This is a genomic window from Aminobacter niigataensis (assembly GCF_014200015.1).
GTDB classification, from domain to species: domain Bacteria; phylum Pseudomonadota; class Alphaproteobacteria; order Rhizobiales; family Rhizobiaceae; genus Aminobacter; species Aminobacter niigataensis.
Window position 1 is genome coordinate 1,838,431 of the sequence record NZ_JACHOT010000001.1, and the last position, 56,338, is coordinate 1,894,768.

Sequence of the window (56,338 nt, forward strand, 5' to 3'; positions counted from 1 at the left end):
CGGCAACGCGGCGCGCGCCGATCAGCGGCCGCGCACAGGCGGCATCACCACCTTGTCGAGGCGGCAGGCACGCCGGTCGACCTCGGTGCAGGATCGAAATTCGAGATCCTTGGTCATGCAAATCCGCACCTCGCGCAGGTAGCGGCGGTCGCAGACCACCGCCACGGCGTCTGCTTCGAGACCCGGGTTCGACTGAAGGAACGCGCCCTCCGCCTGGCCCGGCGCCAGTGTGCGATAAACGTCCAGGCGCTTGAATTCCCGGGGAATTTCGACCTTTTGCCGCGCGCCGCGCAGGACCTCGAAGTAGTCGGCCTGGCTGAGGCCAGAACATGTGCCGTGCTTGCGCCATTGATGGCGGATGAGCCCGGCCGACGGCATCAGATCGTAAAGGCCGCGGAGCGCCTCGTTTGAGACATTGCTTGCGCCCGCCTGGCAATTCTCGGGATAGCCGCGTTCATATTGCGGCCAAAGGCCGTGGACGACGAAGGCATAAGGCCGGCCGGCGCGGCATTGCTGACCGTTGGCCTGTTCGCCCTCGGCCTCGCAATAGCTCGGCGACCACGACAGCGACAGCACGTAGAAGTCAAAACCCTGGCCACGCGGTACGGGAGCTTCAGCCGCCACCGCCGGTTGGGTTTCCTTGGATGCCTCGTCGGACGGCGCACAGGCCGACAGCGCGAGCAACATCGCAACCGCCGATGCTCGCGCAGACGCCAACCGTCTCATCGTGAAGCCCGGCCAGGCTCAGCGCAGAACGCGGCAGCGCCCGTTGTAGACGTACCAGCGATCGAAGCCCGAGACGCAGAACTCGACATTGTCGCCGATGGAGGCAAAGCCCATGCCTTCTTCGATCAGGTACCAGATGTCGCGGTCGCCGCCGTCCGACAGCGTCACCGTCGCACCGCAATAGCGCCGGCCGATCGGATGGCTCTCGTCGGCGGGCAGATAGCGGTGTTCGTGGATGCGCTGGAAATCGGTGATCCCAACCTGGGGCAGGTTCGGCACGTGGCGAACCTGGTAGCTGAACCGGCTGGTGATGCGATTGAGCACCGAGGCGTTGCCGCAAATGCCGGGATCGCCGGCATAGTCCGAAGAGACGGAGAGATCGGCGGCCTGCGCGGAAACCGCGCCCAACCCGGCCGCTCCGAGGCCGATCATTGCGGCAATGATGCTACTGGCGACGCGACTCATGGTTCCCACTCCAAGGCTGATGCAATTCAGTTTGCGGTTTCGCCGCGCTGCGGTCAAGAAGCCGGCGTTTCGCCTGCCAGCCACTCGACTGTCCAGCGCGCCCTTGCATCCTCGCCGAGAACCTTGCCGAGCGCCGGCAGCATCACTGCAAGTTCGCTCTCCAACTGGAAAGGCGGATTGACCACGACCATGCCGGTGCCGTCGAGCCGCGGCTCCGATGACGGCGGGCGGATGTAGAACTCGATGTCCATGATCTTGGCGATGCCCGCACCGGCAAGTGCCTCGCGGAATGCTGCCACGGCCTTCCGGTCCTTGACCGGATACCACAGGGCGAAGATGCCGCCCGGCCAACGCCGGTGCGCCTTCTTCAGCCCTTCGACCAGGCGATCGAACTCGCCGGCGATCTCGAAGGGCGGGTCGACCAGCACCAGCCCGCGCTTTTCCTTGGGCGGCAGGTGTGCGCCCAGCGCCAGCCAACCGTCGAGTTCGGTCACCCGTGTCTGGAAGTCGCCCTCGAACAGATTGGCCAGGATTTGTGAATCTTCAGGATGCAACTCAATGGCCGAAAGGCGGTCCTGCTTGCGCAGCAGGTGCCGCGCGATCAGGGGTGAGCCCGGATATTTTTCGATGCCACCATCTGGATTCACCGTACGAACGGCTGCGAGATACGGCGCAAGCAGCGCGGCAGCGTCGGCAGGCAGGGTCGCATCGATCAGGCGGCCGATGCCGTCATGCCATTCGCCGGTTTTCTGCGCTTCCTCGGAGGACAGGTCGTAGAGGCCGATGCCGGCATGGGTGTCGACGACGCGAAAGGCCTTTTCCTTGCGCTTGAGGTATTCGACCAGCCGGGCGAGCACGGCGTGCTTGACCACGTCGGCAAAATTCCCGGCATGGTAGACGTGGCGATAGTTCACGACTGGCTGTCCCTGCCCCGGCCCCAGCGCGTCGGCGGCGGTTGCGAATTGGGGTTTTCGGGTCGGCTGCCCTTGCCCCGGCGCAGCGACAACACCAGGCCGACGAAACCGACCGCCATCAGCGAAAAGCCGATCGGTTGGGCGCGCTGGTCCGCTTCGCCAGCGCCCGAACGCAGGATGAGGTCGACACGCTGAATCTGGACGTTGTCGTTATCGCCCGGCGCGACGACGAAACGGTAGCTGCCCGCCTTCACGTCGCGGATCAGGCCGGCATCGTCGCGGAACACCGGATCGGGCAGTTGAGGACTGCGCTCGCGCGGTGTCGTGTCATAGAAGTTGAGGGCCTGGGCCAGCACGGTTTCGCCGCGCGTCGAGGCCGTCATCGTCAGGATCGCCCGCGCCGGCTGGACCACAGGAGGGGCCAGCGTCGTCAGGTCGACCAGCACGCGCACCGGTGCGTCGGCGGTCGCCAACGCCACCTCGACCGGGCGAAAGCTGCCACCGCGATCGTAGACCCGGTACGTCCCGATCTCGCGGCCGGTGAAGTTGGTTGCCGCCCATGGATAGATGATGCCGAGGCCAGTGCCGGCAAGCAGGATAAGAAGAAACAGGAACCGCATGGCGCTCGAAACTCTGTGGCTGCTGCCTAACGCGAGGCGTCTGGCCAGATGGAAGTAGCCCCCTACTACGGCTTTTGGCCGGCGCCGGAAAGTCCGGCATGGCCATTGCCTGCAACTTCGAGGCCCATTTCGTCGAGCATCATTTCGAGGCCCATCTCGAAGGTCTTGTCGAACTCGCTCGGGGCGAAGTACGGGCCGGCCGCAGCCACATTGGGAAAGTCGCTGCGCAATTGTTCGTCGTCGACTTTCGTCACCGACGACGGCCCCCTGGCATAGCCTGCCGTTTCATCGAGGATGGCGCCCATGAGATAGTAGCCGACAGCGCGGAACAGGCGCGCCGAGCGCTCCCGGCCGAAGCCGCCGTCTTCGAACAGGCCGATCACGCCATCCAGCCATTTCAGGCATTTCGGCGAATTCATCCGGTAGGTCACGATGAACGGCACGAATGCGGGGTATTTGCGCGCCATGGCACGATAGCCATGAAGCACATTCCTGACCCGTTGCCGCCATGGGAGGTCACGGGGCGGTATCTCCAATTCGCCGATGAGCCTATCGACCAGCGCCTCGAAGAGATGCGCCTGGGAGGGATAGTGGTGGTAGATGCTCATCGCCTCGCAGCCCAGTGCCTGCGCCAGCTTGCGCATCGAAAAGCCCGACAGACCTTCGCGCTCGATGACCTCGAACGCCGAGGTCTCGATCCTGTCGCGCGACAGCTTCCCGCGCGCTCGCTTTTTGTTGATCGGCTTGTCCATCGCTTCGCTTGACAACTTACACTGTAAGGCTCATCACTAGGATACCTTACACCGTAAGGTCAAAATGATCCAGAGGAGGAAGTCATGTCGTTCTTCGACGCATCCGCCCTCGCCTCGTTCCGCCGCACGATGACGGTCCTGGCCGGCGCAGCAGCCTGTTCAGCCACATTCGCATTGATGCCGCTTTCCGCCCATGCCGACGATTACGACGCCACGCTTCAAGACATCCAGAAGTCGATGGGCGGCGTGCCGAGCTTCGTCAAGCAGTTCCCGAAGGCCGGCCTGCCCGGCGCCTGGTCTGAACTCAAGGCGCTCGAGTTCAGCGACAAGACGGCATTGCCGGCGAAGACAAAGGCGCTGATCTCGCTGGCAGTCGCTGCACAAATCCCGTGCACCTATTGCATCTGGGCCGACACCCAGAGCGCCAGGCAGGCAGGCGCGACCGACGAAGAGATCCAGGAAGCCGTGGCGATGGCCGCGCTGACTCGCCACTGGAGCACTGTCTTCAACGGCATGCAGGTCGATTTCGAGACCTTCAAGAAGGAACTCGGTGGCGAAATGAGCGCTGCCAAATAGCTGGCTCCAACCATAACGCGGTCCGTTCGCAGGCCGCCATATTGCCTCAGGCCTTGCGTTCCCAGCGGCGGTCGGGCGTCTGCTGCCAGTAGGTCACGGCGTGCCCACCGGCCTTCATCGTCTTCCAATGCTCGCGTGCGCCTTCGAGCTGCGCTGCGTCGTGGCCATCGAACAGGAAAACGGCACGTTGATAGGGCGCAATGTCGGGCGGCGACGCCCCATCGACCAGAAAGCGGATTTCGGCCGCGTTCGGATTGCCTTCGCCTGTCGTCAGCACCACGGGCTGTTCCGTGGCATGCGGTTCGCGGTCGCTGCCATGGGCCAGAAACGAATCGTCGCGGAAGCTCCAGAGATGGGCATCCAATGCGTCGCGCCGCTCCTCGGAGCCGGTCTGCACCACGGCTTTCCAGCCGCGCTGCAGGCTGCGCTCGAGCAGGCCCGGAAGGGCATCCTCGAGCGTCGATTCGGTCAGGTGGTAGAAAAGGACTTCGGCCATTGCTCAGTTCGCACCCAGGGCCGATTTATCCAGCCTCACCCTTCGTAGTGGTCGCGCACCAGCCTGTCGAGCAGCCGCACGCCATAGCCCGAACCCCAGGACTGGTTGATTTCGTTGGTCGGCGAGCCCATCGCGGTGCCGGCAATGTCGAGATGCGCCCAAGGCGTCTCCTTGACGAAGCGCTGGAGAAACTGCGCCGCGGTGATCGAACCACCGAAACGGCCGCCGATGTTCTTCATGTCGGCGTTCTTGGAATCGATCAGCTTGTCGTATTCGGAGCCGAGTGGCATGCGCCACAGCTTTTCCTGCGTCGCAGCACCCGACGAGGTCAGGCGCCCGGCAAGCTCGTCATTGTTGGAGAACAGCCCGGCGTGGCTCTGCCCGAGCGCCACCATGATTGCGCCGGTCAACGTAGCCAGATTGACCATGAACTTCGGCTCGAAGCGCTGGTTGCAGTACCAGAGCGCGTCGGCGAGCACGAGGCGCCCTTCGGCGTCGGTGTTGAGCACCTCGATGGTCTGGCCCGACATCGAGGTGACGATGTCGCCAGGACGCTGGGCGTTGCCATCGACCATGTTCTCGACCAGGCCGATGATGCCGACCACGTTGACCTTGGCCTTGCGCGCGGCAAGCGCATGCATCAGGCCGGTGACAGCGGCGGCGCCCCCCATGTCGCCCTTCATGTCCTCCATGCCGGCGGCCGGCTTGATCGACACACCACCCGAATCGAAGACCACGCCCTTGCCGACGAAGGCCACCGGCTTGTCCTTGGCTTTGCCGCCGTTCCACTGCATCACAGCCATGCGCGGCGGACGCACCGAGCCCTGCGCGACGCCGAGCAGCGCGCCCATGCCGAGCTTCTTCATCTCTTTTTCGGTCAGGATTTCGACCTTGACGCCAAGCTTTTCCAGTTCCTTGGCCTGGGCGGCGAATTCGACCGGACCAAGCACGTTGGCCGGTTCGTTGACCAGGTCGCGGGCCAGCAGCACGCCGCCGACCACCGCCTCGATGTCGGCGAAGGCCTTCTTTGCCGCCACCGGATCGGCGCAATGGATGGTGACCTTCGCAGGCTTCTTGTCCTCGGCCTTGCCGTTACCATTGTCCTTCTTGGTCTTGTACTTGTCGAAGGTGTAGCTGCGCAGCAGGATGCCGGCTGCAACAGCAGCGGCGGCAGCGCCGTCGACTGTGGCGCCCGGAATGTCCAGGACCACACCGATCTCGGTTGCCTTGCGCAATTGTGCCGCCAGCGTGCCGCCAAGCTTCAGCCAGGCATACTCGTCGAGACTGGACGTCTTGCCCACGCCGACAGCCACCAGCCGGTCAACGCCAGTGCCTTCCGGCGCCAGGACTTCAACGACGCCACCAAACTTGCCGTTGAAGTCGGCGACCGGAAAGGCACGGTCGAGCGTCTTGGCCGGATCGTTGCCGCGCGCGATCTCGCTCAGCGCGCCATCTTCGGCGGAGAAGACAAAAACGCTGCCCTTTTTCGGCGTGCCGGCCTTGGCGAAGCTGATCGACGGCTTGGAGGTCATGATGTCCTGCTTTCGGATCCCGTTCAGATGGAGCGCGACATTTGGTCGTTTTCAAAAATTTGGCAAGCCTCCCGTCATCTTGGCCCGATATGATTAAAGGTGAAAAAAGGTGGGAAACCTTGCGTTAACCACCTCTGTTCGGCCTTTCTTAGCCATTGGCGCCGAGAGTCGCGGCCGGTAGGAGATGGGTGTTGGAACGATGCCGGCTTGAAGGGGCCGGTTGTGCCGGCTTGCCTTGGACTATACCTTAGACACCTGCTGGTCACTCGACGTCCCGTCGGCCGGCCAAGTCGGAAACACGGAATCCTGATCATCGATGAAGGTTGTTGAGCGCTACATCCTGCGTCGTGCGTTCGCGGTTTTTATCGCGGCGCTGACCTGGACCTTGGTGATCGTCTGGACCACCCAGGTGCTCGGGCGAATCGACCTTGTCACCGACAGCGGCCAGTCGGCGCTGACCTTCTTTGAGGTCGCAGCCCTTATCCTGCCCACCCTCATTCCGATCGTCGTGCCTTTTGCGGTGACAATCGCGGTGGCGTTGACGCTAAGCTCGATGAACAGCGATTCCGAACTTGTGATCCTCAACGCCGCCGGCGCTTCGCGGATGACCGTGATCCGGCCCATCCTCATCCTGGCCATCGGCGCCAGCCTGTTCGCCTTCCTGGTCCACAACATCGCGGATCCGATGGCGCGCCAGCGCAACCGCGAACTGATCGCGACCTCGCGCGCAGATCTCTTGTCGCTGATCATCCAGGAAGGCACGTTCCGCAAGGTCGACGAGGGTCTCTTCGTCCAGGTCGGCGAGCGCCTGCCAAATGGCGGCCTTGGCGGCATCTTCGTCGCCGATTCTCGCGAACCCAACATTGATCTCGTCTACTACGCCAAGGACGGCTCCTTCGTGGAGCGCGACAGCAAGCAGATGCTGGTGATGAATGACGGCGTGATCCACCGCAAGGCGCCAGGCGGCGAAGTGTCGGTGATCAGCTTCGATTCCTACGCATTCGACCTCAGCGAGTTCTCCGCTGCTGCGAAGGAAGTCACGATGCAGCCGAAGGATCGCTCGACGGCTTACCTGATGAACCCCTCGCCAAGCGACAAATATTACCAGCGCAATCCCCGGCTGTTTACCGCCGAACTCGACCGCCGGTTCACCGAGTGGCTCTACCCGATCGCCTTTGCCCTCATAGCGCTGGCCGTGGCAGGCGACGCGCGATCACATCGTGAAGCGCGCATCCATCCGCTTGTCACCGCCATCACCATCGCGCTGTTCTTCCGCTGGCTTGGCTTCTTCGCCGGCAGCAAGGCCGAGACGGTGGCGTGGGTCCGCTATGTAGTCTACGCCGTGCCCATCGCCACGTCGCTGATTGCCATCTGGTTCATCCGCACCAACCGCAGCATGGAACTGCCGGTTTCGGTCGCCGACCGGATTGCGTCCGTGGTGGCGCAGATCCGCGAAAAACTCACGGCTTTGCGCCTGCGGTTCAGCGGCGGTGCTCCGCGTCAGGGAGCAGCATGATGGGCTGGACGCTCGGGCGCTATTTCTTCTTTCGCTACGCCACCATCACAGCGTGGTTCTTCATCGGTATTTTCGCGCTCATCTTCATCATCGACGTCACAGAATTCTCGAACAATGCCGGCGGCGTGCCGGGCTTCAAGTTCAGCATCGCCCTGACTGTTTCTGCACTGCGCGTGCCGATGATCATGCTGCAGGTCGTTCCGTTCGTCGCCCTGTTCAGCGCCATGGCAACGCTTGTGTCGCTCAACCGGCGCTATGAACTGGTCATTGCCCGCGCCGCCGGTATTTCGGCATGGCAGTTCCTGCTGCCATGCTGCCTCGGCGCGTTGCTCTTCGGCTTCATCACGGTCGGCGTGCTCAACCCGATCGCGGCCTACGGCTTCTCGCACTCGGAGTCGCTGGAGTCGGAGCTTCGCTCACGCCAGTCCAATTCGGTTTCGGCATTTTCGGCGCCATGGCTGCGCCAGAAAGCCAACGGCACCGAGGTCATCATCGGCGCCCGGGCGGTTCTCAATCAGGGGATGGAACTGTCGGACGCGGTGTTTTTCGTCTTTGACGCCGACGGCAACATGGTCGAACGCAAGGATGCCGAGCGCGCCTATCTGCGCGACGGTCATTGGGAATTGGTCAACGTTCGAAGCATGAAGGGTGGCGAGAACTTCACCTCCGAAGCCACCGCCGAGGTGCCGACGAATCTGAAGCCGGAATTCGTCCAGGAGCGGCTGGCGCGGCCCGAAACCATTCCTTTTTTCCAGCTTCCGTCGAAAATCGAAGTGGCACGGTCCTTCGGGCTCCGGGCGAATGCTTTTGCCATGCAATTTCATTCACTTGTCGCACTTCCCTTCCTGCTGGTGGCGATGACGCTCATTGCTGCAACAGTGTCGATGCGATTTGCGAGGATGGGGCAGTCCGGAACGATGATTCTGGGTGGCGTCGTCGCCGGCTTTCTGCTTTATGTCGTTTCGGTTCTGGTCAAAGCATTTGGCAATGCGGGATTCGTGCCGACTTATATTGCGGCGTGGCTTCCAGTTGTCGTAGCAATGTTTTTCGGGGTGACTTTCCTGCTCTACAACGAGGATGGTTAGTGTGAGGGGCGCAATGGCCAACCGCAGGACTGCCCGCAGGGCACGCCTATTCGGGGCGACTGCGCTTGCATGCCTGTTTGCATGCGTGCTTCCGTTCGCACCAGCTTACGCCCAGACCATCGCCGATCTCGCGCCAAGCGTGCCCGAGGGCTCGCAGATGCTGCTCGAGGCCGACACGCTGGTCTATGACAACGACGTCCAGACGGTCACTGCCGTCGGCGGCGTACAGATCGACTATGCAGGCAACCGCCTCGTCGCCCAGCGCGTCACCTATGATCGCAAGACGTCGCGGCTGATCGCCAGCGGCAATGTCGAGATCGTCAATTCCGACGGTACCAAGATCTTCTCGCAAGAGATCGACATCACCGACGACTTCGCTGACGGCTTCGTCAACGCGCTCCGAGTCGAGACCGTCGACAAGACCTATTTTGCGGCCGAGAGCGCCAAGCGCGAAGGCGGCATCCTGACGACGTTCAACAACGGCGTCTACACGGCCTGCGAACCTTGCGAGCAAAAGCCCGACAAGGCGCCAATCTGGCGCATCAAGGCTCAGAAGATCATCTGGAACGGCGAAAAGAAGACCGTCCGTTTCGAAAACTCGAATTTCGAGTTCTTCGGTTTCCCGATCGCCTTCCTGCCCGCCTTCGAGATCGCCGACCCGACGGTGAAGCGCAAGAGCGGCTTCCTGATGCCCGGCATCAGCTACAAGAGCGAGCTCGGCGTCGGGGTTTCGATCCCCTATTATTTCGCGCTCTCGCCGACCTACGACCTGACCGTCAAGGGTACCGGCTACACCCGCCAGGGCTTCCTCGGCGAGGCCGAGTGGCGCCAGCGCTTCAACAATGGCCAATACAGCCTGAAGATCGCCGGCATCCACCAGATGAACCCCGACAAGTTCGACGCCAACACCGTCGACAGCGGGCCTACCGGCGACGAAAACAAGTTGCGCGGCATGGTCGGCACCAAGGGCCGTTTCGACCTCAATCCGCGCTGGACCTTCGGCTGGGACATCCTCGCCCAGTCGGACAAGAATTTCTCCCGCACCTACGGCATCGAGGGATTCGCCGACAGCACGCATCGTTCCGAGGTCTATCTCACCGGCCTCAACGACCGAAACTACTTCGACCTGCGCGCCATGCGCTTCCAGGTCCAGGAAGAAGCCCTCGATAGCGATCCCGATGCACGTGCCGACAAGCAGCCCTGGGTGCTGCCGTCGCTCGACTACGCCTACATTCCCGACGCGCCGCTGGCCGGCGGCGAACTGTCGTTCGACCTCAATGCACGCGTCATCCGCCGCACCGAGCTCGATTCCGCGATACCAGGTTTGAACGGCCCGACAATTCACGGCCTCGAAGGCACGTCCAGCCGCATCACCGCCGAAGCCGAGTGGAAACGCACGATCGTCACCGAAGGTGGCCTGCTGGTTACACCGTTGATGGCTTTCCGCGCCGACGGCAGCTACCTCGACGCCTCCAGCGCCTCGCTGAACGCCATCAACAACATGGCCATCGATCCGGACATTGGCGTTGCGGCAGACGTACGCTCGTCGCTGTTCCGCTACATGGCAACGCTCGGACTGGAGCTGCGCTGGCCGGTGCTGTTCTCGTCAACGAGCTCGACCCATGTGCTCGAACCGATGGCCCAGGTCTTCGCCCGCCCGAGCGAGAGCGCCATCGGCGGGCTCGGCATCCCCAACGAGGATGCGCAGAGCTTCGTGTTCGACGCGGCGTCGCTGTTCGAACGCGACAAGTTCTCGGGCTATGACCGCATGGAAGGCGGGACGCGCGCCAATATAGGCCTGCGCTATTCCGGCAGCTACAGCAACGGCTGGACTACCAACGCGCTGTTCGGCCAGTCCTACCAACTCGCCGGCGACAACTCGTTTGCCGCGCCCGATCTGGTCAACGCAGGCGCCTATTCCGGCCTGGAAACCGATACGTCCGACTATGTGGCGCTTGCCGGCATCGCCAGCCCGAACGGCTTCTCGGCCTCGGTCAGTGGCCGCTTCGACGAGCAGAGCCTCGACGTCCGCCGCGCCGAAATGAAGGTCGGCCTCGATGCGCGCCCGATCGCCGTTTCGGCCCGCTACGCCTTTATCGATGCGCAGCCGCTCTATGGTTTCAAGGACGACCGTCACGAGGTCACGCTCGGCGCCACGGCGCGCTTCAACGACGAATGGCGGGTGTTTGGCTCCGGCACCTACGACATCAAGAGCGACCTGCTCGTCAAGAACGGTGTCGGCTTCGCCTATGACGATGAGTGCTTCACCTACATGATGACCTACGCCGAAAGCCGCGATCACAACGATCCTGACGACGTCACACGCTCCGTAGGCTTCAACATTTCGTTCCGCACGCTCGGCGATCTCGGTACGGCGAAGAACAGTTTCTAAGGCAGTCAGAGAACGATGCCGGGGCGACCTGACATCGTTTTGCCGCATAACGCGGCCATTGGACGGGGCAACATGCATTCGGGCAATGCTCGGATCTGGGGTTTGAACGGGACTTTATCGATGCGGAAGCACCTCTTTTCGGCAGGCCTCGCCCTGCTCGTGGCGGCAACGTCGCTCTCGATGACCGCTTATGCGCCGCCGGCCCAGGCCAGCGAGATCAAATACATCGTCAACGACGTGCCGGTTACCAGCTACGACATCCAGCGCCGCGCCGCGTTCCTCAAGCTGCAGAAGCGCAAAGGCAATGCCGGCGAGGAAATGATCGAGCAGACGCTGCGCCAGGCCGAAATGAAGCGGCTCAACATCCGCATCTCCGACAAGCAGGTCGACGACGCCTATGCGCGCTTTGCCGGCTCCAACAAGCTCAAGCCCGCCCAAATGGACCAGATCCTGGCCCAGGCCGGCGTGACGAGCAGCCATTTCAAGGACTACATCCGCACGCAGATGGGCTGGAACCAGGCGCTCAGTTCCCGCTTCCGCGCCGAGGGCAGCGGCGGTGGCGGCACCAGCGAGCAGGACGCCGTCCGGCGCATGCTGCAGCAGGGCGGCGCCAAGCCGAGCGCCACCGAATACATGCTGCAGCAGGTGATCTTCGTCGTGCCGGTATCCGAGCGCGGCTCCATCGGCAAGCGCAAGCGCGAGGCGGATGCCATGCGTGGCCGCTTCAACGGTTGCGAGCAGACGCGCGAATTCGCCAGGGGCCTGCTCGACGTGACCGTGCGCGATCTCGGCCGCGTGCTTGCACCGCAATTGCCGCCGGAATGGGCCGACCAGATCAAGAAGCTCAAGGCTGGCGGCGCAACCCCGGTGCGTGAGACTGACCGTGGCGTCGAGTTCATCGGCGTTTGCAGCGCCCGCGAAGTGTCCGACGACAAGGTCGCACAGATGGTCTTCCAGGCCGAGGGGCTCGGCAAGGAAGGCAACGAAAAGGCCGACGAGCTCAGCAAGAAGTACATCGAAGAACTGCGGGCCAAGGCTCGCATCGTCAACCGCTAGGTCGTGGGCTCGCATGGCGCCCCTCTGGCGCTGACTGTTGGCGATCCCTCAGGTATCGGCCCCGAAATCGCAGTCGCAGCCTGGCGGCTGCGCAACGAAGCGGACGTGCCCGCCTTCTATCTCCTCGGCGACCCGGCTTTGGTCGCCGCACGCGCTTCCGCGCTGGGCGTCGAAATCCAGATCGCAGAGACCGACCCGGCCAATGCTGCCGGGCAGTTCGCAGATGCGTTGCCGGTCGTGCCGCTGTCCGCTGCGCTGGTCGACGCGCCGGGCCAGCCCGACAAGCAGAACGCCGCCGGCATCATCGAGGCGATCGACCGTGCCGTGATGGACACGTTCGAAGGCCGCGCCGCTGCCGTCGTCACCTGCCCGATCGCCAAGAAGCCGCTCTATGACGCCGGCTTCCGCTTTCCCGGCCATACCGAATACCTCGCCCACCTCGCGAGCCAGAGGACCGGCTCCGCCGTCATGCCGGTCATGATGCTTGCCGGGCCGGAGCTTCGCGCCGTGCCCGTCACCATCCATATCGCGCTTGCCGACGTGCCGAGGGCGCTTACGACCGAGGCGATCATCGAGACCACCCGCATCAGCGCGCATGACCTGCGCACACGTTTTGGCATCGCCAGGCCGCGCATCGCCGTTTCGGGCCTCAATCCGCATGCCGGCGAAGGCGGTGCGATGGGCCATGAAGACGAACGCATCATCCGCCCGGCGATCGAGGCGCTGAAGGCGGAAGGTATCGACGTCTTCGGTCCCCTGCCCGCCGACACCATGTTCCATGCCCGCGCCCGCGCCGGCTACGACGCCGCCATCTGCATGTATCACGACCAGGCACTGATCCCGGCCAAGGCGCTCGCTTTCGACGAGACGGTCAACGTCACGCTCGGTCTGCCCTTCATCCGCACCTCGCCCGACCATGGCACCGCCTTCGACATCGCCGGCAAGGGCATTGCCCGGCCAGACAGCCTGATCGCAGCGCTGAAGCTGGCGCGCCGGCTGGCGGACGTTGGGGGCAAGTCATCATGAGTGCGGCCACCAGCATCGACGGCCTGCCGCCGCTTCGCGACGTCATCGAGCGCCACGGCCTGCAGGCCAAGAAGGCGCTCGGCCAGAATTTCCTGCTCGACCTCAACCTGACCAGCAAGGTGGCGCGGGCTGCCGGCGATCTCACAGGCGTCACCGTCATCGAGGTCGGCCCCGGCCCCGGCGGGCTGACACGGGCGCTGTTGATGAACGGCGCCAGGCGCGTCATCGCCATCGAGCGCGACGAACGCTGCCTCGCAGCACTGGCCGAGATTTCCAACCATTATCCGGAACGGCTGGAAGTGGTCTCGGGCGACGCGCTGAAGACCGATTTCGCGGCGCTCGCCGGCGGCGAGCCGACAAAGATCGTCGCCAACTTGCCCTACAACATCGGCACCGAACTGCTCGTCCGCTGGCTCACCGTCCAGGACTGGCCCCCGTTCTATCAATCGCTGACCTTGATGTTCCAGCGCGAGGTCGCCGAACGCATCGTGGCGAAGCCGGCGAGCCCGGCCTTCGGCCGCCTCGGCGTTCTCGCCGGCTGGCGCACCGACGCACGCATTGCCTTCGATGTGCCGCCACAGGCCTTTACCCCGCCACCGAAGGTCACTTCGTCCGTCGTACACCTGGAACCGCGTCAGGTGCCTCTGCCGGCCGACGTGAAGGTGCTTGGCCGTGTCACCGAGGCGGCCTTCGGCCAACGCCGCAAGATGCTGCGCCAGAGCCTGAAAAGCATGGGCGGCGAAAGACTCCTGGAAACCGTCGGCATCGACCCGACCCGCCGCGCCGAGACGCTCAGCGTCGAGGAGTTCGTGGCGCTGGCAAAGGCGGTCTGAGCGCCCGTCGCTCAGACCTTCTCGTCGAGCAGCTTCGAAACGAAATCGAACAATCCCGGCCGGCGGTCGCGGCGCAGGCGCTCGGCGGTGACGATCGCCTTGACCGAGGCAAAGGCCTTGTCGAGGTCGTCGTTGACGACGACGTAGTCATAGTCGCGCCAGTGCTCGAGCTCGACACGGGCGTTGTGCAGCCTTGTCTCGATCACCGCATCCTGATCCTCGGCGCGGCGGCGCAGGCGCGCCTTCAGTTCGCCCATCGACGGCGGCAGGATGAAGATCGAGACGATGTCGGCCCGCATCTTCTCCTTGAGCTGCTCGGCACCCTGCCAGTCGATGTCGAACAGCATGTCGCGACCTTGCGCCATGGCAATTTCGGCCGGCTCGCGCGGCGTGGCATAGTAGTTGCCATGCACCTCGGCCCATTCGAGCAGAGCGTCGGAGTCGCGCAGCCGTTCGAAATCGCGCATCGAGCGGAAATGATAGTGCATGCCGTCGATCTCGCTGCCCCGGCGAGCGCGGGTCGTCACGCTGACCGACAGCTCGAGGCCGGGGTCGCTTTCCAGCAGGTTACGCGCGATGGTCGACTTGCCTGCGCCCGACGGCGAAGACAGCACCAGCATCAGGCCGCGCCGCCTGATGGCGTTTGAAGGGTTCTCGGCGCCCATGCGCTACTCCAGATTCTGAACCTGCTCGCGAAACTGGTCGACCACGGCCTTCAGTTCCAGCCCGATGGCGGTCACTGCGGCGGCGTTCGACTTCGAACATAGAGTATTCGATTCGCGATTGAATTCCTGCGCCAGAAAATCGAGCTTGCGGCCGATTGCGCCACCGCCAGATATCAGCGTGCGTCCCGAGGCGACATGCGTCTTCAGCCGGTCGATTTCCTCGCGAATATCGGCCTTCGTGGCGAGAAACGCCGCCTCCATGTTGAGCCGTGCCTCGTCGAGCGCCGGCGATGCCTCGAGCAGCAGACGCACCTGCTCGGCGAGCCGCTGGCGGATTTGCGCCGGTTCGCGCGACGGATCGGCCTCGGCCCGCAGCGTCAGCGCCTCGACGGTCGCGATATGGCCCGACAGCAGCCCGCGCAGGGCCTCGCCCTCGGCCTTGCGCGCCTCGACGAGGCCGGCAAGACCAGTCTCCAGGCAATTCATGATCGCCGCATCGATCGCCGCGCGCTGCTCTTCGGTTTCGACCGCCTCGGGCACATCGAAGACGCCGCGAAGCGCGAGCAACCCGTCGGCGCTCGCAGGCGCCGCGCCAAATTGTGTGACCAGCCGGTTGGCGAGTTCGGCGACGTCGCGCAGGAACACTTCGTTGATGACGGGCTGGACCATCGAGCCGCTGGCGCGGCTCACTGTCAGGGTTGCCTGCACGTTGCCGCGCGAAAAGCGCTTCTGGATGGCCTGGCGCACCGATGGCTCGAGACGTTCAAAGCCCTGCGGCAGGCGCAGGCGCACTTCCACGCTCTTGCCGTTGACCGACTTCACCTCCCAGGCGATGGCGGTTCCGTCATGCTCGGCCGCGACGCGGGCGAAGCCTGTCATGCTCTGCAGGTTCATCTGGCAGCGCGTCCCTGTTCTTGTTGCGCCACGCGGGCTGATGGCCGCGCGGCGAGCCTGTCCTACTTCTTGACGGCGTTCGTCGTCGTGGCGTCTTTCTTTGCCGGATCAGCCTCGCCGGCTGCCTTCTCGTCCTCGACGACCTTGCGCTGGAAGGCGCGCCAGCGCGCGACGTTCTCATTGTGCTCGTCCAGCGTCTCGGCAAAGACATGCCCGCCCGAACCGTCAGCCACGAAATACAGGTCCTTGGTCTTGGACGGATTGGCCACCGCCTCGAGCGAAGCCTTGCCCGGATTGGCAATCGGCGTCGGCGGCAGGCCCTTGATGGCATAGGTATTGTAGGCCGTCGGCTTGTCGATGTCTGAGCGGTAGATCGGCCGGTCGGCGGGCTTACCCTTGCCGCCGAAGATGCCGTAGATGATCGTCGGATCCGACTGCAGCCGCATGCCCTTGTTGAGGCGGTTGATGAAGACAGCTGCCACGCGTGAGCGCTCGTCGCCGCGGGCGGTTTCCTTCTCGACGATGGACGCCAGCGTCACGAATTCGTTGATGTCGGCCAACGGAAGGTCCGACGTACGGCGCTGCCAGATGGTCTCGACCAGTTCCTTCTGGTCGGCCAGCATCTTGTTGATGATCTGCTGGCGCGTAAGCCCGCGGGTGAAGCGCTGCGTATCCGCGGCAAGCGTGCCCTCGGCCGGCATCTCCGTCGGCATGTCGCCGGTAAGAGCCTCTTGCTCGGCGATGCGTTTCCAGGCCTGCTCGACGGTCAGTCCTTCCGGGATCGTCAGCGAGTATTGCACCGACTTGCCGCTCTTCAGGAGCTCCATGATCTCGTGCATCGAAGCGCCGGCCTGGATTTCGTATTCGCCTGCCTTCAGCGAGCCGTCGTTGCCGTAGGCGCGCACGCCCATCCGGAAGATGCGCGCATCGCTGATCAGTCCGCGCCGCTCGAGCTGGTCGGCGATGTCCTGCACGCCGGTCTTTTCCTTGACCAGGAATGTGCTGGGGACCGCCGACGGGCCCTCGCCGTTGAATTCCTGCTTGCCAAAATAGAGGGCTGCGCCGCCGGCGAGGATCACCAGCACCGCCGTCGACATCACGAAATTCATGAACACGACGATCTGGTTGCGCGAGGCACGCGAACGCTTGGGCGGCGGCGTGCCGATTTCCGGCCGCAGCGCTTCCTGCGCTGTCTTAGGAACGATCGGATTTGCCGGTGCGGCGCGCGCGGCACCTTCCCCTTGACCTGGCGTATTCATGCTCATTTTGCCTCGCCACTCCCTCTTGCGTCGAATCCCCGCCGGGAGACTAGAGCCGAATGTGGCAAAAATCGCGGCAAAGAGGGCGTTTAACGCCCCCTTCCCACAGAGTTGTCAGCCGTTGTAGCGCTGGAACACCAGCGAGGCGTTGGTACCGCCAAAGCCGAAGGAGTTCGACAAGGCGACGTCGACCTGCCGGGAGCGCGGCTTGTTCGGCACGAGATCGATGGCCGTCTCACGCTCGGGATTATCGAGATTGATCGTTGCCGGCACGATGTTGTCGCGAATGGCGAGGATCGAGAAGATCGCCTCGGCAGCACCGGCGGCACCCAAAAGGTGGCCGATCGACGACTTGGTCGATGACATCGAGACCTTGGAGGCGGCATTGCCGACGAGGCGCTCGACGGCGCCGAGCTCGATCGTATCGGCCATGGTCGAGGTGCCATGGGCGTTGATGTAGTCGATGTCGGCCGGCGAAAGGTTGGCGCGCTTGAGGGCGGCGGTCATGCAGCGGAACGCGCCGTCGCCATCCTCGGCCGGAGCCGTGATGTGATGTGCGTCGCCTGTCAGGCCATAACCGACAACCTCGGCATAGATCCTGGCGCCGCGCGCCTTGGCGTGTTCGAGCTCTTCGAGCACGACGACGCCTGCGCCCTCGCCCATGACGAAGCCGTCGCGGTCGCGGTCATAAGGGCGCGAGGCCCTCTCGGGGTCGTCGTTGCGCCCGGTCGACAGTGCCTTGCAAGCGGCGAAGCCGGCAAGCGACAGGCGTGCCACCGGCGATTCAGCACCACCCGCCACCATCACGTCGGCGTCGCCGAACATGATCAGACGAGCTGCGTCGCCAATGGCGTGCGCGCCGGTCGAGCAGGCCGTGACCACGGCATGGTTGGGGCCCTTGAGCCCGTGCCGGATCGAAACCTGGCCAGAGACCAGATTGATGATCTGGCCTGGAATGAAGAAGGGGCTGATGCGGCGCGGGCCGCGTTCGTTGAGGATCAGCGCGTTTTCGGCGATGCCCTCGATGCCACCGATGCCCGAACCGATCATGACGCCAGTCGCGTTCTGCTCGTCCGGTGTCTTGGGCGCCCAGCCCGAATCCTTCAATGCCTCGTCTGCGGCCGCGATCCCGTAGAGGATGAAGTCGCCGATCTTGCGCAGTTCCTTGGGTTCGAGGACTGCTTCGGGATTGAAGGTATTGTTCGTGCCGTCACCCCTGGGGATGACATTGGCGATCTTGCAGGGGAGGTCTTCGACCTCGAACTCCGTGATCCGCCTTGCGGCGCTACGGCCGGAAAGAAGCTCTTTCCAGCCGTGCTCGTAGCCCATGCCGAACGGTGAAAGCAGGCCAAGGCCCGTGACAACCACACGCCTCATCGCAGGCATCCCTGACAATTCGCGATCGCTCAGGCCGAAGCCTTGTCGATGTACTTCACGGCGTCGCCAACGGTGAGGATGGTCTCGGCCGCGTCGTCGGGGATCTCAACGCCGAATTCTTCTTCGAACGCCATAACGAGCTCGACCGTGTCGAGGCTGTCCGCGCCCAGGTCGTCGATGAAGCTTGCAGCTTCAGTCACCTTGTCGGCGTCGACGCCAAGATGTTCGATGACGATCTTCTTGACGCGCTCTGCGGTGTCACTCATGTGGGCATCCTCAGTCTGGTGTTTGTTAGGTCTTCGTTAGCGGGCGGAATGCCGCTAATCAAGCAGTAATCTACGCTTTCCCAAGCGCTCGGGCAGCGGTCCGTCTTCGGTCCGGCCACCTGATGGAGCGCGGCAATACACGAAATCTTGACCGCGTCCAAGGCAAAAGGGCCAGTTATCCCGGCCAATCGGCCCAATCAGATCATCGCCATGCCGCCGTTGACGTGAATTGTCTGGCCGGTGACATAGGCAGCTTCGTCGGAGGCGAGGTAGGCGACGGCCGAAGCAACTTCCTTGCCGGTGCCCATGCGCTTGGCCGGGATCGCAGCCATGATCGCCTCTTTCTGCTTGTCGTTGAGCTTCTCGGTCATTGCCGATTCGATGAAGCCGGGGGCGACGCAGTTGACGGTGATGTTGCGGGTGGCGATTTCCTGGGCGAGCGACTTGGAAAAGCCGATCATGCCGGCCTTCGAGGCGCAGTAGTTGGTCTGGCCGGGGTTGCCGGTGACGCCGACCACCGAGGTGATGTTGATGATGCGGCCATGGCGGCGGCGCATCATCGGATGCGTCAGCTCGCGCGTCAGGCGGAACATCGCCGTCAGGTTGATCTCGATGACCGAGTCCCAGTCGGCGTCGGACATGCGAACGAATAGGCCGTCCTTGGTGATGCCGGCGTTGTTGACCAGGATGTCGACACCTTCGAGTTCGGCCTCGGCCTTCTGGCCAAGCGCCTTGACCTCGTCGCGGTCGGCGAGGTTGGCCGGAAACAGCTTGACGCGGTCACCGAGCTCATTGGCCAGCGCCTCGAGCTTTTCGACGCGGGTGCCGTGCAGGCCGACGATGGCGCCCTGCGCGTGCAAGATGCGAGCGATTTCCTCGCCGATGCCACCGGATGCGCCGGTGACGAGTGCCTTGCGGCCGGTCAGATCGAGCATTTTTCCAATCCCTTCCAGAGCACACCCTTCACACGGGTGGGGTCACAGTATGTTTTAGACGAGCGCGGCGATTGCCGCCTCGACGTCGGCCGGGTTGTTGACCGCGGCCGTGGCGATGTCCTTGTTGATGCGGCGGGCGAGGCCCGAGAGCACCTTGCCGGCGCCCACTTCGTAGAGCGTGGTGACGCCGTTGTTGCCGAACCATTCGACGGTCTCGCGCCAGCGGACGCGGCCGGTCACCTGTTCGACGAGGCGGGCGGCGATCTCTTGAGGATCGGTGATCGACTGGACCGAGACATTGGCGACGACCGGGACGATCGGCGCATGCTTCTTCACGCCGGCAAGCGCCTCGCGCATCTTCTCGGCAGCCGGTGCCATCAGCGCGGAATGGAACGGCGCGGAGACCTGCAGCATCAGCGCGCGCTTGGCGCCCTTTTCGGTGCACAGCTTGGCCGCGCGTTCGACCGCCGCCTTCTCGCCGGAGATGACCAGCTGGCCGCCGCCATTGTCGTTGGCGATCTGGCAGACCGAACCCTCGGCTGCTTCGGCGCAAGCCGCGTCGACATCGGCCTGCTCGAGCCCGATGATCGCAGCCATGGCGCCCTGCCCGGCAGGTACAGCGGCCTGCATGGCATCACCGCGAATGCGTAACAGCCGCGCAGCGTCGGCCACAGAAACGAACCTTGCGGCAGCAAGCGCCGAATATTCGCCCAGCGAGTGGCCGGCGACATATGTGACCTTGTCCTTGAGCAACAGGCCGCGTGCTTCGAGCGCCCTGAATGCAGCCATCGAAACAGCCATCAGCGCCGGCTGGGCATTGGCGGTCAGCGTCAGCGTTTCCTCGGGACCTTCCCAGATCAGCTTCGACAGCTTTTCGCCAAGTGCATCATCGACCTCCTCGAATACCCGTCGCGCTTCCGGGAAAGCATCGGCCAATTCCTTGCCCATGCCGACGGCCTGGCTGCCCTGCCCTGGAAAAGTAAATGCAACGGCCATATTCGTCTCCTGGCTGCTGGCGCATCGCCTCAGGCCATTCCGGCCCTTTCGGCGCGATGCGCAGACATAACAAACCGAAGTACGCGTGCCGCCCCCAGGGAACGTCGGGCACTCCGGATCGCTGTGGCTCTGGCGCAATGCGCCCTGTCAAGTCAAGCCTTGTGCGTCCCGAGGCCCGAAACGGGCCGATAATCACACATGATTAAGCCGAAACACGATTTGTTGGCCAACGCTTCTCAATTTTGCCATAAGCCCTAGCTTCTGCATGACAGTTTGATGACGTTCAGGTGACGTTCAGGTGACCGCTGCATGATGAGGCCGTCATAAAGCCGAGGAAGTCGAGTTGGGAAGTGTAGTCGATAAGGCCGCAAGGAGTGTTGAGGACGCGAAGCAGACCGCGTCCGACCGGCGTGCCTATGCCTTGGGCGTACTGCGCTCGGTGATGGTCACGCTCGCCGTTTCGGCGGTGCTGGTCTTCGCCATCGAATACATCGCGCGCGGCTCCTTCGTCGACACGCTCAATTTCTTCCAACAGCCGTTCAAGCCGAGCTGGACCACGGTGGCGCTCTTTGCGCTGCTGCTGGTTGGCCTCGATGCCTTGCTCGGCCGGCCGCATAACGGCCTGCTGATCGTCGCACCCGTGGCGCTGCTGCTCGCCTTTGTCGGGCATCAGAAGTCGCTCTATCTCGGCGACCCACTCTACCCGACCGACTTTCTCTATGCCCGACAGATCGTCGAACTGATGCCGTTGCTGGTGCGCGAGCGCCCGATGGCCGGCGTCGGCATCGTCGTGGGCCTCGTCACCGGCATTGCGCTCCTTGTCCTTGCCTGGCGCTACTGGCGCCGCCGCATGCCGGCGCTGACGTTCTGGGCACGCATCTCGCGCCTCGCCATCGCCATTCCCGCCCTCGCCTTCTTCGTCTCGATCATGGACTACGCGACCTTCTCGTGGACGCGCGACCGTCTCCAGATCATCCCGATGATGTGGGACCAGAAGGAAAACTACAATTCCAACGGCTTTGCCATCGCGTTTGCGCTCAACGTGCCGATGGCCAAGGTCAAGGCGCCGCACGGCTATTCCGAAAAGGCTGTCGACGCCATCGCCCGGCCGGACCAGGCCGCCGCCGTCCTGCCCGAGGAAAAGCCCGACGTCATCATCGTGATGAGCGAATCCTTCTGGGATCCGACGCGCCTGCCCGGCGTCTCGATCACGCCCGATCCGATCGCAAACGTGCGCGCGGCCCAGTCCGGCCATGTCTTTTCGCCGGAATTCGGCGGCATGACCGCCAATGTCGAGTTCGAGGCGCTGACCGGCTTCTCCAACGCCTTCCTGCCGGCCGGCTCGATTCCCTACCAGCAATATGTCCGCGCGCCGGTGCCGTCGCTTGCGACGTTCTTCAAGAGCGAAGGCTACGAGACCAAGGCCATCCACCCGTTCGGCGGCTGGTTCTGGAACCGCGCGCCCGTCTACAAGGCGTTCGGCTTCGACCAGTTCATGTCGGAGGAAAACCTGCCGCTGCTGGCAAAGCGCGGGCCGCTGGTGTCCGACGCCGCTCTGACCGAAGAGATCATCCGCGAGGCCGATGCGACCGAGCATCCGTTCTTCTTCTTCGCGGTCTCGCTGCAGAGCCACGGCCCCTACGAGCCGAACCGCTACAGCGACACCACCCACAAGGTTGAGGCGGCAACGTCACCCTGGGCACGCGAATCGATCCTGACCTATGCCGAAGGTGCATCGGACGCCGACCGCAGCCTCAAGCGCCTGATGGACTGGGCCAGCAAGCGCAAGCGCCCGACCGTGATCGCCTTCTTCGGCGACCACCTGCCGCCGCTCGGCCCCGTCTATGTCGAGACCGGTTTCATGAACGAGCCTGTCGCCAAGCGCAAAGCGGCGATCGGCGAGATGCTGGTCCAGCACGAGACGCCGTTGGTCGTATGGTCGAACCGGACGGGTGCTGCGCAAAACATCGGCTCGATCAGCCCGGCCTTCCTGCCGCTGCACGTGCTCGAAACCGCCGGAATCAGCCACCCCTACTACACCGGCTTCCTCGGCGACCTGCACGAGCGCTTCCGCGTCGTTGACCGCAACGTGCTTCTGCCGAAGGCCGGCGAGTCGGTGTTCGACTGGTCGCGCCAGAAAGAGATCGACCCGTCGATCCGCGATTACCGCTGGCTGCAATACGACATGATGTTCGGCAAGCGCCGCGGCGCCAAGCCGTTCTTCCCGGAGACGGTCGACAAGGTGGTTGCCGACCGCACGCGTTCGCCCCTGTTCCTGCGTCCGGAGGCTCTGGGTTGAGGCCCGAAGCCGCCGAAAGGGCCGATTTCGGCGGGTTTCTTGGTCCCGCCCCTTGCCTTGAAGGCACTTTGCCTGTAGACGCCCGCCATCTGCCGGTCCCAGCTGGGGGCTGAACGGAGGGCCGGAGGTTTTCTCGAAAGCCGCCGCGTGAAGCGAAAACGCTTCCGCCTCCCGTGTCTCCGCTCTCGACCGTCTCGTCGTGCTCCTTTCTTCTCCTGAGATGGCTTAGGCCTTCGACGGATCAGGGAGGTCGCAGAGGCTCTAGCCGCCGGGACCGGAAGATGGAAACGAAGAAAGGCAAAAACTATGGCTCTTTACGAACATGTGTTTCTTGCCCGCCAGGACCTCTCGCAGCAGCAGGTCGATGCACTTGTCGAACACTACAAGGGCATCATCACTGCAGCTGGTGGATCGGTTGGCCGGGTCGAGAACTGGGGACTGAAGTCCCTCACCTACCGCATCAACAAGAACCGCAAGGCGTACTACACGCTCATGGACATCACTGCTCCGTCGGCTGCCGTCAAGGAAGTCGAGCGCCAGCAGGGCCTGTCCGAAGACATCCTGCGCTTCCTCACCATCAAGGTCGAGGCGCATGAAGAAGGCGTCTCCGCCATGATGCAGAAGCGCGAAGAGCGCTCCGAGCGTGGCGAACGCGGTGGCTTCGGCGACCGTCCGCGCAGCTTCGGCGATCGTGACCGTGGTGATCGCGGCCCGCGCAGCTTCGGCGACCGCGATGGCGGTGGTGACCGTGGCCCGCGCCGTCCGCGCGAAGGTGTTGAAGGGGGTGCAGAATAATGGTCGACATCAATCAGATCCCGACCCGTCGTCCCTTCCATCGCCGCCGCAAGACCTGCCCGTTCTCCGGCGCCAACGCTCCGAAGATCGACTACAAGGACGTGCGTCTGCTGCAGCGCTACATTTCCGAGCGCGGCAAGATCGTTCCTTCGCGCATCACCGCCGTCAGCCAGAAGAAGCAGCGTGAACTCGCCCAGGCGATCAAGCGCGCCCGCTTCCTCGGCCTGCTGCCCTACGTGGTGAAGTAAGACATCCGAAGCGGGCGGTTCGCTGCCCGCTTCCTCCCCCCGCGACGGGCGCGGTCGGGCGAATTTCAAATCCCGGGTTGGACCTCCAAAGAGGACCTAACTGCCGCGACAGGCAGGACAGCGAAACCGGCGGCAACGCCCTTCCCTGCTTCCTTGCCCGTTGAATTTTATTCGCTGCCTTTGCAGCCAACGAAAGGACAAGGAAAATGGACGTCATTCTCCTCGAACGCATTTCCCGCCTCGGCCAGATGGGCGACACCGTCAAGGTCAAGGACGGCTTTGCCCGTAACTTCCTGCTGCCCAAGGGCAAGGCGCTCCGCGCCAACGAAGCCAACAAGAAGAAGTTCGAAGGCCAGCGCGCTCAGCTCGAAGCCCGCAACCTCGAGCGCAAGTCGGAAGCCCAGCAGGTTGCCGACAAGCTTGACGGCAAGACCTTCGTGACCGTCCGCTCGGCTGGTGAAACCGGCCAGCTCTACGGTTCGGTCTCGACCCGCGACATCGCCGACCTGCTGGCCGCCGAAGGCTTCACGGTTGCACGCAACCAGGTCGAGCTCAACCAGCCGATCAAGACCATCGGCCTGACCAACGTGGCAATCTCGCTGCACGCCGAAGTCGAAGTCACCATCACGCTGAACATCGCGCGCACGGCCGACGAAGCCGAGCGTCAGTCGAAGGGCGAGACGCTGACCACTGCCGAAGCCATCTACGGCGACGACATCAACGAAAACGCCCGTCCGGACAGCTTCTTTGACCCGAACGAAGACGGCGAAGGCGACGAGGGCTGATCTCAGCCTCAGTTGTCAGATCCAGTTTTCTGGACCAAGCCCGGGTGGAAACACCCGGGTTTTTTTGTGCCAGGTGGAACTTGAACGTGCCCGCGCTAGTTACCAGCTTCTGACAATAGGACTGACACATCGCGAGCATTGCCCATGAACGTGTTGCTGCAGCGCATTTTCGCAAAACTCGTACGCACAGGAAACCTGACCGTCACCGGGCCCGATGGCCGACCGCATCGCTTCGGCGACGGCAGCGGCGAACCCGTCCACATGCTGATCCGAACGCGGCGAGCCGAACGGGCCATTACCTTCGATCCGACATTGGCCGTGCCAGAGGCCTACATGGACGGCGAGATGGACATCGTCGAGGGCGACATCTTCGGCTTCATGCGGATCGCCTTCCAGAATCTCGGCAACGGCACGGTCGATGCCGCCTGGTCACGCGCCATCGAAGGCCTGCGGGTAGCGTTGCGCCGCTTCCAGCAGGTCAACACCGCGGCGCGCGCGAAACGCAACGTCGAGCGTCACTACGACCTTTCGGGCGACCTCTACCGGCTCTTCCTCGACAGCGACATGCAATATTCCTGCGCCTATTTCGCCGAACCCGAAATGACGCTGGAAGAGGCCCAACTGGCCAAGAAGGCGCATATCGCCGCCAAGATGCGGCTCAAGCCAGGCCACTCGGTGCTCGACATCGGTTCTGGCTGGGGGGGGCTCGGGCTCTACCTGGCGCGCTCGTTCGAAGCGCAGGTTCTGGGCGTCACCCTTTCCACCGAACAGCACGCGGTGGCGACTGAACGCGCCCAGGCCGAAGGGCTCGACGGCCACGTCCACTTCGAAATCCGCGACTATCGCGATCTGGTCGAGCGCTTCGACCGCATCGTGTCGGTCGGCATGTTCGAGCATGTCGGCGTCAACCATTACCGTACCTTCTTCGACAACGTCGCCAAGCGGCTGAAACCCGATGGCGTGATGGTGCTGCATTCGATCGGCCGTTTCGGCCCGCCGACGGCGACCAGCGCCTTCATCCGCAAATACATCTTCCCGGGTGGCTACATTCCTGCCCTGTCGGAAGTGCTGCCGGCGATCGAGAAATCGGGACTGATGGTCACCGACGTCGAAATCCTGCGCCTTCACTATGCCGAGACGCTGAAGCACTGGGGCAAGCGTTTCGCCGCCAACCGTGACAAGGCCAAAGCGATCTATGACGAGCGCTTCTGCCGGATGTGGGAATTCTATCTCGCGGCTTCCGAAGCCGCCTTCCGCTGGCAGGACCTGATGGTATTCCAGATCCAGCTCACCCATCGCAACGACACGCTGCCGCTGACCCGCGACTATATCGGCAAGTGCGAGAAAGCGCTCGCCATGCACGAGATGGCGCATCGCGAGACGACGCCGGCTGGCAAGACCACCCGTCGCGGGAAGGTCGGCGACAAGGAGTGAAGCTCGCCCTTGCCTCGGCCCCGGCCGTCGTAGGAGATAGGCCCGTTGCCATTCGCACCGGGCCTTCTTCATGACCTACACCATCTATGCTGCCGCAGCTCTTGCCGAAATCGCCGGCTGCTTTGCCTTCTGGGCATGGTGGCGGCTCGACAAGTCGGCCCTGTGGCTCATCCCCGGCGTCATCTCGCTGATCGCCTTCGCATGGCTGCTGACCCTGGTCGAAGCCAATGCCGCGGGCCGCGCCTACGCCGCCTATGGCGGCATCTACATCGCGGCGTCGCTGGGCTGGCTGTGGCTTGCCGAAGGCGTACGCCCGGATCGCTGGGACATTATCGGCGCCGCAGTCTGCATCGCCGGCGCCTCGATCATCCTGCTGGCGCCACGCGGGGCTTGAGCAGGATCACAGAGCGGCCGGCGTCGACGCCCCTTACCATTTGACGCTGAGACCGACATTGCCTTCAAAGACGCGCTTCTGCTCGCCGCCGATATTGGTGGTGTAGTCAGCGGTGGCAAACATGCTGGTATGTTCGCTCAGCTTCGCAATCACGCCGCCGCCGAACTCGACTGACGTCCCGCCGGTCTCGACGGCAATCGGGTCGCCGCCGAGGCTGATGCCCCCCTCACCGTCGAATTCATGCCAGATGTTGGCCTTGAGGTACGGCTTCAGCGTCGCGGCTTCGGTCTGGAAGAGACCTTGCAACCGCACGCCCAGCCGACCGGTCAGCACATCGTCGGAATTGAACGACACCGTCGAAAAGCTGTCGGCCTGGTCGTCAAGCGACAGATGTTGCCAGACCAGTTGGCCCTGCGGCTCCAGTGTCCACTCCGGCGTCAGTGCGATGGGATAACCGCCCTCCAGCGAAGCAGTGACCCCGGTTCCGCCGACGTCGAGGTTTTCGCCGCCACTGGAGGTGACATCGCCACCGTACCAGGTGCCCATCAGCACGGCATCGAGGTACCAGCCGCCTGGGCCGACATGGGTCCAATTGGCACCCAGGCTGGTACCGTTCGCGTTGATATCGCCGAAATCGGCTACCGGCCCGGCGATCGTCGGCGACTTCACGTCGCCGCTGATGCGCGTGTGGCCGACAAGCAGGCCGATACGGTCGTGATGGCCGCTATCCGTTTCCCAGCCATAGATGTCGAGGCCGGCCTGCATGCCGAACAGCGTGCCGTCGAAGCGCGGTGTCAGGGTTCCGGTCCAGGACATATCGACACTCTGGCCAAAGACACGCCCCCATGCAGCCGGCATCTGCCCGGCACCCTGTACTTCGGGCTGCTCGCCGCGGCGCTCATGGAATGTGCCCAGCGTCGACATGGCGAGGTAGTGCGCGAGTGGCGAGATCACCGCGTAGGTCGGAACCTCGCCACGGAAGAGCGGCATCGCTCCTCCTTCGAGCCGTTCGGGATTGGGCAGCGGTGCCGACTCGGCCGGGTTGAGCACCAGTTGCGGCGTCTCGGTCGGCGGAGGCGGCGTCGGCTCGCCGGTAACCGGTGGTACTGGCGGTGCTTCAGGCGGCGTATCCCCCGGCAGCACCGGCGGGGTCGGGTCAGTGGGCGGGGTAACAGGATCGCCCTCGCCCGGAATCACCACCGGCGGTATCACCGACGTCGGCGGCGGCGGTGCCGTTTCGGGATCGACGGGCGCAGGCTGAGGGTTCGGTTCGATCGGAGAAGGCCCCGGCGCTGGCTCGGGACTGGTCGAGGACATCGTCGAGCGCAGATACCAGTTTTGGCCTGCACCCGCAGCGTCGCCCTTGAACAGCATATACTCGTAGGCGCCGGCGGCCACTCGACTGGCAAGTGCGAAGGCACCTCCGGTCGTCGCACCGCCGATCGCCTCGACCACCAGAATGCCATCCGCGACAGTCAATCCGCCGGCACCGCCGGCATTGACGATCTCGATGCCGGTCGAGCCCGTCGCGGTGCCACCGGATATCACCAGCTTGTCCGAGGCCGAGCCGTCGCTGCCGAGCACAGTGTCGAGGAACAGCAGTCCGCCATTGCCCTGGTAGTTGCCATTGATCGTGAACGTATCGCCAGTGCCACCACCGCCATTGGTCAAGTCGATGCGGCCGGCATTGATGACGTTTGCCAGCCCAGTGACGGCCAGCACGCTTGCATTTTGACCACCGCCGAAAAGGGTGCTGGTGGCATCGACCGTCAGCGTACCGGTTCCGGTACCGGCGTCGCCGAGCACAAGATTACCGTCGAAGGTCAGTTCGGTGTCGTTGGTGGCGTCGATCCTTTCCCAATTCTGGAACCGCGCAATGCCGGCCGCCGATACATTGTCGAAAGTCAGGCCGTCCGTGCCGTCCCCGCCATTGACCGCAACAGTCGCGCCGATGTTTGCGTTGCTGAGATTGCTGAGCTTTGCCGTGTCGTTGTCACCGCCAAGATCGACAGTGCCGTAGATGATACCGCCGCCGTCCCAGGTGAAAGTGTCCGTGCCGACGCTCAGCAGCACGCTGCCGCCGACGGAGCCGCCTGTCACAGTCACGCTATCGGTGCCGCCACTGACGCTGATGTTGCCGCCGATCGTACCGCCTGAAAGGATGATGGTGTCATCGCCGAAGCCGGTCACAAGGTTCTTGTCGATCGTGCCGCCAGACATATCGAACAGGTTGTCGTCGAGCTTCATGTTGACGCGACCGATGCGGCCGCCGGTCATGTATGCCGTGTCGCCATCTTCGAAGAAATCGACGATACGGCCGCCAGACATGAAGAATGTGTCGAGACCATCACCTTGGCTGAGCGACTGGATCTGGCCGCCGCTCATCAGGAAGTCGTCGCTTCCGCCGCCTTGCTGGACGTTGCCTGTGATGGCGCCGCTGTGGACCTCAACGCGGTCGACAAAACCGCCAAATACGACGTTGCCATTGATCGTGCCGGCACCACCACCCGGCATGGTCAGCGTGTTGGTGCCGTTGGTGTCGGTCAGCCCTCCGCTGGCACCACTGTCGCAGACATAAATGCTGTTGCCGGCGGTCGGCGTCAGGTCGCAGGCGGCAAAGCCTGCCTGCGTCGAACCCAACAAAACCATGGCGGTGGATGCCAGCCAGCCGAATCGCGCCGGTGCCGGATGAAAAATGCGCATGTTGCCTCCTCAAGCAGGGCAGGCCGACGCCGCAGCAGCGCGCGTTTCGGCCACTGGTGCCCTTCCAGCATATGCATCGCCATGTGCCGCATCGCGAGGCGTATGCCGTCGGAAGTCAAGGATCACCGCATAACCGAGTAAAATCAACCACCTTATGTATACAAACTACCTTTAGATTGTTCTGGACACTTTCTTGGTAAATGCAGCGATCGGCTACATATTCCTGTTCTGTTCCTGTCGATACACAGCTAGAATCGCCCCGATTCGCGTCAACCGGAATCCGTCATCGCACCGGCCGTCCCTGTGGACGAGTGTGAATAGTGGTGGCCAGTTGAAATGACGATGGACGGCTTGTGGCCTGGCTCTGGTACTGCAGATGCTCGGCAACGGACGGGGAAGACATTGGCTGAGGCAGCACGCAAGTTCGAAGTGGCGGAAACCCCGCTCTACCGGGAAGCCCCGAACAACATCGAGGCCGAGCAGGCGCTGCTCGGCGCGATGCTGGTCAACAACGACGCCTTCTACCGCGTCTCCGACTTCCTCAAGGCGACCCATTTCTACGAGCCGTTGCACCGCAAGATCTTCGAGGTCTCGTCCGAGCTGATCCGCATGGGCAAGATGGCGAACCCGGTGACCATCAAGACCTTCCTGCCCGCCGACGAGAAGGTCGGCGACATGACGGTCTCGCAATATCTGGCCGCCCTTGCGTCCAATGCCGTCACCGTCATCAACGCCTCCGACTACGGCCGCGCCGTCTATGACCTTGCCACGCGCCGTGCGCTGATCACCGTCGGCGAGGACATGGTCAACATCGCCTATGACGCGCCGGTCGACATGTCGCCGTCCGAGCAGATCGAGGATGCCGAGCGCCGCCTGTTCGAACTCGCCGAGACCGGCCGCTATGACGGCGGCTTCGAAAGCTTCTCCGATGCGGTCAAGACCGCGATCGACATGGCCAGCGCCGCCTATATGCGCGACGGCCATCTGTCTGGCGTTGCCAGCGGCCTTCACGATCTCGACGCCCGCATGGGCGGCCTGCAGTCTTCCGACTTGATCGTGCTTGCCGGCCGCCCCGGCATGGGCAAGACCTCGCTCGTCACCAACATCGCCTTCAACGTCGCCCACGCCTATGTCCCGGCGCAGCAGGCAGACGGCTCGTTCAAGGCCGAGAACGGCGGCGTCGTCGGCTTCTTCTCGCTCGAAATGTCGTCCGAACAGCTCGCCACCCGTATCATTTCCGAGCAGGCCGAAGTGCCCTCCTCCAAGATCCGCCGCGGCGATCTCACCGAGGCAGATTTCGAAAAGCTGGTCAGCTGCACCCAGACGCTGCAGAAGATTCCGCTGTTCATCGATTCGACCGGCGGTATCTCGATCGCCCAGCTCGCCGCGCGTGCCCGCCGCCTCAAGCGCCAGCGCGGCCTCGACGTCATCATCATCGACTATATCCAGCTGATGCAGGGCTCATCGGCCAAGTCGTCGCAGAACCGCGTGCAGGAAATCACCGAAATCACCACCGGCCTCAAGGCGCTGGCAAAGGAGCTCAACGTTCCGATCATCGCGCTGTCGCAGCTGTCGCGCCAGGTCGAAAGCCGCGACGACAAGCGTCCGCAGCTCTCCGACCTTCGCGAATCAGGCTCGATCGAGCAGGACGCCGACGTGGTGCTGTTCGTCTATCGCGAGGAGTACTACCTCAAGAACAAGGAGCCGAAACCCGGCACCGACGAATATATCAAGTGGGAAGGTGACATGGCCGAAGTGCGCGGCAAGGCCGAGGTCATCGTCGCCAAGCAGCGCCACGGCCCCACCGGCACCGTCAGCCTCGGCTTCCAGGGCGAATTCACCCGCTTCTTCGACCTCGCGCCCGAGCATCACCTGCCGGAGAGGTTTGGAGAACAGTAGGCCTTGGCAAACGCAGCGCCTCTTCCCGCCAAGGGGTTCGACCCATCCCAATCAGTATTGCATCGCACCCATGGCTAAAGCGCGCGTTCAGTTCATCTGCCAGAATTGCGGCGCAGCGCACCAGCGCTGGGCCGGCAAATGCGATTCCTGCGGCGAGTGGAACACGCTCGTCGAGGAAGGCACTTCCGGCGGCATCGGCAGCGGCCCGGGCGCGCTGAAGAGCGCCCGCAAGGGCCGCCCCGTCACCCTGACCTCGCTCGACGGCGACATCGAGGACGCACCGCGCATCGTCTCGGGCATCGGCGAACTCGACCGCGCCACCGGCGGCGGCTTCGTTCGCGGCTCGGCGCTGCTGATTGGTGGCGATCCCGGCATCGGCAAGTCGACGCTGCTCACCCAGGCGGCGGCGGCACTCGCGTCGCGTGGCCACCGCGTCGTCTATGTCTCGGGTGAAGAAGCCGTTGCCCAGATCAGGCTGCGTGCCCAGCGCCTCGGCGTCGCCTCCTCGCCGGTCGAACTCGCCGCCGAGACCAATGTCGAAGACATCCTGGCCACCATTGCCGACGGCAAGCGGCCGGACCTGGTCATCATCGATTCGATCCAGACGCTGTGGACCGACCTTGCTGATTCAGCCCCCGGCACCGTCACCCAGGTGCGCGCCTCGTCCCAAGCGATGATCCGCTACGCCAAGTCGACAGGTGCCGCGGTGGTCCTTGTCGGTCACGTCACCAAGGAAGGCCAGATCGCCGGTCCCCGCGTCGTCGAGCACATGGTCGATGGCGTTCTTTATTTCGAAGGCGAAGGCGGCCACCACTTCCGCATCCTGCGCACCGTCAAGAACCGCTTCGGCCCGACCGACGAGATCGGCGTCTTCGAGATGTCCGACAAGGGCCTGCGCGAGGTCGCCAACCCGTCCGAACTGTTCTTGGGCGAGCGCCATGCCAAGGCACCGGGAGCCGCCGTCTTCGCCGCGATCGAAGGCACACGGCCGGTGCTGGTCGAGATCCAGGCCCTCGTCGCTGCCTCCACGCTGGGTACGCCACGTCGTGCGGTCGTCGGCTGGGATTCGTCGCGGCTGTCGATGATCCTCGCCGTGCTCGAGGCCCATTGCGGCGTCCGATTCGGCCAGCACGACGTCTATCTCAACGTCGCCGGCGGCTACCGCATCTCCGAGCCGGCTGCCGATCTGGCGGTCGCTTCCGCACTGGTTTCCTCGCTCACCGGTCTTGCCCTGCCCGCTGATTGCGTCTATTTCGGCGAAATCAGCCTTTCTGGCGCCGTGAGGCCGGTTGCGCATGCGCAGCAACGCCTTAAAGAGGCCGAAAAGTTGGGCTTCGGAAGGGCAGTCCTGCCCGCCGGCAGTGGGGACATCGCAGGTGGAATCGGGGCCGGATCGTTCCAGCCGACCGCACTCGCGGATCTGGTGGCGCGGATAGCCGGCTCAAGACGAAGCCGAGCGGAAGAGACGGACTAAACCGTCGTCAGGGAGTGAGAGACACTATGCCGATTACGCTGCTTGACGGAATTCTGGTCGGCTTCACATTGGTTTCGGCGATGCTCGCCATGGTGCGCGGCTTCTCGCGGGAGGTGCTCTCGGTCGCCTCCTGGGCTGCGGCTGCCGCTGCTGCCTTCTTCTTCTACAAGCCGGTCGTCCCCTACGTTCAGCCCTATATCGACAACGAGAAGATCGCGATGGCCGCAGCCGCCGGCATCGTCTTCATCGTCGCGCTGATCGTCGTCACTATCATCACCATGAAGATCGCCGACTTCATCATCGACAGCCGCATCGGCGCGCTCGATCGCACGCTCGGCTTCCTCTACGGTGCGGCACGCGGCATCCTGGTGGTCGCTGTCGGCCTGCTGTTCTTCAACTGGCTGGTCGGCGACAAGTCACCTGCCTGGGTTTCCGAGGCCAAGTCGCGCCCGCTGCTCGAAAGCATCGGCACGACGATCGAAAACATGCTGCCGGAAGATCCCGAGAATTCGATTCTCAAGAAGCTCAATTCGCAGGGCGAGCCCGAGGCCGGCGCGGCCACGCCGCCCGCCGAAGGTGGCGCTGACGAGCCTGCCGGCGCGCCCGCTGCGGAAACGCCGCCCGCCAACAACTGAGCGACTTCGCGATCATCAGGGGACCGATGATCAGCGCGTGACATTGAACGCCGTGCGTCCGAAGGGAGGCACGGCGTTCTGCATTCTGGCTGCGTATCGCTGGTCCGGCAGGCAGCATTCCTCGGCGCGTCGCAGACACTCAGGATCGACGCGCCCCGGTCAGGACGCGTGAACCCTCCCGACGATCACTCCATGGTTTCGAACAACAGCTTGTTCGTGTTCATGACCGACATCTGGACGATGTCGTCTTCCTTGACGCCTCGTGCCTGCAGCTCCGTGAAGAATTCGCGCAGGGCATCGCCGACGCCTGCCGAGAACACCTGCCCGACGTCCGACGACAGGATTACGCCCTGCGAGCCGACCGCCTCGATGACTTCGATGTACTGCTCGTAGCTCAGGTCATCCATGGCGAGATTGACGAAGGCCAGTTCGCTATAGGCACCGTACTGCTCCCACATGCGCCGCATCGTCTCGGGATCGAGCTCGGTGGTCTGAAACAGCGGATGCGTCATGATGATCCGGCGGATGCCCATCTCATGCGCGATCCTGACGACCGTCAGGGTCTCGTTGCGGTCGAAATGCCCTGTCGCTAGGATGAGGTCGTTGTCGGCGATCACCTGCAGCGCGCGCCGCAGCGCGGCCATCTTGTCGTCATTGCCTTCGTCCAGCGTATAGCCGGTACCCTCGGCATAATACCTCGTGTACTGCCCCTTGATGCCCCAGGCCTCGGACAGGTCGCGGCGATTGTACTTCTTCAGATGCGCCTCGCAGCACATCGTCGGCATCCAGACCACGAAGCGGTCGGAATCCGGATCCGCCGCCGTCACGTCGCGCTTCCAGCCGGAGAGTGCCGACCGCACGCCATGGTCGTCGACGCCGCCGCAGCCGAAGTTCAGGGCGACGGAACCAACCAGCGCCACCTTGTCGTCGGGCCGGCGCAACTGGCTGACCTGTCCGGTGGTCGGCTGGAAGTGATTCTTCATCACCACGCCAAAGCCTTCGCTCCGCGCCTCGGCCGCGAGCGTTTCAGCGCTATATTTCCGGCGCAAAAATTCCGGTCCGATATGCACATGCATATCGATCACGCGCTTGTCGCCAACGTGCGGTAGTGCCTTCATTACCCAACTCCATTCCCAGTCACGGCAGTAAATTATGTATATACATAATTACTATTCTATACGCATGGAAGCTTGTCAACATGCCTCCGCGAGCCTCCGACACCATTGTCGCGGCGACCTCTGCTCGGCGCCATGCGCTGTAGCCAAGTTCTTCGCTTGCGAGTCAAGCCGGCAGCATGCATGAGCACTTGGCTCAGCTTGCGCAACTTCAATTATGTATATACTTATTCCCGCGGCTTGAAGCCGCGCTTCCTGGTGTCGCGTGGGCCGAGCGCATTTTTTGGGAAGGAAAGCATGTCAATTAAGTCTTCTACGGCGCAATCGCCGACCCTCGCGGACGACAAGGACGCGCCCGTCAACAGCTATGCGCGCAAGGCGCTGCTCGCATCCAATCTCGGATACGCGATGGATGGTTTCGACCTGATGATCCTGAGCTTCATGCTGCCGGCGGTTACGGTCGGCCTGGCCCTTTCGAGTTCGGAGGCGGGCTCGCTCATTACCTGGACCCTCATCGGGGCCGTGATCGGCGGCCTGATCGTTGGGGCACTCAGCGACCGTTTCGGCCGCATCCGCGTCCTGTCGTGGACCATCCTTTTGTTTGGTGTGTTCACCGGTCTTTGTGCCATCGCCCAGGGTTACTGGGATCTGCTGATCTACCGCACCATCGCCGGCATCGGCCTGGGCGGCGAGTTCGGCATCGGCATGGCGCTGGTGGCAGAGGCCTGGCCGGCGCATAAGCGGGCGCGCGCCTCGTCCTACGTCGCCCTGGGTTGGCAGGCCGGCGTGCTCGCCGCGGCGCTGCTCACCCCGCTGCTGCTGCCCCTGATCGGCTGGCGCGGCATGTTCGTCATCGGCCTGATCCCGGCTGTTGTGGCCTTTGCCCTGCGCAAGTACCTGCATGAGCCTGAAATGTTCGTGGCGGCGGCCAAGAAGGACGCCGGCAAGCGCGTCAATCCCTTCCGCCACCTGGTTGCAGACCGCGAAACGATCCGGTCGACGATCGGCATCGGCATCATGACGTCGGCGCAGAACTTCGGCTACTACGGCACGATGATCTGGCTGCCGGCCTACCTGTCGACGCAGATGGGCTTCACGCTCACCAAGTCGGCGATGTGGACGTCGGTCACCGTGCTCGGCGGGGCGGTCGGCATGTGGATCTTCGGGCATTTGGCGGACCGCTTCGGCCGCAAGCCGCTGTTCATCGCCTTCCAGATCGGCGCCATGGCGATGGCATTCGTCTATCCGCAGATCAAGGACCCCACGGCGCTGCTCATTGCCGGCGCGATCACCGGCGTCTTCCTGAGCGGCATGATCGGCGGCTATGGCGCCCTGATCTCCGAAAGCTACCCGACGCAGGCCCGCGCGACGGCACAGAACGTGCTCTTCAACGTCGGCCGCGGCGTCGGCGGCTTCGGCCCGCTGGTCATCGGCTGGCTGGCAACGCAATATTCGCTGTCCGCCGGATTGTCGTTCCTGGTCTTTCTCTGGGCAATCGACATTCTCGCCACGGTCTTCCTGATCAAGGAACGCAAGGGCGTCGAACTGGCCTAGGGCCAAGTTGCCTGCGCAGGATTACCTCCTGCGCAGGCCACCTGCGACAAGGCCTGCTAAAATTGGTGATGGTATTGCAGGTCGGCATGCCCTATATGACGGCTTTCCGACACGAGACCGTGACCCGATGGTTGACGCAGACACACCTCTCTCCGCCGAGGCCGATGATCATTTCCACGATGAATGCGGCGTGTTCGGCATCTTTGGCCGGCAGGACGCAGCAGCCATCGTCACGCTGGGCCTGCATGCGCTCCAGCATCGCGGCCAGGAGGCCGCCGGCATCGTCTCCTACGACGGCAGCCAGTTCCACGTCGAACGCCATGTCGGCCTGATCGGCGACACCTTCACCAAGCAGCGCGTCATCGACAGCCTCAAGGGCAATCGCGCCATCGGCCATACGCGCTACGCCACCACTGGCGGCGCGGGTATCCGCAACATCCAGCCCTTCTTCGCCGAACTCGCCGATGGCGGCTTTGCTGTTGCGCATAACGGCAACCTGACCAACGCCATGACGGTGCAGCGCGCCTTGCAGAAGCAGGGCTCGATCTTCTCGTCGACCTCCGACACCGAAACCATCCTGCACCTGGTCGCGACGTCCAAGGAACGCGATCTCAATGCGCGCTTCATCGATGCGGTGCGCCAGGTCGAAGGCGCGTTCTCGCTGGTGGCACTGTCGTCGAAGAAGATGATCGGCTGCCGCGATCCGCTCGGCATTCGCCCACTGGTCCTCGGCGACCTCGACGGTGCCTGGATCCTCGCTTCCGAAACCTGCGCGCTCGACATCATCGGCGCGCGTTTCGTGCGCGATCTCAAGCCCGGCGAGATGGTGATCGTCACCTCCAAGGGCATCGAGAGCATCTTCCCGTTCGAGCCGCAGAAGCCGCGCTTCTGCATCTTCGAATATGTCTATTTCGCCCGCCCCGACTCCTCGGTCGAGGGCCGCAACGTCTATGACGTGCGCAAGCGCATCGGCGCCGAACTCGCCATCGAGAGCCCGGTCGAAGCCGACATCGTCGTGCCCGTGCCCGATTCCGGCACGCCGGCGGCCATCGGCTTCTCGCAGCAGGCAGGCATCCCCTTCGAGCTTGGCATCATCCGCAACCACTATGTCGGCCGTACCTTCATTTCGCCCGGCGACTCGATCCGCCATATGGGCGTCAAACTCAAGCACAACGCCAACCGCCGGATGATCGAAGGCAAGCGCGTGGTGCTGGTCGACGATTCCATCGTCCGCGGCACCACCAGCCAGAAGATCGTGCAGATGGTGCGTGACGCCGGTGCCCGCGAAGTGCACATGCGCATCGCCTCGCCGCCCACCCGCGCCTCCTGCTTCTACGGCGTCGACACGCCGGAGAAGTCCAAGCTTTTGGCCTCGCGCATGACGATCGAGGAAATGGCCGAGTTCATTCGCGTCGATTCGCTCGGCTTCCTGTCGATGGACGGTCTCTACCGCGCCGTCGGCGAGACCAGCCGCGACAACGAACAGCCGCAGTTCTGCGATGCCTGCTTCTCGGGGCAGTACCCGACACGCCTCGCCGATCTCGAAGGCTCGGACAATGTCCGCACCTTGTCGCTGCTGGCGACGGGCGGAGTCTAGCGCCTTCTGACGCTGCCTGGCTTTCGCGTCAATTCGCGGAAGCCGCCTCGTTCTTCCAGATAAGGCCTTGCCGCAGTGCCAGCTTTTCGCCTGGCCCGTGCACGGCTGCGAACAGCAGTCCCGCGAGGAAGGTGAAGTGGTCGACGAAGAAGCCGAACTCGGCCTGGTTTCCCTGCCAGAGCGAGGGGCCGTGGAAGGCGAAGGCCAGGAAGATCACGTAGACCCCCGCGAGCAAGGCCGCTTCCGAAAAGAAGGCGCCCGTCAGGAAGGCCAGTACCAGAGCAACTTCGAATATGGCCGCTAGCCACGCGAGGAGCAGCGGGAAGGGAAAGCCGGCCGCCGCGACATAGGCCGCAGTTTGTTCCATTCCGGCGAACTTGAAGACAGCCGCCATGGCGAAAGCGCCGGCAAAGATCAGTCTGGCGACAAGGATTGCTACAGTTCTGCTCATGGCTCGTACCTCCGGTATCATCGTTCTCAACCCAGGACGCCTGACGCCAGGCTTTTCCGACATTGCCGGCGCGAATTTCGTAGCTTGCGACACATAGTCGGCCCTCATTGTGGCCTGTGGGGTTTTGTTCGCGGCGAAATCGTCCTATCAGGCAGCGGATCGACAAGTTCGAATTGGGTGCCCTCATGACCACCATTCCCGACCTCTCCGGCCGCATCGCCCTTGTCACCGGCGCCTCGCGCGGCATCGGCTACAACACAGCCAAGCAGCTGGCCGCAGCCGGCGCCCATGTCATTGCGGTTGCGCGCACGGTCGGTGGCCTCGAAGAACTCGACGACGAAATCAAGGCGGCCGGCGGCCAGGCGACACTGGTCCCGCTCGACCTGACCGACATGGCCGGCATCGACCGGCTCGGCGGCTCGATCCACGAACGCTGGGGCAAGCTCGACATCCTGGTGGCGAACGCCGCCGTTCTCGGCGTCATCGCCCCGATCGGCCACGTCGAAGCCAAGGTCTTCGACAAGGTGATGGCGGTCAACGTGACGGGCACCTGGCGGCTGATCCGCTCGGTCGATCCGCTGCTGCGCCTCTCCGACGCCGGCCGCGCCGTCGTCGTCACCTCCAACGCCGCGCATTCCGCACGCGCCTTCTGGGCGCCCTACGCCGCCTCCAAGGCTGCGGCCGAGACGCTGATGCGCTCGTGGGCCGACGAGACCCGCAACCTGAAGCTGCGCGTCAACGCCTTCGACCCGGGTCGCACCCGCACGGCGATGCGCGCCCAGGCAGTGCCGGGCGAAAACCCTGAAACGCTGCCGCACCCCTCCGAGGTCGCAGCCCACATCCTGCCGATGGTCGACCCTGCCCTCACCCAGACCGGCCTGATCTACCAGGCCGGCGAACAGCGCTGGGTCTCCTACCAGCAGCCAGCCTGAACATCTTCTGCCGACCGGCCCGGCACTTGCCGCTTCGGGGCCTGCCTGCCCCGACAAAGCAACGATACCACCGCTGCCGCGTTGACCATCGCGATCCGATTAATGTGGGGACATCGACCGCATGACCACAGACCAGATGATGTCCCTCGCCGTCATCGTGCTGATGATGGCGGCGTTCATCTGGGGTCGGTTCCGTTACGATCTGGTCGCCTGCGGCGCCCTGATCGTCGCCGTTGCGGCCAGCATCGTTCCGCAGGCCAAGGCATTCAGCGGCTTTGGCGACGACATCGTCATCATCGTCGGCTCGGCGCTCCTGGTCAGTGCCGGCGTCGCCCGCTCGGGCATCATGGAATATGCCATCCAGCGCTTCGCTCCCGATGTCTCCAGCGTCAGGGCGCAACTGGCGTTGCTGGTCATCGTCGTCACGGTGCTGTCCGCCTTCGTAAAGAACATCGGCGCGCTGGCGATCATGATCCCCATCGCCTTCCAGTTCGCTCGCCGCTCCAATGTCTCGCCCTCGGTGTTCCTGATGCCGATGGCGTTCGGCTCGCTGCTCGGCGGCCTGATGACGCTGATCGGCACCTCGCCCAACATCGTCGTATCGCGCGTGCGCCAGGAGATGACCGGCGAGGCCTTTTCGATGTTCGACTTCACCCCGGTGGGTGCGGCCCTTGCCGCCGCCGGCATCGTCTTCCTGGTGCTGTTCTACTGGCTGCTGCCCAGCCGTACGCGCGCCTCGGCCTCCATCCACGAGGCCATCGACATCAACAACTACGTCACCGAAGCCCGGATCGTTGCCGACTCCGCCGTCGCCGGCAAATCGCTGGGCGATCTGCTGAAGCTCGGTGGCAGCCGCGCTGTCGTCACCTCGATCCTGCGGTCGCGCGCGCTGCACGTCACGCCGTTTCCCGATGTGATCCTGCGCGAAGGCGACATCCTCCTGATCGAGGGCGCCCCCGACGTGCTGGACCGCATGGTGGCGCAGGCCAAGCTCAGCGTCACCGGCAGCCGCGATTCCGCCGGCGGCAAGCATGCCGCCGCGGCCGTCGAAGCAGTCATCGGCGAGAATTCGAGCCTGATCGGCGGGTCGGCCCAAAGGCTGGCGCTCTACGACCGTTTCAACGTCAACCTGCTGGCCGTCAGCCGCAAGGGCGAGCGCATCCAGGAGCGGCTGGGTGCAGTCACGCTGCGCATGGGCGACGTGGTGGTTCTCCAGGGCAATCCGCAGACCCTGCCGGAGATCCTGCGCGAACTCGGCTGCCTGCCGCTGGCGGAGCGGTCGATCCTCCTCGGCAGCGTCCGCCGCGGCATCGTTCCGCTGGCAATCCTGATCGCAGCGATGGCGGCGACCGCCCTGGGCCTGCTGCCTGTCCCGCTGGCTTTCTTCTCGGCTGCCGTCGCCATGGTCCTGTTCCGTGTCATCCCGCTGCGCGAGGTCTATGGCGCAATCGACGGGCCGATCCTGGTCATGCTGGCAGCCCTCATTCCCGTCAGCGATTCCTTGCGGCGGACGGGCGCCACCGACGTCATTTCGGCCTGGCTTGCCGAGTTCGCCGCCGGGTTGCCGGCTGCAGGGGCACTGACCCTCATCATGGTGGTGGCCATGGCGGTCACGCCGTTCCTCAACAATGCCGCGACCGTGCTTGTCGTCGCCCCCATTGCCGCGGGCTTCGCCAGTTCGCTCGGTTACCAGCCGGAAGCATTCCTGATGGCAGTCGCCATCGGCGCGGGCTGCGACTTCCTCACACCGATCGGCCATCAGTGCAACACGCTGGTGATGGGACCGGGCGGCTACAAATTCTCCGACTATCCTCGCCTCGGGCTGCCACTGTCATTGCTGGTCATCCTGGTAGCGGTGCCGATGCTGATCCTCGTCTGGCCGATGTAGGCGACACGCAAGCGTGATTGGCCGTTGATTTCGCCCCGCCCTAGCTTTGCGCGTCTATCGGTAAAGTTTGGGAGGAACGATCGATGAAACGCATCCTCATCCTGTCCGCGGCACTGTGCTCCGGCCTTCTCATCGCCAGCGCCCAGGACAACACGATGAGCTTCTTCGTGACCAGCGCCGGCCTCGGCAAGGGCGCAAATCTCGGCGGCCTCGCAGGCGCCGACGCGCATTGCCAAAGCCTCGCCGAAGCTGCCGGCTCGACCGGCAAGACCTGGCATGCCTATCTCTCGACCAGCGACACCGACGCCAAGGATCGCATCGGCAGCGGCCCATGGTCGAATGCCAAGGGCCAGAAGATCGCCGACGATGTCGCCTCGTTGCACAGCGACGCCAACAACATCAACAAGGAAACCGCGCTCGACGAGAAGGGCAACGCCGTCAACGGCCGCGGTGACCAGCCCAACAAGCACGACATCCTGACCGGGTCGATGCCTGACGGCACCAAGGCCGCCGACCAGTCCTGCAACAACTGGACCAGCGACGGCGAAGGCGTCGCCATGATGGGGCATCATGACCGCATGGGGCTCGACGATTCGGCGGCCGCGAAGTCCTGGAATTCCTCGCATGCCTCGCGTGGCGGATGCGGCCAGGAAGCACTGAAGGGCACTGGCGGCGACGGCCTGTTCTACTGCTTCGCCACCAACTGAGCGGCCTGCATCACCCCTAGCGTTCGGCCGATACCGAAAGGTCCGGCCGAACGTTCAAAGTCTGGAAAACGACGCAGTAGCGCTCGGTCAGCTTGATCAGCGCGTCGATCCGGTCCTGCGGCTCGTCCGTATCGAGCTTGAAGGCCAGCCTGATGGCACGAAAGCCAACCGGCGCGTCCTTGGCGACACCGAGCGTGCCGCGAAAGTCGAGATCGCCCTCGGCCGAGACCCTGGCTTCGCCGAGCCTGAACTCCAACGCCGTGGCAACCGCCTTCAAGGTCACTCCGGCACAGGCGACCAGCGCTTCCAGCAGCATATCACCGGAACACAACTCCATGCCGCTGCCACCGGTCGCCGGGTGCAGGCCGGCGGTCACGATCGCCCTGCCCGTATCAACCTTGCAGGCAATCGACTGGTCGTCGACGGCACCGGCGGCCCGCAGCGTGATCAGCCCCCGCCCGGCATCCTCACGATAGGCGTCCTTCAGCGGCGCCTGCAGCGCCTTCAGTCCCGCGGCATCCATGATCTTCTCCCGGCAAACCATGGCGATCCTAGCATAGGCAAGGTGCCTTGGCTCATGACAGCAGGCTGGCAGGAGCGATGCGATAGACTAAGCTTCTCTTGCAGGAGACGGCATGGCCACCGACATCATCGACGGCGCATCGGAACACAGGCTCGGCATGTTGCTTGTCACGCTGTCCGCGGCGGTTTTCGGCCTTTCCGGCATCCTAACCAAATCGATCGACGCCGATCCCCTGACCATCACCTCGTGGCGCGGACTGGCCGGCGGGCTGCTGATCACTGCTTATGTCCTCTGGCGCCGACGCGACGGCCATGGCGAAAGCCTCGATCTCGGCTGGCAAGGCTGGATGCTTGCCATAGTGGGGACATTTGCCAGCATCGCCTTCATCGCCGCCTTCAAGAACACCTATGTCGCCAATGTCGTGGTCATCTACGCGACAGTGCCGTTCGTCGTCGCCTTGCTCGCCTGGGTGATCATCGGCGAGGTCTTTCGCCGCCAGACAGCAGTTGCAGCAGCGGTCTGCCTCGTCGGCGTCGCCGTCATGGTCTGGTCCGGGCTTGGCGGCGGCCACGCCTTCGGCGACATGCTGGCGCTGCTGATGACCTTCACATTCGCGCTTTACGCGACCCTCGTCCGCCGCTTTCGCAACGCATCGGTGGTGTGGGCCGGCGCCGTTTCGGCTTTCCTGGGTATCTTTCCGGCCTGGTTCGTCACCGATCCGCTGGCCGTGCCAAGCCAGGACATAGCTGTGCTCGCCATTTTCGGCCTTACCTTCGCCCTCGCGGTGGTGCTGTGGACCGAAGGCGCGCGCCGCATTCCGGCTGCCGAAGCAGGGCTGCTCGGCACCGCCGAAGTGCCGTTCGGCATCTTCTTCGCCTGGCTGTTCCTGGCCGAGTTGCCGCCGGTCGCTAGCCTCGCCGGCGGTGCCATCGTGCTGGCGGCCGTCTTCTGGCACGCCTGGCGTGACTGGGCCGGCAGCCGGGCTGTAGCCACCGCGCTGGCCAACGGCGAAAAAGAATCGCAAAAAACCTGAACGGGGCGGAACCAAATCGCGGGGTCGGCGTTATTGGCCTCAGGACGGGTTGCCCCATCCCCCCATCCCCTCCACCCGTCCCTTTGCTTTAAGCCGGTCGCAAGACCGGCTTTTTCCTGTCCTGAACCCCAGGGGATGGCGGGAACGATGCGCATTGACGTGGCGTCGGCATCGTCTAGTTTCAGTGCGCGCGGTTGGGGGGTCGCGCGCATTGGGAGGTGCGGCATGGTCCTGGCCAGTGCGATTCTGCTCGGTCTTGTCGCGGCATGGATGCTTGCCGCAGGCTACCTGACGTATACGCTCGGCATCCGCTTCCGCCAGGCGCTGCTCTATCTACCGCTCAAGCTGGTGTGGCGCGTCCACGACAAGGCCATGCGCCAGGCGCGGGATTCAGAGACGCCGGTCATCTATGTCGTGTCGCATCAGTCCCGACTCGAACCGGCGCTGATGCTGTCCCTGCTGCCGGAGCAGACGCTGCACATCCTCGACGATGCTTCCGCCCGCGCCTTCTGGCTCGAGCCGTGGCGCGAGCTCGGCCGCACCATCGCCTTCAACGCCGAACATGTCTTCGTCAGCCGTCGCCTGGTGCGCGTACTGCGCGGCAAGGGCCGCCTCGCCGTCTACCTGCCCGACACCGTCGAGCCAGACGTCAAGTCGTTCCGCCTGTTCCGCGCCGTCGCCCGCATCGCCATGCAGGCCGACGCCCGGATCGTGCCGATCTTCGTCAGCGGCGCGCGCCACCTGCCGTTTTCGCTGACACCGGCCGAACGCGCGCCACGCGCCTGGTTCCCACGCCTCCGGATCGCAGCGCTTGCGCCCATGACCATGGCCGAACTGCTCCAGCGCGCCGGTTACTCGCAGACCACCACCGCCAATGCCCTGTTCGACCGTTTTGCCGAAGCGCGGCTCGCCGGCACCGATCTCGACCGGGGCTTGTTCCACGCAGTGTGCGATGCCGCCGGCCGCTACGGCGCCTCGCGCCAGATCGTTGAGGACGTCGTCAGCGGCGCGCTCAGCTACCGCAAGCTCCTGACCGGGGCGCGCGTGCTGGGCAAACGCCTCGAGGGCCTGACCAGCCCGGGCGAAGCGGTCGGCATACTGTTGCCCAATGCCAATGGCGTGGTGCTGACCATGCTCGGTCTCATCTCGGCAGGGCGCGTGGCCGCCATGATCAACTATACCGCCGGCGCCACCAATGTCGCCTCGGCGGTGAAGACGGCTGCCATCAAGACAATCGTCTCGTCGCGCGCCTTCATCCAGAAGGCCGACCTCGCCGACATCGTCGCTGCCGCCGAACAGGCCGGCGCGCGGATGATCTGGCTGGAAGAGCTGCGCGACAGCATCACGACCTTCGAAAAGGCCGCCGCGGCCGCGCAATGGCGGCGCCCGCTGCAACCCCAGGTCGCCTCCAGGCCGGCCGTCATCCTGTTTACCTCGGGCTCCGAAGGCATGCCCAAGGCCGTCGTGCTCTCGCACCGCAACCTGGTCGCCAACGCCATGCAGGCCGAGGCCCGCATTGCCATCTCGCCGGCCGACAAGCTGTTCAACGTGCTGCCGGTCTTCCACTCCTTCGGCCTCACCGGCGGCACCATCCTGCCGCTGATCACCGGGGTGCGGCTGTTCCTCTACCCCTCGCCGTTGCACTACAAGCTCATCCCGGACGTCGCGCGCAAGATTCGCCCGACCATCATGTTCGGGACCGACACCTTCCTTGCCGCCTATGCCCGGACTGCCGAGGATGGCGATTTCTCCAGCCTGCGTTTCGTCGTGGCCGGCGCCGAGCCGGTACGGCCGGAAACACGGCGCGTCTGGCGCGAGCGATTCGGCGCCGAGATCATCGAAGGCTTCGGCCTGACCGAGGCAGCGCCGGTGGTGGCCGTCAATACGGCGACCCATGGCCGCGACGGCACGGTGGGACGCCTCTTGCCCGGCATGCGCATGCGGCTCGAAGAGGTCGAAGGCGTCAGCGAAGGCGGGCGGCTCTGGCTCAACGGCCCCAATCTGATGATGGGATACATGACCGCCGACCGGCCCGGCGAGTTGCAGCCGCTCGAAGGCTGGCACGACAGCGGCGACATCGTCTCGGTTGACCGCGAGGGCTTCGTTACCATCCGCGGCCGGGCCAAGCGTTTCGCCAAGATCGCCGGCGAGATGGTCTCGCTCGGCGCCGTCGAGATGCTGGTGCAGGCTCTGTGGCCGGAGGAACGCCACGCTGCCGTTGCCGTTCCCGACAAGCGCAAGGGCGAGCGCATCGTGCTCGTCACCACCGCCGGCAATGCCGATCCCGAAACCTTGCGCCTTTACGGCAAGCAAGCCGGGGCCGCCGACCTGATGGTCCCGCACGACATCATCAAGGTGCGCGAAATCCCGGTGCTCGGCTCCGGCAAGACCGACTATGTCGCCGCGCGCCACATGGCCATCGAGCGACTGGGGCTGGCAGCCTAGTTTGCCGGCTTGGTCTGGTCCGAGACGTCGGCTGTCTCAGCCTCGGCTGTGGCAGCCACTGCCTTCTCGCCCTCGATCCTCGCCCGTCGTGCATAGGCACTGGCGCTCAGCGGCAGGAAGATCAGGTAGCCGATCACCGACGCCGTCAGCGTCTGCCAGGGATAGACTGTCAGAAGCAGCACGTAGAATACCGCAACCAGCATGACGGGCAGCAGGTATTCCCTGCGAATGCTCAGCTTCTTGCCGGAATAGACAGGCAACCGGCTGACCAGCAGGAAGGCGACGAGGATGGCGAAGCCGGTGGCGACATAGGCCACCGTGCGCGTGCCCTCGAGGCCGAGGAAGCCGAGATACATCGGCAGCATCAAGGTGATGGCCCCGATCGGCGCCGGCACGCCGACGAAATACTCGGCCTGCCAAGCCGGGCGATCGAGGTCTTCGTCGAGCACGTTGAAACGCGCCAGCCTCAGGCCCATGGCGATGGCGAAAAGCAACGTCGCGATCCAGCCCAGGGATCCGGCCTTGTCGAGCAGGTAGGCATAGAGCACCAATGCCGGAACGACGCCGAAATTGACGATGTCGGCGAGCGAATCCATCTGCGCGCCGAACCTCGAGGTCGCCTTCAGCATGCGCGCCAGACGGCCATCGATGCCGTCGAGGAAGGCTGCCAGCAGCACCATCACTACGGCCGGTTCAAACCGGTCCTGGAAGGCGAGCCGAATGCCGGAAAGCCCAGCGCAGATCGCCAGCACGGTGATGAGGTTGGGCAGCACCATGCGCAGCGGAATTTCGCGGATGCGCGGTCCGCCGCTGCCATGTGGTTCGAAGGGCTTGAACGGCGCCACCATCAGGAGACCCGCACCAGCGGTGCGTGGCTGGCGCCGCCGAATTCGGCGAGGATGGTTTCGCCAGCCACCGCGGTCTGGCCGACGGCGACGCGCGGAACAGCTGCCGCGGGCAGGAACACATCGACGCGCGAGCCGAAGCGGATCAGGCCGAAACGCTCGCCCACCGCGATGTTGCCACCGACATCGGCCCAGCAGACGATGCGCCGCGCCACGAGGCCGGCGATCTGGACTGCGGCGACCTGGCCGTTGGGGCTGTCGATGACGACGCCGTTGCGTTCGTTTTCCTGGCTTGCCTTGTCGAGCTCGGCGTTGAGGAATTTGCCCGGACGGTGCTCGATGCGGACGATCTTGCCGCGCACCGGTGCGCGGTTCACGTGGACGGAGAAGACATTCATGAACACCGAGATGCGCGTCATCTCGGCATTGCCGAGACCGAGTTCGCGCGGCGGCACGGCCGGGCCGACGGCCGAAACCACGCCATCGGCGGGGCTGACCACGAGCTTGTCGTCAACAGGGGTCACGCGCTCGGGGTCGCGGTAGAAATAGGCGCACCAGGCGGTGAGAATCGCCCCGATCCAGAACAGCGACGTCGAGAAGAAGCCCAGCAGGACGGCGACCGCCGCGAATCCGGCAATGAAGGGATACCCCTCGCGATGGACCGGAACGAAGGCGTTGCGGATCGTGTCGGCTATGCTCATGAAAGGGGTGGCCGTTGCTGTTGAAGTCCCGGAGTGCTTACCGGAAAGCTCTGGCCGCCGCAACGCGACATTGCCGGCCGGTGGTCAGGTGACGCCAGGGGCAGCATCGCCTGCTTGATCTCCAGAAGTTTCGTAACTATAAAAGTTACATGAAACACGACAGCCGCCTTTCCGCGACATTGCATGCCCTGCTTCACATGGCAGATCACGGCAAGCCGATGACATCGGACCATCTCGCCTTGTGCCTGCGCACCAATCCGGTGGTCGTGCGCCGGACGATGGCCGGCCTGCGGGAGGCCGGTTTCGTGACGTCGGAGCGGGGCCATGGCGGCGGCTGGACGCTCGTGCGCGACCTCGCCTCGGTCAGCCTGCGCGACATCCACCTGGCATTGGGCGAACCGGTGCTGCTGCCGCTCAGCCCAGCCACCGAAAACCCAGGCTGCCTGGTCGAACAGGCGGTCAATCACGCACTCGACGACACCTTCCGCGAGGCGCAGGCCCTGCTGCTCGAACGGTTCGGGCAGATACGGCTCAGCGATCTCGCCGCCGATTTCAGCCGCCGGATGGCCACGCACAACATGCAAAAGGAAATCACGATGCAGCATGACGCCATCATCGTCGGCGGCAGCTTTGCCGGCCTCGCCGGAGCACTGGTCCTGGCCCGTACCCGCAGGCGGGTGCTGGTGATCGACGCCGGCATGCCGCGCAACCGCTTCGCCGCCCGTTCACACGGCGTGCTCGGGCATGACGGTCGCGCCGGTGGCGAGCTCCTCGCAGAGGCCAGGGCGCAGTTTCTAGCCTATCCATCCGCCTCGCTCGTCTCCGGCGAGGCAGTCGCAGCCGAGACGACGGAAGAAGGCATCGCGGTCAGGCTTGCCGACGGGACGCTGCATCAGGGCCGACGCATGCTCATCGCGACGGGTGTGCGCGACGACCTGCCGGCCATTCCCGGCCTCGCCGAGCGCTGGGGCGAGACGGTGCTGCACTGCCCGTATTGCCACGCCTATGAAATCGGCGGTGGGCCGATCGGCGTGCTCGCCACCACGGCACTTTCCCATCACCAGGCATCGCTTCTGGCCGACTGGGGCGACACGACCTACTTTGCCGACGCGAACTTCCCGCTCGACGAAGCCACCGCCGCGCTGCTGTCCGCCCGCAACGTCCGGATCGAGGACACGCCTTTCACGGCGGTCGAAGGCTCCGCCCCTGGGATCGACGGTGTGCGCCTTGCCGACGGCAGGCTGGTGCCGGTCAAGGCCCTGTTCATCGGAGCGCCCTTGCGCATGGCCAGCCCGCTGGCGCAACAGATCGGCTGCGCGTTCGACGAGACGCGCCTTGGCGTCAAGATCCGCACCGACGGCTTCAAGCAGACGACGGTCCGCAACGTCTTTGCCGCGGGCGATGCCGCCACCGAAATGCACAACATCACGCTTGCTTCGGCGGACGGCGTCTTTGCAGCGCTTGCCATCCACCGGTCGCTGATCGAAGAGGACGCAGCAACGTCGCTGAACGCAACAGCTGCCTGACCGGTATCAGGCGCCGTCGGTGACCTCGGGGGTGCGGCGACGCACGACGACGCCGAGTTCGTCGCCCTCGCGGGCCTGGCGCAGCCGTTCCTCGGCCTCGGTCGCTTCGCGCTGGCGGTCCCACATCGAGGCGTAGAGGCCGCGCTTGCCGAGCAATTCGGCATGGGTGCCGCGCTCGGCTATGCTGCCGTCGGCCAGCACGATGATCTCGTCCGCTGAAATGACCGTCGACAGACGGTGCGCAATGACCAGCGTCGTGCGGCCCTTGCTGACCAGGTCGAGCGCGCTCTGGATTTCCTGCTCGGTCTGGGTGTCCAGCGCTGACGTCGCCTCGTCCAGCATCAGAATCGGCGGCGCCTTGAGGATGGTGCGGGCAATCGCCACGCGCTGCTTTTCGCCGCCCGAGAGCTTCAGGCCGCGCTCGCCGACCATCGCCTTGTAGCCGTCGGGCAGGCGCTGGATGAAACCGGCTATCTGCGCCAGTTCGGCCGCCTTGCGCACATCCTCCTCGTCGGCGTTCACGCGGCCGTAGCGGATATTGTAGGCGATGGTGTCGTTGAACAGCACAGTGTCCTGCGGCACCATGCCGATCGCGCCGCGCAGGCTCTCCTGGCTGACGTCGCGAATGTCCTGGCCGTCGATCAGGATCGCGCCCTGCTGAATGTCGTAGAAGCGGAACAGCAGCCTGGAGATCGTCGACTTGCCGGCGCCCGAAGGGCCGACGATCGCCACCGTCTTGCCGGCCGGAACCTCGAAGCTGACGCCCTTGAGGATCTGCCGGTTGGGATCATAGGCAAAATGCACGTCGCGGAACTCGATCCGGCCGGTTCCGATCCCCAGCGCCCGGGCGCCCGGCTTGTCTACCACCTCCTGCGCGACGTCGAGCAGGTCGAACATCTGCTCGATGTCGGTCAGGCCCTGGCGGATTTCTCGATAGATGAAGCCGATGAAGTTGAGCGGCACCGAAAGCTGCATCAGCATGGCGTTGATGAAGACGAAATCACCCACGGTCTGGGTGCCGGCCATGACCTCCATTGCCGACATGGCCATGACGATGGTCATGCCGATGCCGAAGATGACGCCCTGGCCGAAGTTCAGCCAGCCGAGCGACGTCCAGATGCGGGTTGCCGCCGTTTCGTAGCGCGCCATCGAGCGGTCGAAGCGCTCGGCCTCCATGGCCTCGTTGTTGAAGTACTTCACCGTCTCGAAATTGAGCAGCGAGTCGATCGCCTTGGTGTTGGCGTCGGTGTCGGAATCGTTCATCTCGCGGCGGATGCCGATGCGCCAGTCGCTCGCCCGCACCGTGAACCAGGTGTAGATCCAGACGGTGGCGGCCACGACCGCCACATATTTCCAGCCATAGGCGAAGCCGAAGATGCCGGCCGTCAGCGCGAATTCGAGCACCGTCGGCGCGGTGTTCAGGATGGTGAAACGGACGATCGTCTCGATGCCTTTGGTGCCGCGCTCGATGATGCGCGACAGCCCGCCGGTGCGGCGCTCGAGATGGAAGCGCAGCGACAGCTGGTGCATGTGCACGAAGGTGCGGTGCGCTAGCTGCCGCACCGCATATTGCCCGACGCGGGCAAACAGTGCGTCGCGCAGCTGATTGAAGCCGAGTTGGACGATGCGGACGACATTGAAGGCAACCACCAGCATCACCGGTGCCACCAGGAACGCCGGCAGCGGCAACGGCGAGCGCTGGTCGCCGGCCAGCGCATCGGTCGCCCATTTGAAGAAATAGGGCCCTGCCACCAGCGTCAGCTTGGCAACGACCAGAAACACGGTCGCCCAGACGACACGCGCCCTGAGATCGGGCCGGTCCTCCGGCCACATATAGGGCCAAAGGTTCCTGATCGTGCTGAAAGTCGAGCCGCGTTCGGCGGAGACGGTCTTGTTAGCCACTGTTCTTGCCTTGATTAGATGTCCGCGCCTTCACCGGCGCAGCAGGATTCGACGAGCGCCGAGACGGATGCGGAAACGGCGGCCAGGGCCGCCTGGTCGATCTGATAGCGCGAGCGTTGGCGCTCCGGCGCATAGCGGACCAGTCCCGCCTCGACGAGGATTTTCAGGTGTTGCGAAACCGTCGATTGCGCAAGGTCGAGATGCTCGACCACTTCCTTGCAGCAGCACGACCTGCCGCCGCCCAGCCGCTGCAGGATTTCAAGCCGTGCCGGATGCGAGAGGGCGGCAAGCTTGTGCGCCACATCCTCGACGGATGGTGCGCGGCAGTTCTGCCTGGCGGAGAATGATTTCATCGTTCATCGACGATAGACGATGAATGCATTCCGCGCAACCCGAATGGGGTGAGATGCCGTGCCCGAAGTCCTATGGTTTGGGCGTCGGCATCGCCTGCTCGCCCATGGCGTCCATGTTGGCGGCCTCGCCCTCCTTGGACTTTTCCGGGACGCGGAACACCTGCCCCGGCCAGATGCGGTCGGGATCGCGGATCTGGTCCTGATTGGCGAGATAGATGTTCGAATAGCGCACGCCATGGCCGTAGACGCGGCGCGAGATCCGCCACAGGGAATCGCCGCGCCGGATGATCACGGCGCCGTTGACCGCCTCCAGCTTTGGGGCTGTCGCCTCGGGCGCTGCCGGTGCGGCGGCGACATCGGCGGGTTTTGCTTCAGATGCCGCTGGCGCGGCTGGCGTTTCGGCCGTTGACGGCGTCGACGCGTCAGACTTGGCCTCGGGCTGCTGTGCCGCTGCCGGCTGCTGGACCGGTTCCTGCGGCGCAACGGCTGCAATCGACTCACCCGGCTCGCGCTGGAACGGGACAGCAGCGCGTGCCACCACCTTGACGCCATCCGGCTCGAGCGCGTCGACGCGGATGATGTAGTCGCCCACGGGCAGTTCGCGCTCCGCCTCGATCAGGAAGCGCCCGTCCGGCGAGGTCTGCGTTTCGCCGATGAGAATCTCGTTGGCATAGGCGCGCACCTTGCGGCCGGCATCGGCGGCACCGGCGATGAAGATCTTCTTGCCCTCGATCTCGACCGCCTCGACCACCACCTTGGCTTCGGCGGCGGCTGTCGCCGATTTGGCCGGTGCCGGTTGCGGCGCAGTCTGTGCTTCGGGCGTGGTCGCGGGCGCGTTGGCGGACTGCTCGGCCGTGGGCAGCTTTGCCGGCGCCTCGGCAGGCTTGGGCACGGTGATCAGTTCCGCCGGCTTGCCCGGCTCCTCCACCAGCGCCAGCACCTGACCGCCCGGCTCGGAGGGCACGGTCACCACGGCCGTCTCGGTCGACGTCGCCACGACATTGTCGGGCGCAGTGGCACGCAGCACGATCTGGTAGTCGCCAGGCTTCAGCGGCTTGTCCAGCACGACGGCGAAATCACCGTCGGCGCCGGCCACCGCCGCGCCGATCACCTGCGAACCGGTCACGATCTCGACCTTGGAACCACCCGCAGCCTTGCCGGCGATCACGACAGCGCCATTGTCCTCGACACGCACGACATCGAAGGAAGGTGCTACGACCGCCGGAGCAGCGGGCGCCGCCGCCTCGGCTGACGGCTCGGCCGGCTCGGCCGGCTTGTCGGCGGCTGGCGCGGTCGAGTTCGGCGCCGGCAACGAGGCTATCGCAGCCGGCGGCGCGAGATAGGGATCGAGCGCGCCCGACACATACGCAACCGTGGCTGCCGCGGCCGAGCCGCCGGCTGCCAATAGGAATATCTTCAACGGATTAATCGCCATATTTCCCTGCCCCTAGCCGCGCAACGGGTCTACCTTGTTTTGCCGGCAGCGACAAGAAAAAGCCCGTGCGGGCTTGACCCTGCCAGCAGACGCAATACCCAATCAGGCCATGAACAAGATTCGATCCATTTGCGTCTATTGCGGCTCCTCGCCGGGCCGCGACGAAGTCTACATAAAGGCCGGCCATCTGCTCGGCCACTCGATCGCCAAGGCCGGCCTGCGGCTGGTCTATGGCGGCGGCACCAAAGGCATCATGGGTGCGGTCGCCGATGGCGCGCTGCGCGCCGGCGGCAAGGTCACCGGCATCATCCCGCGCTTCCTGATGAACAAGGAAGCGACCGAAACCGCGCTGACCAGGCTCGACGAAACCGTCATCACCGACAACATGCACGAGCGCAAGCACCTTATGTTCGAGAAATCGGACGCATTCGTGGCGCTGCCGGGCGGAATCGGCACGGTCGAGGAGATCGTCGAGATCATGACCTGGGCGCAGCTCGGCCATCATCGCAAGCCGATCGTCTTTGCCAACGTCAAAGGCTTCTGGGATCCGATGCTGGCGCTGCTCGACCACATGAAGGCCGAGGGCTTCGTGCACACCTCGCATCTGGTCCAGCCGCTGGTGATCGACGAGCCGGAGGCCGTGGTCTCGGCCATCCTGGTCGCGGCCGGCAGCGATTCCACACCCACCGAGGGCGTGCAGTCGCTCATCGACAAGATGTGACCTTAGGGATCAATCCCGGAGGCTGCGGCCTGCCGCTGGCAGGCCGCCTCACCTGAACCTCAGCCGTTCTTCGCCCGTTCGGAGAACATCGACCAGGTATAGATCGCCAGCGCCACCCAGATCAGCGCGAAGGCAACGGCACGTTCGCTCGAGAACGGCTCCTTGAAGATGAAGATGGCGATGACGAAGATCATCGTCGGCGCGATGTACTGCATGATGCCGATGGTCGACATCGTCAGCAGCTTGGCGCCGTTGGCAAACAGGATCAGCGGCACGGCGGTGACGACACCACAGCCCAGCATGAGCCAGACGTCGGTCATGCCGGTGGTGCCGAAATGGCCGACGCCGGTCGACTGCAGGTAGAAGATGTAGCCGAGCGCCGGCAGGCCGAGGATGAGCACTTCGAGGAAGAAGCCCTGGGCCGGGCCGATCGGCAGCGTCTTCTTGAACAGGGCGTAGAAGCCCCAGGAAAGCGCCAGCACGATCGACACCCAGGGCAAGCCGCCGGTTTCCCAGGTCAGCAGGGCCACGGCAACCACGGCGAGTGCAATCGCCAGCATCTGCGCCCGCGTCAGCCTCTCGCCCAGAACGACGGCGCCGAGAAAGATGCTGAACAGCGGATTGATGTAGTAGCCGAGCGCGGTTTCCAGTGCGCGGTCGTTGCCGATCGCCCAGACATAGACGCCCCAGTTGATGGTGATCAGCGCCGCTGTCAGCGTGCCCATCGCCAGCGTCCGCGGCGTGCGCAGCGCCTGCCTGATGTCGGAGGTGCGACCCAGCCACCACAGCAGGAGGGCTGCGATGGGGATCGACCAGGTGATGCGGTGGGCGATCACCTCGGGCGTCGGGATATGCGCCACAGCCTTCATGTAGAAGGGCAAGACACCCCACATCAGATAGGCCGAGAGGGCAAAAAGGAAGCCACGCGTGGCTTCGTCGCGAGAAATCGCAGGCGTGTTCGTGCTCATGGCGCGAACCTATGCGCCCGCCTGCCCGGCCATGCCATTTCAAAATTCTGATGGTCCATCCGCTTTTCGTTGATGGATCAATCGATCGGGCCAGTCGCCTTGGCTGGCCCAATCATAGCAAGCAACCCCTACTCCGCTGCCACCAGCCCCGCCATGTCGCGGTTTTTCATCAGCTTGTAGATGATCGAATCCATCAGCGCCTGGAACGAAGCGTCGATGATGTTGGTCGACACCCCGACGGTCCACCAGCGCGCGCCGGTGCTGTCATGCGACTCGATCAGAACGCGGGTTATCGCCTCGGTGCCGCCATTGAGGATACGCACCTTGTAGTCCGCCAGCTCCAGATCGCCGATCTCGTGCTGGAACTTGCCGAGGTCCTTGCGCAGGGCGATGTCGAGCGCGTTGACGGGGCCGTCGCCTTCGGCCACCGACATCTTCTCCTCGCCATCGACCATCACCTTCACCACCGCTTCCGACACGGTCTTGAGGTTGCCGTTGGCGTCGAAACGCCGTTCGACCAGGCAGCGGAACGAGGTCACGCGGAAGAAATCCGGCACCGTGTGCAGCATGCTGCGCGCCAGGAGCTCGAAGCTGGCGTCGGCGCCCTCATAGGCATAACCCTCGGCCTCGCGTTCCTTGACCACCGAAATCAGCGCGTCCAGCCGTCCGTCGTCCCTAGGCACGTCGATGCCGCGGCGCTTCAGTTCGGCGACGAAGTTGGCCTTGCCGCCCTGGTCCGACACCATCACCTTGCGCCGGTTGCCGACGGCTTCCGGCGGCACGTGTTCGTAGGTCTTGGGCTCCTTGGCGATCGCCGAGGCGTGGATACCGGCCTTGGTGGCAAAGGCGGAGGCGCCGACATAGGGCGACTGCGCCTCAGGCGCGCGGTTGAGCAATTCGTCGAATGCGCGCGAAAGCCGCGAGATGCCTGCCAACGCCTCTTCCGAAACGCCTGTCTCGAAACGCCCGGCGAAATGCGGCTTCAGCGCCAGCGTCGGGATGATGGTGATCAGGTTGGCGTTGCCGCAGCGCTCGCCGATGCCGTTGATGGTGCCTTGCACTTGGCGCACGCCGGCCTCGATGGCGGCCAGCGAATTGGCCACCGCCTGGCCGGTGTCGTCATGGGCATGGATGCCAAGATTGGCGCCGGGAATGCCGGATGCGATGACCTTGGCCACGATCTCGCGCACCTCCGACGGCTGGGTGCCGCCATTGGTGTCGCACAGCACCACCCAGCGCGCGCCGGCATCATAGGCAGTGCGGGCGCAGGCCAGCGCGTAGTCGGGATTGGCCTTGAAGCCGTCGAAGAAGTGCTCGCAGTCGACCATCGGCTCCTTGCCGGCGTCGCGCGCGGCCTCGACCGAGGCGCGGATCGATTCGAGGTTCTCCTCGTTGGTGACCCCGAGCGCGACGCGGACGTGGTAATCCCAGCTCTTGGCAACGTAGCAGATGCCGTCCGACCTGGCTTGCAGCAGCGTGGCTAGGCCCGGGTCGTTGGAGGTCGACACCCCCGCCCGCTTGGTCATGCCGAAGGCGACGAATTTCGCCCGCTTGGTGCGCTTCTCCTGGAAGAAGGCCGTGTCGGTCGGGTTGGCACCGGGATAGCCGCCCTCGACATAGTCGAGCCCGAACTCGTCGAGCATGGCGGCGATCGCGATCTTGTCCTCGACGGAGAAGTCGATGCCCGGCGTCTGCTGGCCGTCGCGCAGCGTCGTGTCGAAGAGATAGATGCGTTCGCGTGCCATTGTCATTTCCCTGCGAACCTGTCGGTCGCCCGGACCAACTGGTTCAATATGCCCGGTTCCGAGAATGCATGCCCGGCGCCTTCGATGAGGTGGAATTCGGCCTGCGGCCAGGCCTTGTGCAGCGCCCAGGCATATTTCGCCGGGCACGGCATGTCGTAGCGCCCATGGACGATGACGCCGGGAATGTCGCGCAGCTTGTGGGCGTCGCGGATCAACTGGCCTTCGTCCATCCAGCCGGCATGGACGAAATAATGGTTCTCGATGCGGGCGAAGGCCACGGCGAAATCGTCCTCGCCGAACTTGCCGCTGGTTTCGGGGTCGGGCAGCAGCGTGATCGTCTCGCCTTCCCACAGGCTCCAGGCAAGGGCTGCCTCCACCTTGGCCTTGTGGTCGTCGCCGACGAGGCGCTTGCGATAGGCACCCATCATGTCGCCGCGCTCGGCCTCCGGAATCGGGGCAACGAAGCGCTCCCACTTGTCGGGGAACATCTCGGAGACGCCGAACTGATAGTACCATTCGAGCTCGGCGCGGGTCAGCGTGTAGATGCCGCGCACCACGAGCTCACTGACGCGGTCGGGGTGGGTTTCGGCATAGGCGAGTGCCAGCGTCGAGCCCCAGGAGCCGCCAAACACCTGCCATTTGTCGAAACCGGCCATCTCTCGCAGCCGCTCGATGTCGGCGACAAGGTGCCAGGTCGTGTTGGCTTCAAGGGAGGCGTTGGGCACGGACTTGCCGCAGCCGCGCTGGTCGAACAGCATAATGTCGTAGAGTTTTGGGTCGAACAGCCGGCGGTGCTTCGGCGAGGTCGCGCCGCCCGGGCCGCCATGCAGGAACACCACCGGCTTGGCGC

51 protein-coding genes (1 of these 51 cut by a window edge) are annotated in these 56,338 nt (G+C 64.3%); 25 read left to right on the plus strand and 26 right to left on the minus strand.

The window, feature by feature from the left end:
* Positions 1-21 precede the first annotated feature (21 nt).
* The 5 genes from GGQ99_RS09185 to GGQ99_RS09205 all read right to left on the minus strand — a co-directional run bounded on the left by GGQ99_RS09185 (position 22) and on the right by GGQ99_RS09205 (position 3,477).
* Entirely contained in the window at positions 22-687 is a 666-nt protein-coding gene (locus GGQ99_RS09185; RefSeq protein WP_183262159.1) for a ribonuclease T2 family protein, read from the minus strand.
* A gap of 57 nt (positions 688-744) precedes the next feature.
* Positions 745-1,191 carry a hypothetical protein gene (locus tag GGQ99_RS09190; protein WP_183262161.1) on the minus strand — a complete coding sequence of 149 codons (447 nt, stop codon included), beginning with the start codon at positions 1,189-1,191 and terminating at the stop codon, positions 745-747.
* Between the two features lie 53 nt (positions 1,192-1,244).
* Positions 1,245-2,105: a 23S rRNA (adenine(2030)-N(6))-methyltransferase RlmJ gene (locus GGQ99_RS09195; RefSeq protein WP_183262163.1), complete on the minus strand. Its 861-nt coding sequence runs from the start codon at positions 2,103-2,105 to the stop codon at positions 1,245-1,247.
* A complete protein-coding gene (locus GGQ99_RS09200; protein ID WP_183262164.1) occupies positions 2,102-2,725 on the minus strand; it encodes a hypothetical protein in 624 nt (207 codons plus the stop codon). The genes GGQ99_RS09195 and GGQ99_RS09200 overlap by 4 nt, the downstream gene beginning before the upstream one ends.
* A 65-nt stretch (positions 2,726-2,790) precedes the next feature.
* Positions 2,791-3,477, minus strand: coding sequence for a TetR/AcrR family transcriptional regulator (locus tag GGQ99_RS09205; protein ID WP_183262166.1), 687 nt, complete (start codon positions 3,475-3,477; stop codon positions 2,791-2,793).
* 84 nt (positions 3,478-3,561) lie between these two features.
* Here GGQ99_RS09205 and GGQ99_RS09210 point away from each other — a divergent pair, with 84 nt between their 5' ends.
* Positions 3,562-4,053, plus strand: coding sequence for a carboxymuconolactone decarboxylase family protein (locus GGQ99_RS09210; protein WP_246389455.1), 492 nt, complete (start codon positions 3,562-3,564; stop codon positions 4,051-4,053).
* A gap of 46 nt (positions 4,054-4,099) precedes the next feature.
* Here GGQ99_RS09210 and GGQ99_RS09215 read toward each other — a convergent pair whose 3' ends face one another.
* Positions 4,100-4,549: a DNA polymerase III subunit chi gene (locus tag GGQ99_RS09215; protein ID WP_183262168.1), complete on the minus strand. Its 450-nt coding sequence runs from the start codon at positions 4,547-4,549 to the stop codon at positions 4,100-4,102.
* Positions 4,550-4,584: 35 nt separating this feature from the next.
* Positions 4,585-6,081, minus strand: a complete 1,497-nt coding sequence (locus GGQ99_RS09220; RefSeq protein ID WP_183262170.1) for a leucyl aminopeptidase — start codon at positions 6,079-6,081, stop codon at positions 4,585-4,587.
* A gap of 316 nt (positions 6,082-6,397) precedes the next feature.
* Between GGQ99_RS09220 and lptF the strand changes: the two genes are divergently transcribed.
* From lptF to rsmA, 6 genes are all read left to right on the plus strand, one after another.
* Positions 6,398-7,597, plus strand: coding sequence for an LPS export ABC transporter permease LptF (gene lptF / locus GGQ99_RS09225; protein WP_108608693.1), 1,200 nt, complete (start codon positions 6,398-6,400; stop codon positions 7,595-7,597).
* Complete coding sequence (gene lptG / locus GGQ99_RS09230; protein ID WP_183262172.1) at positions 7,594-8,682, plus strand: LPS export ABC transporter permease LptG; 1,089 nt, start codon at positions 7,594-7,596, stop codon at positions 8,680-8,682. Before lptF ends, lptG begins: the two co-directional genes overlap by 4 nt.
* 13 nt (positions 8,683-8,695) lie before the next feature.
* Entirely contained in the window at positions 8,696-11,074 is a 2,379-nt protein-coding gene (locus tag GGQ99_RS09235) for an LPS-assembly protein LptD (RefSeq protein WP_183262174.1), read from the plus strand.
* 120 nt (positions 11,075-11,194) lie between these two features.
* A complete protein-coding gene (locus GGQ99_RS09240) occupies positions 11,195-12,130 on the plus strand; it encodes a peptidylprolyl isomerase (protein WP_183262177.1) in 936 nt (311 codons plus the stop codon).
* A gap of 3 nt (positions 12,131-12,133) precedes the next feature.
* Positions 12,134-13,156: a 4-hydroxythreonine-4-phosphate dehydrogenase PdxA gene (pdxA, locus tag GGQ99_RS09245; protein WP_183262179.1), complete on the plus strand. Its 1,023-nt coding sequence runs from the start codon at positions 12,134-12,136 to the stop codon at positions 13,154-13,156.
* Positions 13,153-13,989 (plus strand): 16S rRNA (adenine(1518)-N(6)/adenine(1519)-N(6))-dimethyltransferase RsmA, encoded by an 837-nt coding sequence (gene rsmA / locus GGQ99_RS09250; RefSeq protein WP_183262181.1) that lies wholly within the window; start codon positions 13,153-13,155, stop codon positions 13,987-13,989. The genes pdxA and rsmA overlap by 4 nt, the downstream gene beginning before the upstream one ends.
* A gap of 11 nt (positions 13,990-14,000) precedes the next feature.
* Here the strand turns inward: rsmA and gmk are convergent, their stop codons facing one another.
* The 7 genes from gmk to fabD all read right to left on the minus strand — a co-directional run bounded on the left by gmk (position 14,001) and on the right by fabD (position 20,381).
* Complete coding sequence (gene gmk / locus GGQ99_RS09255; RefSeq protein ID WP_246389456.1) at positions 14,001-14,654, minus strand: guanylate kinase; 654 nt, start codon at positions 14,652-14,654, stop codon at positions 14,001-14,003.
* 3 nt (positions 14,655-14,657) lie between these two features.
* On the minus strand, positions 14,658-15,548 hold the full coding sequence (locus GGQ99_RS09260) for a YicC/YloC family endoribonuclease (protein WP_183262183.1): 891 nt from the start codon (positions 15,546-15,548) through the stop codon (positions 14,658-14,660).
* 62 nt (positions 15,549-15,610) lie between these two features.
* Positions 15,611-16,813 carry an endolytic transglycosylase MltG gene (mltG, locus tag GGQ99_RS09265; RefSeq protein WP_183262185.1) on the minus strand — a complete coding sequence of 401 codons (1,203 nt, stop codon included), beginning with the start codon at positions 16,811-16,813 and terminating at the stop codon, positions 15,611-15,613.
* Between the two features lie 108 nt (positions 16,814-16,921).
* Complete coding sequence (fabF, locus tag GGQ99_RS09270) at positions 16,922-18,184, minus strand: beta-ketoacyl-ACP synthase II (protein ID WP_183262187.1); 1,263 nt, start codon at positions 18,182-18,184, stop codon at positions 16,922-16,924.
* A gap of 29 nt (positions 18,185-18,213) precedes the next feature.
* Positions 18,214-18,450: an acyl carrier protein gene (locus tag GGQ99_RS09275; RefSeq protein WP_055978681.1), complete on the minus strand. Its 237-nt coding sequence runs from the start codon at positions 18,448-18,450 to the stop codon at positions 18,214-18,216.
* A 197-nt stretch (positions 18,451-18,647) separates the two neighbouring features.
* Positions 18,648-19,385 (minus strand): 3-oxoacyl-[acyl-carrier-protein] reductase, encoded by a 738-nt coding sequence (gene fabG / locus GGQ99_RS09280; protein ID WP_108608703.1) that lies wholly within the window; start codon positions 19,383-19,385, stop codon positions 18,648-18,650.
* Positions 19,386-19,439: 54 nt separating this feature from the next.
* A complete protein-coding gene (gene fabD, locus GGQ99_RS09285; protein ID WP_183262188.1) occupies positions 19,440-20,381 on the minus strand; it encodes an ACP S-malonyltransferase in 942 nt (313 codons plus the stop codon).
* A 442-nt stretch (positions 20,382-20,823) separates the two neighbouring features.
* Here fabD and GGQ99_RS09290 point away from each other — a divergent pair, with 442 nt between their 5' ends.
* The 6 genes from GGQ99_RS09290 (at position 20,824) to GGQ99_RS09315 (ending at position 26,336) form a co-directional block, all read left to right on the plus strand.
* Complete coding sequence (locus GGQ99_RS09290) at positions 20,824-22,680, plus strand: LTA synthase family protein (RefSeq protein WP_183262404.1); 1,857 nt, start codon at positions 20,824-20,826, stop codon at positions 22,678-22,680.
* Positions 22,681-22,986: 306 nt separating this feature from the next.
* Positions 22,987-23,475, plus strand: a complete 489-nt coding sequence (gene rpsF, locus GGQ99_RS09295; RefSeq protein WP_108608706.1) for a 30S ribosomal protein S6 — start codon at positions 22,987-22,989, stop codon at positions 23,473-23,475.
* Positions 23,475-23,723 (plus strand): 30S ribosomal protein S18, encoded by a 249-nt coding sequence (gene rpsR / locus GGQ99_RS09300; RefSeq protein ID WP_018427106.1) that lies wholly within the window; start codon positions 23,475-23,477, stop codon positions 23,721-23,723. The genes rpsF and rpsR overlap by 1 nt, the downstream gene beginning before the upstream one ends.
* A gap of 206 nt (positions 23,724-23,929) precedes the next feature.
* A complete protein-coding gene (gene rplI / locus GGQ99_RS09305) occupies positions 23,930-24,508 on the plus strand; it encodes a 50S ribosomal protein L9 (RefSeq protein ID WP_108608707.1) in 579 nt (192 codons plus the stop codon).
* 144 nt (positions 24,509-24,652) lie between these two features.
* Positions 24,653-25,942, plus strand: coding sequence for a cyclopropane fatty acid synthase (locus GGQ99_RS09310; protein WP_183262190.1), 1,290 nt, complete (start codon positions 24,653-24,655; stop codon positions 25,940-25,942).
* 70 nt (positions 25,943-26,012) lie between these two features.
* Entirely contained in the window at positions 26,013-26,336 is a 324-nt protein-coding gene (locus GGQ99_RS09315; protein ID WP_183262192.1) for a YnfA family protein, read from the plus strand.
* A 33-nt stretch (positions 26,337-26,369) separates the two neighbouring features.
* Here GGQ99_RS09315 and GGQ99_RS09320 read toward each other — a convergent pair whose 3' ends face one another.
* Entirely contained in the window at positions 26,370-29,039 is a 2,670-nt protein-coding gene (locus GGQ99_RS09320) for an autotransporter family protein (protein ID WP_183262194.1), read from the minus strand.
* 402 nt (positions 29,040-29,441) lie between these two features.
* On the opposite strand from GGQ99_RS09320, the gene GGQ99_RS09325 reads away from it, so the two are divergent.
* From GGQ99_RS09325 to GGQ99_RS09335, 3 genes are all read left to right on the plus strand, one after another.
* Entirely contained in the window at positions 29,442-30,938 is a 1,497-nt protein-coding gene (locus GGQ99_RS09325; RefSeq protein WP_108608711.1) for a replicative DNA helicase, read from the plus strand.
* Positions 30,939-31,008: 70 nt separating this feature from the next.
* Complete coding sequence (gene radA / locus GGQ99_RS09330) at positions 31,009-32,412, plus strand: DNA repair protein RadA (RefSeq protein ID WP_108608712.1); 1,404 nt, start codon at positions 31,009-31,011, stop codon at positions 32,410-32,412.
* A 26-nt stretch (positions 32,413-32,438) separates the two neighbouring features.
* Positions 32,439-33,047: a CvpA family protein gene (locus tag GGQ99_RS09335; protein WP_108608713.1), complete on the plus strand. Its 609-nt coding sequence runs from the start codon at positions 32,439-32,441 to the stop codon at positions 33,045-33,047.
* Between the two features lie 185 nt (positions 33,048-33,232).
* Here GGQ99_RS09335 and GGQ99_RS09340 read toward each other — a convergent pair whose 3' ends face one another.
* Positions 33,233-34,165 (minus strand): DUF6282 family protein, encoded by a 933-nt coding sequence (locus GGQ99_RS09340; RefSeq protein WP_108608714.1) that lies wholly within the window; start codon positions 34,163-34,165, stop codon positions 33,233-33,235.
* Between the two features lie 294 nt (positions 34,166-34,459).
* Here GGQ99_RS09340 and GGQ99_RS09345 point away from each other — a divergent pair, with 294 nt between their 5' ends.
* Together GGQ99_RS09345 and purF are read left to right on the plus strand one after the other, a co-directional pair.
* Positions 34,460-35,716 carry an MFS transporter gene (locus GGQ99_RS09345; protein WP_183262196.1) on the plus strand — a complete coding sequence of 419 codons (1,257 nt, stop codon included), beginning with the start codon at positions 34,460-34,462 and terminating at the stop codon, positions 35,714-35,716.
* A gap of 127 nt (positions 35,717-35,843) precedes the next feature.
* Positions 35,844-37,313: an amidophosphoribosyltransferase gene (gene purF / locus GGQ99_RS09350; protein ID WP_183262198.1), complete on the plus strand. Its 1,470-nt coding sequence runs from the start codon at positions 35,844-35,846 to the stop codon at positions 37,311-37,313.
* 28 nt (positions 37,314-37,341) lie between these two features.
* Here purF and GGQ99_RS09355 read toward each other — a convergent pair whose 3' ends face one another.
* Positions 37,342-37,764 carry a DoxX family protein gene (locus GGQ99_RS09355; protein WP_183262200.1) on the minus strand — a complete coding sequence of 141 codons (423 nt, stop codon included), beginning with the start codon at positions 37,762-37,764 and terminating at the stop codon, positions 37,342-37,344.
* A gap of 185 nt (positions 37,765-37,949) precedes the next feature.
* Here GGQ99_RS09355 and GGQ99_RS09360 point away from each other — a divergent pair, with 185 nt between their 5' ends.
* The 3 genes from GGQ99_RS09360 (at position 37,950) to GGQ99_RS09370 (ending at position 41,291) form a co-directional block, all read left to right on the plus strand.
* Positions 37,950-38,696: an SDR family NAD(P)-dependent oxidoreductase gene (locus GGQ99_RS09360; protein ID WP_183262202.1), complete on the plus strand. Its 747-nt coding sequence runs from the start codon at positions 37,950-37,952 to the stop codon at positions 38,694-38,696.
* A gap of 121 nt (positions 38,697-38,817) precedes the next feature.
* Positions 38,818-40,584 carry an SLC13 family permease gene (locus GGQ99_RS09365; protein ID WP_108608716.1) on the plus strand — a complete coding sequence of 589 codons (1,767 nt, stop codon included), beginning with the start codon at positions 38,818-38,820 and terminating at the stop codon, positions 40,582-40,584.
* An 83-nt stretch (positions 40,585-40,667) separates the two neighbouring features.
* A complete protein-coding gene (locus GGQ99_RS09370; protein WP_183262203.1) occupies positions 40,668-41,291 on the plus strand; it encodes a hypothetical protein in 624 nt (207 codons plus the stop codon).
* A gap of 16 nt (positions 41,292-41,307) precedes the next feature.
* Here the strand turns inward: GGQ99_RS09370 and GGQ99_RS09375 are convergent, their stop codons facing one another.
* On the minus strand, positions 41,308-41,814 hold the full coding sequence (locus GGQ99_RS09375) for an OsmC family protein (RefSeq protein ID WP_108609968.1): 507 nt from the start codon (positions 41,812-41,814) through the stop codon (positions 41,308-41,310).
* A gap of 112 nt (positions 41,815-41,926) precedes the next feature.
* Between GGQ99_RS09375 and GGQ99_RS09380 the strand changes: the two genes are divergently transcribed.
* Positions 41,927-42,847: a DMT family transporter gene (locus tag GGQ99_RS09380; protein WP_183262206.1), complete on the plus strand. Its 921-nt coding sequence runs from the start codon at positions 41,927-41,929 to the stop codon at positions 42,845-42,847.
* 225 nt (positions 42,848-43,072) lie between these two features.
* The gene (locus GGQ99_RS09385) at positions 43,073-45,292 is read left to right on the plus strand and encodes an AMP-binding protein (protein WP_183262208.1); all 2,220 of its coding nucleotides are present in this window, start codon (positions 43,073-43,075) and stop codon (positions 45,290-45,292) included.
* On the opposite strand, the gene GGQ99_RS09390 is transcribed toward GGQ99_RS09385, so the two are convergent.
* Both GGQ99_RS09390 and GGQ99_RS09395 read right to left on the minus strand, forming a co-directional pair.
* On the minus strand, positions 45,289-46,140 hold the full coding sequence (locus GGQ99_RS09390; RefSeq protein WP_183262210.1) for a CDP-alcohol phosphatidyltransferase family protein: 852 nt from the start codon (positions 46,138-46,140) through the stop codon (positions 45,289-45,291). The two genes, GGQ99_RS09385 and GGQ99_RS09390, sit on opposite strands and share 4 nt — an antisense overlap.
* A complete protein-coding gene (locus tag GGQ99_RS09395; protein ID WP_108608721.1) occupies positions 46,140-46,838 on the minus strand; it encodes a phosphatidylserine decarboxylase in 699 nt (232 codons plus the stop codon). The genes GGQ99_RS09390 and GGQ99_RS09395 overlap by 1 nt, the downstream gene beginning before the upstream one ends.
* A 149-nt stretch (positions 46,839-46,987) precedes the next feature.
* On the opposite strand from GGQ99_RS09395, the gene GGQ99_RS09400 reads away from it, so the two are divergent.
* Positions 46,988-48,364: an Rrf2 family transcriptional regulator gene (locus tag GGQ99_RS09400; protein ID WP_183262212.1), complete on the plus strand. Its 1,377-nt coding sequence runs from the start codon at positions 46,988-46,990 to the stop codon at positions 48,362-48,364.
* 6 nt (positions 48,365-48,370) lie between these two features.
* On the opposite strand, the gene GGQ99_RS09405 is transcribed toward GGQ99_RS09400, so the two are convergent.
* The 3 genes from GGQ99_RS09405 to GGQ99_RS09415 all read right to left on the minus strand — a co-directional run bounded on the left by GGQ99_RS09405 (position 48,371) and on the right by GGQ99_RS09415 (position 52,054).
* Positions 48,371-50,266, minus strand: coding sequence for an ATP-binding cassette domain-containing protein (locus tag GGQ99_RS09405; protein ID WP_183262215.1), 1,896 nt, complete (start codon positions 50,264-50,266; stop codon positions 48,371-48,373).
* A 14-nt stretch (positions 50,267-50,280) separates the two neighbouring features.
* Positions 50,281-50,619 carry an ArsR/SmtB family transcription factor gene (locus GGQ99_RS09410; protein WP_183262217.1) on the minus strand — a complete coding sequence of 113 codons (339 nt, stop codon included), beginning with the start codon at positions 50,617-50,619 and terminating at the stop codon, positions 50,281-50,283.
* 70 nt (positions 50,620-50,689) lie between these two features.
* Entirely contained in the window at positions 50,690-52,054 is a 1,365-nt protein-coding gene (locus tag GGQ99_RS09415; RefSeq protein ID WP_183262219.1) for a LysM peptidoglycan-binding domain-containing protein, read from the minus strand.
* 109 nt (positions 52,055-52,163) lie between these two features.
* On the opposite strand from GGQ99_RS09415, the gene GGQ99_RS09420 reads away from it, so the two are divergent.
* Positions 52,164-52,775: an LOG family protein gene (locus tag GGQ99_RS09420; protein ID WP_108608726.1), complete on the plus strand. Its 612-nt coding sequence runs from the start codon at positions 52,164-52,166 to the stop codon at positions 52,773-52,775.
* A 59-nt stretch (positions 52,776-52,834) separates the two neighbouring features.
* Here GGQ99_RS09420 and rarD read toward each other — a convergent pair whose 3' ends face one another.
* The 3 genes from rarD to pip all read right to left on the minus strand — a co-directional run.
* On the minus strand, positions 52,835-53,743 hold the full coding sequence (gene rarD / locus GGQ99_RS09425; protein WP_183262221.1) for an EamA family transporter RarD: 909 nt from the start codon (positions 53,741-53,743) through the stop codon (positions 52,835-52,837).
* Positions 53,744-53,871: 128 nt separating this feature from the next.
* Complete coding sequence (gene cimA / locus GGQ99_RS09430) at positions 53,872-55,494, minus strand: citramalate synthase (protein ID WP_425486784.1); 1,623 nt, start codon at positions 55,492-55,494, stop codon at positions 53,872-53,874.
* Positions 55,491-56,338 carry the 3' portion of a prolyl aminopeptidase gene (pip, locus tag GGQ99_RS09435; RefSeq protein WP_183262226.1) on the minus strand. The gene runs 109 nt beyond the window's last position, so 848 of the gene's 957 nt are visible here — the last part of the coding sequence; its start codon lies off the right edge, out of view; it ends in the stop codon at positions 55,491-55,493. Before pip ends, cimA begins: the two co-directional genes overlap by 4 nt.

Bases quoted from the DNA above. Each gene is read 5' to 3' on its own strand.
- GGQ99_RS09185 (WP_183262159.1), bottom strand. From the start codon at position 687: ATGTTGCTCGCGCTGTCGGCCTGTGCGCCGTCCGACGAGGCATCCAAG.
- GGQ99_RS09190 (WP_183262161.1), bottom strand. From the start codon at position 1,191: ATGAGTCGCGTCGCCAGTAGCATCATTGCCGCAATGATCGGCCTCGGA.
- GGQ99_RS09200 (WP_183262164.1), bottom strand. From the start codon at position 2,725: ATGCGGTTCCTGTTTCTTCTTATCCTGCTTGCCGGCACTGGCCTCGGC.
- GGQ99_RS09205 (WP_183262166.1), bottom strand. From the start codon at position 3,477: ATGGACAAGCCGATCAACAAAAAGCGAGCGCGCGGGAAGCTGTCGCGC.
- GGQ99_RS09210 (WP_246389455.1), top strand. From the start codon at position 3,562: ATGTCGTTCTTCGACGCATCCGCCCTCGCCTCGTTCCGCCGCACGATG.
- GGQ99_RS09215 (WP_183262168.1), bottom strand. From the start codon at position 4,549: ATGGCCGAAGTCCTTTTCTACCACCTGACCGAATCGACGCTCGAGGAT.
- GGQ99_RS09220 (WP_183262170.1), bottom strand. From the start codon at position 6,081: ATGACCTCCAAGCCGTCGATCAGCTTCGCCAAGGCCGGCACGCCGAAA.
- lptF (WP_108608693.1), top strand. From the start codon at position 6,398: ATGAAGGTTGTTGAGCGCTACATCCTGCGTCGTGCGTTCGCGGTTTTT.
- lptG (WP_183262172.1), top strand. From the start codon at position 7,594: ATGATGGGCTGGACGCTCGGGCGCTATTTCTTCTTTCGCTACGCCACC.
- GGQ99_RS09235 (WP_183262174.1), top strand. From the start codon at position 8,696: ATGGCCAACCGCAGGACTGCCCGCAGGGCACGCCTATTCGGGGCGACT.
- GGQ99_RS09240 (WP_183262177.1), top strand. From the start codon at position 11,195: ATGCGGAAGCACCTCTTTTCGGCAGGCCTCGCCCTGCTCGTGGCGGCA.
- rsmA (WP_183262181.1), top strand. From the start codon at position 13,153: ATGAGTGCGGCCACCAGCATCGACGGCCTGCCGCCGCTTCGCGACGTC.
- gmk (WP_246389456.1), bottom strand. From the start codon at position 14,654: ATGGGCGCCGAGAACCCTTCAAACGCCATCAGGCGGCGCGGCCTGATG.
- GGQ99_RS09260 (WP_183262183.1), bottom strand. From the start codon at position 15,548: ATGAACCTGCAGAGCATGACAGGCTTCGCCCGCGTCGCGGCCGAGCAT.
- mltG (WP_183262185.1), bottom strand. From the start codon at position 16,813: ATGAGCATGAATACGCCAGGTCAAGGGGAAGGTGCCGCGCGCGCCGCA.
- fabF (WP_183262187.1), bottom strand. From the start codon at position 18,184: ATGAGGCGTGTGGTTGTCACGGGCCTTGGCCTGCTTTCACCGTTCGGC.
- GGQ99_RS09275 (WP_055978681.1), bottom strand. From the start codon at position 18,450: ATGAGTGACACCGCAGAGCGCGTCAAGAAGATCGTCATCGAACATCTT.
- fabG (WP_108608703.1), bottom strand. From the start codon at position 19,385: ATGCTCGATCTGACCGGCCGCAAGGCACTCGTCACCGGCGCATCCGGT.
- fabD (WP_183262188.1), bottom strand. From the start codon at position 20,381: ATGGCCGTTGCATTTACTTTTCCAGGGCAGGGCAGCCAGGCCGTCGGC.
- GGQ99_RS09290 (WP_183262404.1), top strand. From the start codon at position 20,824: ATGGTCACGCTCGCCGTTTCGGCGGTGCTGGTCTTCGCCATCGAATAC.
- rpsF (WP_108608706.1), top strand. From the start codon at position 22,987: ATGGCTCTTTACGAACATGTGTTTCTTGCCCGCCAGGACCTCTCGCAG.
- rpsR (WP_018427106.1), top strand. From the start codon at position 23,475: ATGGTCGACATCAATCAGATCCCGACCCGTCGTCCCTTCCATCGCCGC.
- rplI (WP_108608707.1), top strand. From the start codon at position 23,930: ATGGACGTCATTCTCCTCGAACGCATTTCCCGCCTCGGCCAGATGGGC.
- GGQ99_RS09310 (WP_183262190.1), top strand. From the start codon at position 24,653: ATGAACGTGTTGCTGCAGCGCATTTTCGCAAAACTCGTACGCACAGGA.
- GGQ99_RS09315 (WP_183262192.1), top strand. From the start codon at position 26,013: ATGACCTACACCATCTATGCTGCCGCAGCTCTTGCCGAAATCGCCGGC.
- GGQ99_RS09320 (WP_183262194.1), bottom strand. From the start codon at position 29,039: ATGCGCATTTTTCATCCGGCACCGGCGCGATTCGGCTGGCTGGCATCC.
- radA (WP_108608712.1), top strand. From the start codon at position 31,009: ATGGCTAAAGCGCGCGTTCAGTTCATCTGCCAGAATTGCGGCGCAGCG.
- GGQ99_RS09335 (WP_108608713.1), top strand. From the start codon at position 32,439: ATGCCGATTACGCTGCTTGACGGAATTCTGGTCGGCTTCACATTGGTT.
- GGQ99_RS09340 (WP_108608714.1), bottom strand. From the start codon at position 34,165: ATGAAGGCACTACCGCACGTTGGCGACAAGCGCGTGATCGATATGCAT.
- GGQ99_RS09345 (WP_183262196.1), top strand. From the start codon at position 34,460: ATGTCAATTAAGTCTTCTACGGCGCAATCGCCGACCCTCGCGGACGAC.
- purF (WP_183262198.1), top strand. From the start codon at position 35,844: ATGGTTGACGCAGACACACCTCTCTCCGCCGAGGCCGATGATCATTTC.
- GGQ99_RS09355 (WP_183262200.1), bottom strand. From the start codon at position 37,764: ATGAGCAGAACTGTAGCAATCCTTGTCGCCAGACTGATCTTTGCCGGC.
- GGQ99_RS09360 (WP_183262202.1), top strand. From the start codon at position 37,950: ATGACCACCATTCCCGACCTCTCCGGCCGCATCGCCCTTGTCACCGGC.
- GGQ99_RS09365 (WP_108608716.1), top strand. From the start codon at position 38,818: ATGACCACAGACCAGATGATGTCCCTCGCCGTCATCGTGCTGATGATG.
- GGQ99_RS09370 (WP_183262203.1), top strand. From the start codon at position 40,668: ATGAAACGCATCCTCATCCTGTCCGCGGCACTGTGCTCCGGCCTTCTC.
- GGQ99_RS09375 (WP_108609968.1), bottom strand. From the start codon at position 41,814: ATGGATGCCGCGGGACTGAAGGCGCTGCAGGCGCCGCTGAAGGACGCC.
- GGQ99_RS09380 (WP_183262206.1), top strand. From the start codon at position 41,927: ATGGCCACCGACATCATCGACGGCGCATCGGAACACAGGCTCGGCATG.
- GGQ99_RS09385 (WP_183262208.1), top strand. From the start codon at position 43,073: ATGGTCCTGGCCAGTGCGATTCTGCTCGGTCTTGTCGCGGCATGGATG.
- GGQ99_RS09390 (WP_183262210.1), bottom strand. From the start codon at position 46,140: ATGGTGGCGCCGTTCAAGCCCTTCGAACCACATGGCAGCGGCGGACCG.
- GGQ99_RS09395 (WP_108608721.1), bottom strand. From the start codon at position 46,838: ATGAGCATAGCCGACACGATCCGCAACGCCTTCGTTCCGGTCCATCGC.
- GGQ99_RS09400 (WP_183262212.1), top strand. From the start codon at position 46,988: ATGAAACACGACAGCCGCCTTTCCGCGACATTGCATGCCCTGCTTCAC.
- GGQ99_RS09410 (WP_183262217.1), bottom strand. From the start codon at position 50,619: ATGAAATCATTCTCCGCCAGGCAGAACTGCCGCGCACCATCCGTCGAG.
- GGQ99_RS09415 (WP_183262219.1), bottom strand. From the start codon at position 52,054: ATGGCGATTAATCCGTTGAAGATATTCCTATTGGCAGCCGGCGGCTCG.
- GGQ99_RS09420 (WP_108608726.1), top strand. From the start codon at position 52,164: ATGAACAAGATTCGATCCATTTGCGTCTATTGCGGCTCCTCGCCGGGC.
- rarD (WP_183262221.1), bottom strand. From the start codon at position 53,743: ATGAGCACGAACACGCCTGCGATTTCTCGCGACGAAGCCACGCGTGGC.
- cimA (WP_425486784.1), bottom strand. From the start codon at position 55,494: ATGACAATGGCACGCGAACGCATCTATCTCTTCGACACGACGCTGCGC.